This is a genomic window from Gottfriedia sp. ABJ_BB2_2 (genome assembly GCF_055484705.1).
Window position 1 is genome coordinate 288,358 of the sequence record NZ_JBVFKR010000004.1, and the last position, 57,671, is coordinate 346,028.

48 protein-coding genes (2 of these 48 only partly in view) are annotated in these 57,671 nt (G+C 32.7%); 39 read left to right on the forward strand and 9 right to left on the reverse strand.

Translation table 11 applies throughout. The features are described 5' to 3' along the window. Positions 1–77, forward strand: the final stretch of a protein-coding gene (gene truA / locus ACX6U0_RS12205) for a tRNA pseudouridine(38-40) synthase TruA (protein ID WP_464960203.1). Its footprint begins 661 nt before the window's first position; only the last 77 of its 738 coding nucleotides appear in the window; its start codon lies beyond the left edge, outside the window; the stop codon is at positions 75–77. Between the two features lie 66 nt (positions 78–143). Here the strand turns inward: truA and ACX6U0_RS12210 are convergent, their stop codons facing one another. Continuing rightward, on the reverse strand, positions 144–569 hold the full coding sequence (locus ACX6U0_RS12210) for a VOC family protein (RefSeq protein ID WP_464960204.1): 426 nt from the start codon (positions 567–569) through the stop codon (positions 144–146). A 264-nt stretch (positions 570–833) separates the two neighbouring features. On the opposite strand from ACX6U0_RS12210, the gene ACX6U0_RS12215 reads away from it, so the two are divergent. The 10 genes from ACX6U0_RS12215 to ACX6U0_RS12260 all read left to right on the forward strand — a co-directional run bounded on the left by ACX6U0_RS12215 (position 834) and on the right by ACX6U0_RS12260 (position 11,131). Then, complete coding sequence (locus tag ACX6U0_RS12215; protein ID WP_464960205.1) at positions 834–2,213, forward strand: sensor domain-containing diguanylate cyclase; 1,380 nt, start codon at positions 834–836, stop codon at positions 2,211–2,213. Between the two features lie 113 nt (positions 2,214–2,326). Then, positions 2,327–3,181 carry a MurR/RpiR family transcriptional regulator gene (locus tag ACX6U0_RS12220; protein ID WP_464960206.1) on the forward strand — a complete coding sequence of 285 codons (855 nt, stop codon included), beginning with the start codon at positions 2,327–2,329 and terminating at the stop codon, positions 3,179–3,181. A 101-nt stretch (positions 3,182–3,282) separates the two neighbouring features. Then, on the forward strand, positions 3,283–3,984 hold the full coding sequence (locus tag ACX6U0_RS12225; protein WP_464960207.1) for an aspartate/glutamate racemase family protein: 702 nt from the start codon (positions 3,283–3,285) through the stop codon (positions 3,982–3,984). A 120-nt stretch (positions 3,985–4,104) separates the two neighbouring features. Then, the gene (locus tag ACX6U0_RS12230) at positions 4,105–5,088 is read left to right on the forward strand and encodes a beta-ketoacyl-ACP synthase 3 (RefSeq protein WP_464960208.1); all 984 of its coding nucleotides are present in this window, start codon (positions 4,105–4,107) and stop codon (positions 5,086–5,088) included. A 251-nt stretch (positions 5,089–5,339) separates the two neighbouring features. Beyond that, positions 5,340–6,230 (forward strand): N-acetylmuramic acid 6-phosphate etherase, encoded by an 891-nt coding sequence (gene murQ, locus ACX6U0_RS12235; RefSeq protein ID WP_464960209.1) that lies wholly within the window; start codon positions 5,340–5,342, stop codon positions 6,228–6,230. Positions 6,231–6,263: 33 nt separating this feature from the next. Beyond that, the gene (locus ACX6U0_RS12240; RefSeq protein WP_464960210.1) at positions 6,264–7,631 is read left to right on the forward strand and encodes a PTS transporter subunit EIIC; all 1,368 of its coding nucleotides are present in this window, start codon (positions 6,264–6,266) and stop codon (positions 7,629–7,631) included. A 54-nt stretch (positions 7,632–7,685) separates the two neighbouring features. Further along, on the forward strand, positions 7,686–8,774 hold the full coding sequence (locus ACX6U0_RS12245) for a DUF871 domain-containing protein (protein WP_464960211.1): 1,089 nt from the start codon (positions 7,686–7,688) through the stop codon (positions 8,772–8,774). Positions 8,775–8,922: 148 nt separating this feature from the next. Further along, a complete protein-coding gene (locus ACX6U0_RS12250) occupies positions 8,923–9,522 on the forward strand; it encodes an SAM-dependent methyltransferase (protein ID WP_464960212.1) in 600 nt (199 codons plus the stop codon). A 90-nt stretch (positions 9,523–9,612) separates the two neighbouring features. Continuing rightward, the gene (locus tag ACX6U0_RS12255) at positions 9,613–10,710 is read left to right on the forward strand and encodes a threonine aldolase family protein (RefSeq protein ID WP_464960213.1); all 1,098 of its coding nucleotides are present in this window, start codon (positions 9,613–9,615) and stop codon (positions 10,708–10,710) included. A 22-nt stretch (positions 10,711–10,732) separates the two neighbouring features. Continuing rightward, positions 10,733–11,131, forward strand: a complete 399-nt coding sequence (locus ACX6U0_RS12260) for a VOC family protein (RefSeq protein ID WP_464960214.1) — start codon at positions 10,733–10,735, stop codon at positions 11,129–11,131. 486 nt (positions 11,132–11,617) lie between these two features. On the opposite strand, the gene ACX6U0_RS12265 is transcribed toward ACX6U0_RS12260, so the two are convergent. Continuing rightward, positions 11,618–12,466, reverse strand: a complete 849-nt coding sequence (locus tag ACX6U0_RS12265) for a hypothetical protein (protein WP_464960215.1) — start codon at positions 12,464–12,466, stop codon at positions 11,618–11,620. An 82-nt stretch (positions 12,467–12,548) separates the two neighbouring features. Here ACX6U0_RS12265 and ACX6U0_RS12270 point away from each other — a divergent pair, with 82 nt between their 5' ends. Beyond that, complete coding sequence (locus ACX6U0_RS12270; RefSeq protein WP_464960216.1) at positions 12,549–13,151, forward strand: hypothetical protein; 603 nt, start codon at positions 12,549–12,551, stop codon at positions 13,149–13,151. 34 nt (positions 13,152–13,185) lie between these two features. Here the strand turns inward: ACX6U0_RS12270 and ACX6U0_RS12275 are convergent, their stop codons facing one another. Further along, positions 13,186–14,208: a LacI family DNA-binding transcriptional regulator gene (locus ACX6U0_RS12275; RefSeq protein WP_464960217.1), complete on the reverse strand. Its 1,023-nt coding sequence runs from the start codon at positions 14,206–14,208 to the stop codon at positions 13,186–13,188. Positions 14,209–14,734: 526 nt separating this feature from the next. On the opposite strand from ACX6U0_RS12275, the gene ACX6U0_RS12280 reads away from it, so the two are divergent. From ACX6U0_RS12280 to ACX6U0_RS12325, 10 genes are all read left to right on the forward strand, one after another. After that, the gene (locus tag ACX6U0_RS12280) at positions 14,735–16,417 is read left to right on the forward strand and encodes a sugar phosphorylase (RefSeq protein WP_464960218.1); all 1,683 of its coding nucleotides are present in this window, start codon (positions 14,735–14,737) and stop codon (positions 16,415–16,417) included. A 12-nt stretch (positions 16,418–16,429) separates the two neighbouring features. Further along, positions 16,430–17,719 carry an ABC transporter substrate-binding protein gene (locus ACX6U0_RS12285; protein WP_464960219.1) on the forward strand — a complete coding sequence of 430 codons (1,290 nt, stop codon included), beginning with the start codon at positions 16,430–16,432 and terminating at the stop codon, positions 17,717–17,719. A 171-nt stretch (positions 17,720–17,890) separates the two neighbouring features. Beyond that, positions 17,891–18,772: a carbohydrate ABC transporter permease gene (locus ACX6U0_RS12290; protein ID WP_464960220.1), complete on the forward strand. Its 882-nt coding sequence runs from the start codon at positions 17,891–17,893 to the stop codon at positions 18,770–18,772. Next, positions 18,759–19,610 carry a carbohydrate ABC transporter permease gene (locus ACX6U0_RS12295; protein WP_464960221.1) on the forward strand — a complete coding sequence of 284 codons (852 nt, stop codon included), beginning with the start codon at positions 18,759–18,761 and terminating at the stop codon, positions 19,608–19,610. The genes ACX6U0_RS12290 and ACX6U0_RS12295 overlap by 14 nt, the downstream gene beginning before the upstream one ends. A gap of 34 nt (positions 19,611–19,644) precedes the next feature. Continuing rightward, entirely contained in the window at positions 19,645–20,703 is a 1,059-nt protein-coding gene (locus ACX6U0_RS12300; protein ID WP_464960222.1) for a zinc-dependent alcohol dehydrogenase, read from the forward strand. Positions 20,704–20,813: 110 nt separating this feature from the next. Further along, entirely contained in the window at positions 20,814–21,626 is an 813-nt protein-coding gene (locus ACX6U0_RS12305; RefSeq protein ID WP_464960223.1) for a sugar phosphate isomerase/epimerase family protein, read from the forward strand. Then, entirely contained in the window at positions 21,626–22,660 is a 1,035-nt protein-coding gene (locus ACX6U0_RS12310; protein WP_464960281.1) for a Gfo/Idh/MocA family protein, read from the forward strand. Before ACX6U0_RS12305 ends, ACX6U0_RS12310 begins: the two co-directional genes overlap by 1 nt. Beyond that, positions 22,657–24,879 (forward strand): glycoside hydrolase family 65 protein, encoded by a 2,223-nt coding sequence (locus ACX6U0_RS12315; protein WP_464960224.1) that lies wholly within the window; start codon positions 22,657–22,659, stop codon positions 24,877–24,879. Before ACX6U0_RS12310 ends, ACX6U0_RS12315 begins: the two co-directional genes overlap by 4 nt. A gap of 13 nt (positions 24,880–24,892) precedes the next feature. Next, the gene (locus ACX6U0_RS12320; protein WP_464960225.1) at positions 24,893–26,023 is read left to right on the forward strand and encodes a glycerate kinase; all 1,131 of its coding nucleotides are present in this window, start codon (positions 24,893–24,895) and stop codon (positions 26,021–26,023) included. A 205-nt stretch (positions 26,024–26,228) separates the two neighbouring features. Further along, on the forward strand, positions 26,229–28,460 hold the full coding sequence (locus tag ACX6U0_RS12325; RefSeq protein WP_464960226.1) for a heparinase II/III family protein: 2,232 nt from the start codon (positions 26,229–26,231) through the stop codon (positions 28,458–28,460). Between the two features lie 96 nt (positions 28,461–28,556). Here the strand turns inward: ACX6U0_RS12325 and ACX6U0_RS12330 are convergent, their stop codons facing one another. Then, positions 28,557–28,772 (reverse strand): hypothetical protein, encoded by a 216-nt coding sequence (locus ACX6U0_RS12330; protein WP_464960227.1) that lies wholly within the window; start codon positions 28,770–28,772, stop codon positions 28,557–28,559. Positions 28,773–29,000: 228 nt separating this feature from the next. On the opposite strand from ACX6U0_RS12330, the gene ACX6U0_RS12335 reads away from it, so the two are divergent. The 5 genes from ACX6U0_RS12335 (at position 29,001) to ACX6U0_RS12355 (ending at position 35,245) form a co-directional block, all read left to right on the forward strand. Next, entirely contained in the window at positions 29,001–30,041 is a 1,041-nt protein-coding gene (locus tag ACX6U0_RS12335) for a DUF3048 domain-containing protein (RefSeq protein ID WP_464960228.1), read from the forward strand. A gap of 209 nt (positions 30,042–30,250) precedes the next feature. After that, complete coding sequence (locus ACX6U0_RS12340) at positions 30,251–32,293, forward strand: SpoIID/LytB domain-containing protein (protein WP_464960229.1); 2,043 nt, start codon at positions 30,251–30,253, stop codon at positions 32,291–32,293. A 125-nt stretch (positions 32,294–32,418) separates the two neighbouring features. After that, positions 32,419–33,096 (forward strand): GNAT family N-acetyltransferase, encoded by a 678-nt coding sequence (locus ACX6U0_RS12345; protein WP_464960230.1) that lies wholly within the window; start codon positions 32,419–32,421, stop codon positions 33,094–33,096. A 150-nt stretch (positions 33,097–33,246) separates the two neighbouring features. Next, positions 33,247–34,224 (forward strand): processed acidic surface protein, encoded by a 978-nt coding sequence (locus tag ACX6U0_RS12350; RefSeq protein ID WP_464960231.1) that lies wholly within the window; start codon positions 33,247–33,249, stop codon positions 34,222–34,224. A gap of 157 nt (positions 34,225–34,381) precedes the next feature. Beyond that, positions 34,382–35,245, forward strand: coding sequence for a pentapeptide repeat-containing protein (locus tag ACX6U0_RS12355; RefSeq protein WP_464960232.1), 864 nt, complete (start codon positions 34,382–34,384; stop codon positions 35,243–35,245). 86 nt (positions 35,246–35,331) lie between these two features. Here ACX6U0_RS12355 and pdxR read toward each other — a convergent pair whose 3' ends face one another. Further along, positions 35,332–36,768, reverse strand: a complete 1,437-nt coding sequence (gene pdxR / locus ACX6U0_RS12360; protein WP_464960233.1) for a MocR-like pyridoxine biosynthesis transcription factor PdxR — start codon at positions 36,766–36,768, stop codon at positions 35,332–35,334. A 138-nt stretch (positions 36,769–36,906) separates the two neighbouring features. Here pdxR and ACX6U0_RS12365 point away from each other — a divergent pair, with 138 nt between their 5' ends. From ACX6U0_RS12365 to ACX6U0_RS12380, 4 genes are all read left to right on the forward strand, one after another. Beyond that, positions 36,907–37,848: a DMT family transporter gene (locus ACX6U0_RS12365; protein WP_464960234.1), complete on the forward strand. Its 942-nt coding sequence runs from the start codon at positions 36,907–36,909 to the stop codon at positions 37,846–37,848. Positions 37,849–38,112: 264 nt separating this feature from the next. Beyond that, positions 38,113–39,321: a DHHW family protein gene (locus tag ACX6U0_RS12370; RefSeq protein ID WP_464960235.1), complete on the forward strand. Its 1,209-nt coding sequence runs from the start codon at positions 38,113–38,115 to the stop codon at positions 39,319–39,321. A gap of 31 nt (positions 39,322–39,352) precedes the next feature. Further along, the gene (locus ACX6U0_RS12375) at positions 39,353–40,780 is read left to right on the forward strand and encodes an MBOAT family O-acyltransferase (protein ID WP_464960236.1); all 1,428 of its coding nucleotides are present in this window, start codon (positions 39,353–39,355) and stop codon (positions 40,778–40,780) included. Between the two features lie 293 nt (positions 40,781–41,073). Continuing rightward, positions 41,074–41,343: a hypothetical protein gene (locus ACX6U0_RS12380; RefSeq protein WP_464960237.1), complete on the forward strand. Its 270-nt coding sequence runs from the start codon at positions 41,074–41,076 to the stop codon at positions 41,341–41,343. 59 nt (positions 41,344–41,402) lie between these two features. Here ACX6U0_RS12380 and ACX6U0_RS12385 read toward each other — a convergent pair whose 3' ends face one another. Continuing rightward, the gene (locus ACX6U0_RS12385; RefSeq protein WP_464960238.1) at positions 41,403–42,908 is read right to left on the reverse strand and encodes a spore germination protein; all 1,506 of its coding nucleotides are present in this window, start codon (positions 42,906–42,908) and stop codon (positions 41,403–41,405) included. Positions 42,909–43,087: 179 nt separating this feature from the next. Between ACX6U0_RS12385 and ACX6U0_RS12390 the strand changes: the two genes are divergently transcribed. From ACX6U0_RS12390 to ACX6U0_RS12425, 8 genes are all read left to right on the forward strand, one after another. Further along, entirely contained in the window at positions 43,088–44,560 is a 1,473-nt protein-coding gene (locus tag ACX6U0_RS12390; protein WP_464960282.1) for a flavin monoamine oxidase family protein, read from the forward strand. 272 nt (positions 44,561–44,832) lie between these two features. After that, a complete protein-coding gene (locus ACX6U0_RS12395) occupies positions 44,833–46,464 on the forward strand; it encodes an N-acetylmuramoyl-L-alanine amidase (protein ID WP_464960239.1) in 1,632 nt (543 codons plus the stop codon). A gap of 216 nt (positions 46,465–46,680) precedes the next feature. Then, on the forward strand, positions 46,681–48,147 hold the full coding sequence (locus tag ACX6U0_RS12400) for a DEAD/DEAH box helicase (protein WP_464960240.1): 1,467 nt from the start codon (positions 46,681–46,683) through the stop codon (positions 48,145–48,147). A 131-nt stretch (positions 48,148–48,278) separates the two neighbouring features. Then, on the forward strand, positions 48,279–49,193 hold the full coding sequence (gene glsA, locus ACX6U0_RS12405; protein WP_464960283.1) for a glutaminase A: 915 nt from the start codon (positions 48,279–48,281) through the stop codon (positions 49,191–49,193). 193 nt (positions 49,194–49,386) lie between these two features. Then, a complete protein-coding gene (locus ACX6U0_RS12410) occupies positions 49,387–50,136 on the forward strand; it encodes a sulfite exporter TauE/SafE family protein (RefSeq protein ID WP_464960241.1) in 750 nt (249 codons plus the stop codon). A gap of 174 nt (positions 50,137–50,310) precedes the next feature. Next, positions 50,311–51,273, forward strand: a complete 963-nt coding sequence (locus ACX6U0_RS12415; RefSeq protein ID WP_464960242.1) for a nucleoside hydrolase — start codon at positions 50,311–50,313, stop codon at positions 51,271–51,273. Positions 51,274–51,348: 75 nt separating this feature from the next. Continuing rightward, positions 51,349–51,834: a DinB family protein gene (locus tag ACX6U0_RS12420; protein WP_464960243.1), complete on the forward strand. Its 486-nt coding sequence runs from the start codon at positions 51,349–51,351 to the stop codon at positions 51,832–51,834. 340 nt (positions 51,835–52,174) lie between these two features. Further along, positions 52,175–52,633, forward strand: coding sequence for a methylated-DNA--[protein]-cysteine S-methyltransferase (locus ACX6U0_RS12425; protein WP_464960284.1), 459 nt, complete (start codon positions 52,175–52,177; stop codon positions 52,631–52,633). A 65-nt stretch (positions 52,634–52,698) separates the two neighbouring features. Here the strand turns inward: ACX6U0_RS12425 and ACX6U0_RS12430 are convergent, their stop codons facing one another. The 3 genes from ACX6U0_RS12430 to ACX6U0_RS12440 all read right to left on the reverse strand — a co-directional run. Next, complete coding sequence (locus tag ACX6U0_RS12430) at positions 52,699–53,859, reverse strand: AI-2E family transporter (RefSeq protein ID WP_464960244.1); 1,161 nt, start codon at positions 53,857–53,859, stop codon at positions 52,699–52,701. 112 nt (positions 53,860–53,971) lie between these two features. Continuing rightward, positions 53,972–55,894, reverse strand: coding sequence for an LTA synthase family protein (locus ACX6U0_RS12435; protein WP_464960245.1), 1,923 nt, complete (start codon positions 55,892–55,894; stop codon positions 53,972–53,974). 240 nt (positions 55,895–56,134) lie between these two features. Next, positions 56,135–57,671, reverse strand: the 3' portion of a protein-coding gene (locus ACX6U0_RS12440) for a vWA domain-containing protein (protein ID WP_464960246.1). It continues 344 nt past the right edge of the window; only the last 1,537 of its 1,881 coding nucleotides appear in the window; its start codon lies off the right edge, out of view — the gene reads right to left on this strand; its stop codon occupies positions 56,135–56,137.

Genomic DNA, 57,671 nt, shown 5'->3' on the forward strand with positions numbered 1-57,671 from the left:
TTCTTTCAAAAGATCGTGGTCAAGTAAGCAGTTTAGCAGAGCCTGGTGGCTTATACTTAGAAAGCATTGAGTTTTAATCGTAAAATATAAAAGGATATGGAACTTTTCCAAAGAAAGGTCCCATATCCTTTTTATGTATGTTATTACATTTGTTCGCCGTTATCGTGGTTAAACATCCAATGAATGCCAAATTTGTCTGTTAGGCTACCGTAGCATTTGCTCCAAAATGTTTCTTGAAGCTCCATACCAACTTGTCCACCTTCTTTTAATTTATTATAGATATTTTGAATTTCCTCAACATTATTACTTTGGAAAGAAAGGTTTATATTGTTTCCTTCTACAAAAGGTCTGCCAGGGAACGTATCAGAGAACATTACTCTGCTACCATTAAGATCCAGTCTTGCATGCATTACTAAATTTTTAGACTCTTCTGGAAGAGGATAGTCTGGATTTTGTGGTGCTTCTCCAAAAGTCATAATTTGTGGAATTTCTGTTTCAAAAACTTCAGCATAAAATTCTACAGCATCACGTGTATTTCCATTAAAATTAAGATAAACTTCGATTGGCATTTCAATCTCTCCTTAGTAATTAGAATGTTAATCATTTCCAACAAACACATATTTATTTTAACAAAAAAAAGACATAAAAGACAAACCCCATTGTAGAAATTTTTTGACAATTATCTTACATATAATCAGGGGAGCAGTTTCCATTGAATATGATTTTTGAAACAGTGAATACTATCTAGTAAATATACCAATTTGAAGGGTCACTTATCTTGTATAAGTGACTTTCTTTTCAATATATTGAACTATGTTCATTTGGAGAATTACATGAAGAATATTATGGTCATCCCCTCAGATGCAAAACAATTAAGACGAACAATAATTGTTGGAATCATACTGGTCATACTGACTTTGATCTCAATTCCATTTGCCGATATTCAACTAAAAAATAATGATGCATTATTACCAATTTTTATATCAATTAATATTATGTCTGAATTAATTACAGCGTACATATTTTTTGCACAGTATAGAATTTCAAGAAGTTTTCCAATATTGATTTTAGGCTTAACATATCTATATTCTGGCCTCATTACAATTCCATATTTATTAACTTATCCTGGTGTATTTAGCGCTTCTGGTTTGATGCAAGCAGGTTCGCAAACATCGATTTGGATTTGGTACGATTGGCATGTTGGATTTTTAATAGGAATCTTGATTTATATAGGGTGCAAAGAAGTACTTGATCATAATGAAAGTGCTTCTGATTATAGAAGGAATATAAGAATAGGAATTTTGCTTATATTATGCATTGTGACGATTATTACCCTCGCAACAACTGTCGGAAAATCCTATTTACCAACTTTGATTATCGAGGAATCATATGCGAGTAGTATGAGTTATTTTTTCGGAGCGTTTCTATTGGCTCTGAATGTAATTGCGCTACTGTTATGTTTAAAAATAACAATCAAAAAAGATAAAAACATCCTTAATTTATGGATCTGCATTTCAGTTCTAGCTTGTTTATTGGAAATTTCTTTATCAATCATTGCTGGGGGACGTTATACATTAGGATGGTATATCGCACGTGTATTTAGCATTGTTTCTGCACTTTCAATATTTTTTATTTTTATCGTAGAGATTACATTTCTTTATCAAAAAATAACAGCGAATGAAATGAAATTGAAAGAACTAATTAATATCGACGGATTAACCGGAATCCCAAATAGACGTTATTTGGACGAATATCTAGATAAGAAAATAAAATTAAATGAGAGAATTACATTTATTATGTTTGATATAGACGATTATAAATTGTTTAACTCATATTATGGACATCAGATGGGTGATGAGTGTCTAAAACAAGTAGCACAAAAAGCGCTAGCGTGTGCTAAGAAATATGAGGCTATTGTCGCACGATATGGTGGAGAAGAATTTGCTATCATTTTACCTAATTCAAGTTTAGAACAGGGCTTCCACATTTCCGAAACAATTAGAAAAGAGATAGCAGATATGAAAATACCTCATTATGGGATTGGCGAAAATGAAATTGTAACTTGTAGCTTTGGGATCTCTTCAACGATTGTAAAAGATGTATTATCAATTCAATCACTCGTTCATCAAGCTGATCTTGCATTATTTGAAGCAAAACGTAATGGTAAAAATCATACGTCAATCTTTAAAAAAGGAACTCAATTTATTGAATGAATAGTTATATCTTATTCTTAACCTGAAATCTTATTTCATAAATTATTATGATTTTAGGAAATTTTGGTTCATAATAGTAGATAACTTGGAATGAAGAGAAAGGTGTTCTACAAATGAGGCATTTAACAATTTTATCAAAAATTGAAAATCACATGGATCGGTTTACGCAAGCAGAAAAAAAGATTGCTATCTATATTATGGAACATGCTGAAATGGTTCCGAATTTGACAACAAAAGATATTTCAAATAATACAGGTTCTAGTGAAGCGAGTGTTGTAAGGTTTTGTAAAACAATAGGAATTGGAAGCTTTAAAGCTTTTAAACTAGCCTTAGTACGTGATTTAACGGTAGCTGAAATGAATATTAATGATTTTTCGGTTATGGAAAAAAAAGATTCTCCTTATGATTTATTTAATAAGGTTACATATGTAAATAAAGCCGCGATTGAGACAACTGTCTCTACTCTAGATAAGAGAGAACTTGAAAAAGCATCAGACGTGATCGTAAAAGCAAAGAAAGTTTTATTTTACGGTGTAGGAGGTTCCGCAGTTTCTGCAATGGATGGTGCATACAAATTTACCAAATTAGGCTACTTTTCGGTGATGAATCTAGACTTTCATATGATGCTATCATTAGTTGGACATCTTGAAGAAGGAGATGTATTTATTGCCATTTCTAACTCCGGTAAAACGAAAGATGTACTAGAATTATCTCGATTTGCTAAGAAAAAAGGAGCTACAATTCTAGCAATAACAAAGTTAGGGAAATCTCCATTATTTAAAGAAGCAGATATTAAGTTATGTACACCAGATATGGAGCAAGACAATCGAATTGGAAGCATTGCTTCTAGAATGGCACAACTAAACATTATTGATTCTTTATATATCATTAGTTTTAATCAAATTGGAAATAAGGTCTCTAGCAAACTTCATGAATCTAGTGAAGAAGCAAATATATTGAGACGATAGAATGAAAAAAAGACCTCTAACAGTAAAAAGTTAGAGGTTATTTTTAACCTGAAATCGAATACTGAAAATAATAAATAAAGAAATGTGAGAAGGAGTAACGCATGAAAACAATTGGTTTAATCGGAGGAATGAGCTGGGAGTCATCATTACTTTATTATCAAATCATCAATCAAACTGTTAAAGAAAAATTAGGTGGACATCATTCTGCAAAGAGTATGTTGTACTCAGTTGACTTTGAAGAAATTAAGATCCTTCAACATGAAGGAAAGTGGGATGAGGCTACAAAAATTATGATAGAGATTGCTCAGAAACTCGAAGTTAGCGGGGCGGATTGTATTGTAATTTGTACGAATACGATGCATAAGATGGCTGAAGAAATAGAAGCTGCGATTACTATTCCTTTACTACATATTGCAGATGCCACTGCAAAACTGATTGTAAATGATGGAAGAAAAAAGGTTGCTTTGCTAGGTACTGCTTTTACAATGGAGCAGTATTTTTATAAAGGTAGACTGATTGAACAATTTGGGCTTGATGTAGTCGTTCCGACACTAGAGGATTGTAAGATCATTCATGACATTATATATGAGGAACTTTGTCTAGGGCTGATTAATGAAAAATCTAAGCAAGCTTATTTACATATTATTGATAAGTTGGTTGATCAAGGTGCAGAAGCGGTTATTCTAGGATGCACAGAAATTACAATGCTGATTTCCCAAGAGAATTGTCGTGTTCCGGTGTATGATACAACGAAAATCCATGCAATAAATGCAGTCGAATTTTCATTACATAAAGATCAGTAAAATAGTTAAAAAAATATGATAGAAATGCTAACAAAAAAATTTTATAACAATTTTAGTACCTACTACTAGTAATTGGTGTTATAATAAGTGAAACAAAAAAATCATTGAGGTGACCAATCTATGTTAACGTCAAAAGCTAGAATTACTGCCATAGGTTCGTATGTCCCAGAAAAGAAATTAACGAACTATGAATTGGAAAAAATAGTAGATACAAATGATGAATGGATCATACAACGAACTGGAATAAAAGAACGTAGAATTGCAGAACAAGATGAATTTACCAGTGATTTAAGCTATATGGCTGTGAAAAATTTAATGGAACGTTATGATCAAACTGTGGAAGATGTTGATATGATCATCGTCTGTACATTAACACCAGATTTTAATACACCAAGCGTAGCTTCATTAATTCAAGCGAAACTTGGCATAAAGAATGCGGGAGCAATCGACGTAAATGCAGCATGTGCAGGGTTTACTTATGGATTGTATATTGCAAATGGATTAGTAACTTCAGGATTAAATAAGAAAATTCTTGTGGTAGGTGCAGAAACTTTATCTAAAATTACTGATTATGAAGATCGAACTACATGTATTTTATTTGGAGATGGTGCTGGAGCTGTTTTAGTAGAATATGATGAAGAAAATCCGAGTTTTCTTTCTTCACATATAGGATCTGAAGGAGATAAGGGTAAACACTTGTATTGCACAAATTTATCGAATCAAATGTTTGAAGTAGAGTTAATCAATAGTCATAAAATTGTACAAAATGGTCGCGAAGTGTATAAATGGGCTGTTACGACAGTACCAAAAGGGATGAATAAGGTGGTTGAGAATGCGGGTGCTTCTCTAAACGAAGTAGATTGGTTTGTCCCACACAGTGCGAATTTAAGAATGATCGAATCAATTTGTGAAAGAAGTGATTTTCCAATTGACCGTACATTATTTAGCTTAGTGGACTTTGGAAATACATCATCAGCTACGATTCCATTATCACTTGATCAAGGGATTATTGAAGGAAAACTTCAAAAAGGAGATAAAGTATTATTATATGGTTTTGGTGGTGGATTGGCTCAAGCAGGTTTACTTATTAACTGGTCAATATAAGGAATATATTTTATATAAAATACTAAAAAAGAACTGTTTAACAGTTCTTTTTTCTTTTTGAATGAAGACTCTCCGTATGCCTTGTTAAAAAGAGTGTATCCTAGATTAAAAGGTCTATTTTATATGGATTTTTCTAATTGGAGTGAAATAAAGTTTCATAATATTTATGATTAGTATTGACATTTAATTTCAAAGTAATAGAATAAAAGTGTGAAATGAAGTTTCATTTTCTTTGAAAGAAAGGTGATTTGATGTTAGAGAATTTATCAACTGAGGCAAGGAATAATAAGACATCTAATTTAGATGAAATGACAACAAAACAGATTCTTACAGCAATGAATGAGGAAGATCATAGTGTACCAACGGCTGTAGGAAATGAAATAGAAAATATTGAAAGTCTTGTTTTAAAAGTAATCGAATCCTTTAAAAAAGGAGGAAGATTAATTTATATCGGAGCTGGCACAAGTGGCCGTTTAGGTATATTAGATGCAGTAGAATGTCCACCAACATTTGGTACTGAAACAGAAATGGTTCAAGGATTAATAGCAGGTGGATTGAAAGCGTTCACGGTTGCAGTAGAAGGTGCTGAGGATCGTGAAGACTTTGCTGTAAATGATCTGAAAGAGATTTCTTTGAATGATAAAGATATCGTTATTGGAATTGCTGCTAGTGGTAGAACACCTTATGTAATTGGTGGTTTAAAATATGCTAAAGAAGTTGGAGCAAGTACAGGTAGTGTAGCATGTAACAAAAATTCAGAAATTAGTAAGTATGCAGAAGTTAGCATTGAAGTAGTGCCTGGTCCGGAAATATTAACAGGATCAACTCGATTAAAAGCGGGAACTTCACAAAAATTAGTGTTGAACATGATTTCGACAGCTTCTATGATCGGGATTGGTAAAGTATATAAAAATCTAATGGTTGATATGCAATCTACGAATATTAAACTAATCGAACGTTCAAAGCGAATTATTATGGAAGCTACAGATGTCGATTATGAAACTGCATCTAATTATTATGAACAAGCAAATAAAAATGTAAAAGCTGCAATCGTTATGATTTTAGTTCAATGTAATTATGACGATGCTTTAGATAAATTAAAAGAAGCAGATGGCTTTGTACGAAAAACTTTAACGGTTTAGAAAATAGAAAAAATAGAAACTGGAGGGGAACTTATGAACAAAGAACAACGTTTAGCTAAAGAAATAGCTGAGCAAATCGGCGGTAAAGATAATATTAAAAGTGTTGCTCATTGTATGACTCGATTACGATTAACACTTAAGGACGACCAAAAAGTAAATATCCCATTACTTAAGAAGGTTAATGGGGTAATGGGCGTAATTGAGGATGATACATTACAAATTGTGGTCGGACCTGGAACTGTAAATAAGGTTGCAGATGAAATGAGTAAAGAAACGGGTTTGAAAATTGGTGAAGTAGCTGAGGACAATAAGTTCGATGGACTTGCTGATCAGAAAAAGTCAGAAATAAAAAGTAAAAACAATACTCCAATTAAAAATATTTTACGTAAAATTGGAAGCATTTTCATTCCATTAATTCCAGGTTTAATTGCTTCTGGAATCATCAATGGAATTGCAAACTTTGCTAAAAACGCAGGAGTTGATCCAACTCAAACTTGGATGCAAATCCTGTTGTTGATTGGTAGTGGTATCTTTGCATATTTAGGAATTTTAGTCGGTCTTAATACAGCAAAGGAATTTGGTGGTACACCAGTACTTGGTGCAATCGCTGGTATATTAATTATTAACCCTGGTCTAGCTGAAATTAAAATATTTGGTGAAGCATTAATTCCTGGACGAGGCGGTTTGTTTGCAGTCATGTTTGCAGCATGGCTAATGACAGTTATTGAAAAGCGTGTTCGTAAAATTGTACCTAACGCAATTGATATTATTGTAACACCTTTAATTACAATCCTAATTGTTGGACTATTAACTTTATATGCAATTCAACCAGTAGCTGGTATTTTATCAGATGGAATTACAAGCGGTATTAACAGCATTTTAGATATTGGGGGACCAATAGCAGGAGCTGTGTTGGCAGGAACATTCTTACCATTAGTAATGGTTGGTCTACATCATGGTTTAACTCCGATTCATATGGAATTTATTAATACAATGGGTGTAACACCGATTCTTCCAATTTTAGCAATGGCTGGTGCGGGTCAAGTAGGTGCAGCAATAGCGATTTTTGTGAAAACAAAAAATAAAAATTTAAAAAATGTTATAAAAGGTGCGTTACCAGTTGGATTTTTGGGAATAGGCGAGCCTCTATTATACGGGGTAACATTACCATTAGGTAGACCATTCTTAACTGCTTGTCTAGGCGCAGCAGTTGGTGGGGCATTCCAAGCGGTTATGAAAACAGCTTCAGTTGGTATTGGTGTATCTGGTTTATCATTAATTCCATTAATTGCAGATAATAAATATATCTTATACTTTATTGGAATTGTTATTGCATACACATTTGGCTTCATTTTCACATACTTGTTCGGATTCAAAGAAGAAATGGCAGATAACTTGTAACAAAAAGAGGAGGTTTTTCGAAACCTCCTTTTTTTATAGAAAGGAAGAGAACAGATGCTTGGAATTTCAATCTATTTATCAAAAGAACATATAGATAAAAATCTTCAGTTGATTCAGTCAGCAAAAGCAAGTGGCTTTCAATCAATTTTCACTTCGCTTCATATACCAGAGGACGATCCTTCATCTTATAAAGAGCTTTTACAACTTCTTGGTCAACATGCTATGAATAACCAAATGGAACTAATGGCAGATATTTCTCCTAAATCCTTAGCATACTTAGGTTTAAATGACTCCTCAGTAGCAGAACTTGTCGATTGGGGCGTAACTGGCTTAAGAATTGATTACGGTTTATCAGAAAAACAAATTGCTGATCTTTCAAAAATAATGAAAATAGCATTAAATGCTAGTACGATTACCGAGGACTTTTTAGAGACATTACTACAATATGATTTGTGCACTGAAAATGTGGAGGCTTGGCACAATTTCTATCCTAGACCAGAAACAGGATTGTCAAGGCGTTATTTAGCAGAAAAAAACCGTTGGTTAAAAAAATGTGGTATGACAACCATGGCTTTTATTCCCGGTGATGATGAAAAAAGAGGTCCTCTTTATAAGGGGTTACCAACATTGGAAAAACATCGTGATGCGATTCCACTACATGCTTATTTAGAATTAACAAAATCCTGCTATGTTGATAAAGTACTAGTTGGAGATATCAGTTTTACGAAAGAAACGATGGAAAAACTAGCGTTGACGAAGGAGTATATTCCGCTACGTTATACATCTAATTTATCAGATCAAGCACTTCTAAAAAGTATAGAGGAAGTTCATACGAACCGAGAAGATCCAGCTAGAGATGTAATTCGTTCGATGGAATCCAGATTATACGGTAGATTTGATCATATAAAATTATTACCTAAAAACACAACTGACCGAGTACGGGGATCCATTACAATCGATAATGAACTTTATGGAAGATATGCTGGTGAAATGCAAATTACACTGACAAATTTACCGAGTGATCCAAAGGTAAATGTAATAGGTAGAATCATTGATGAGGATCTTCCTTTATTATCGTTTATTGGAGCAGGTAGTAAATATAAACTTTTTCCTTTAGAAGACAAGGAGCAACAATCTGTATAAACATATAATTCTTTTCTAGATAAAAAGCGTGTATCTAAGCACGCTTTTTTATCTTTCACATTCATTTTATGAAATCACTTTGATACTTTTCTAAAAACCTATATGATTTAAAAAGAGAGATTCTAAATAAATGGATGGTAGGAAATAAATGAAAGAAAAATATTATGATGAATTACTTAATATAAAAACTGAAGGCGAGCAACTAGGGTTTAATGAATCTTTACATTATCATCGGTATGAACCTACACCTTATGCTGCGCTGGAAATCTTATTCAAACAGTATGAATTAAAAAGTACCGATCGTATTGTTGATTTTGGTTGTGGTAAAGGAAGATTAAATTTTTATATACATTATTTATTTAATGCGTCAGTAATTGGGGTCGAAATGAATGAGACATTTTATTTGGAGGCGATTCAAAATAAGAAACAATATGTAAAGAAAGATGATGATAAAATTCAGTTTTATCATTGCTTAGCAGAGAACTATGAAATACATCCTTTAGACAATCATTTTTACTTTTTCAACCCTTTTTCTATACAAATATTTATGAACATTATTAAAAATATATTGGTTTCAGTAGAGAAAGTAAAAAGAGAAATTGAAGTAGTTTTGTATTACGTCTCTGATGAATATATTTACTTTTTAGAATACCAGACATCGTTTGAGTTAAAGGAAGAAATTATAATTCCGGGATTATATGAACACAATCAAAATGAAAGGTTTTTGATTTATCGTTTAGCGTATTAGTTGTTTAAATGCAAGGAATTCGTAATGAAATTGGAGAATTGTATAAGTAGGAAATATTTAGTTTCTCCATGATAGAAAGGGAGAGTTAAGATGACTGAAAAAAATGCATTTTTAGAAGCTTTTAAACGTACAAAATACCAGTTAGTTGGACATGGACCGAGAGATTTTCAGGTATTAAAAGAGGCGCTATATAGCTATGACGAAGATTACGAAAGTGATATATATGGGAATGGAAGAGTAATTGAAGATTTTCAGGAAAAGATGGCTACGTATTTAGGGAAAGAAGCAGCGGTATTTTTTCCGAGCGGGACAATGGCTCAGCAAATTGCGTTAAGAATTTGGTGTGATCGAAATGGCATACATAAAGTAGCGTATCATCCACTGAGTCATTTGGAGATACATGAAGAGGATGGGTTAAAAGAATTACATCACATTCAGCCGATTTTATTAGCGGATAAAAATAGACTAATTGAGCTTGATGATGTTTTATCACTAGAAGAAGAAATTTCATGTTTATTAATTGAATTGCCGCAACGTGAAATTGGCGGTCAATTACCAGATTTTGAAGTATTAGAATCGATCTCTACATATTGTCGCGAGAAAGGAATAAAATTGCAATTAGATGGCGCTAGACTGTTTGAAATTCTGCCATACTATCAAAAGTCGGCATCTGAGGTTTGTGAATTGTTTGATAGTGTTTATGTGTCTTTTTATAAAGGAATTGGTGGATTAGCAGGTGCTATTCTTGCTGGAGATCAGGACTTTATAGAAGAATCTAAGATTTGGAAAAGACGCCATGGTGGAGATTTAATCAGTTTATATCCGTACATCATTACTGCTGACTATTATTTCGACAAGCGAATTCATAAAATGGCTACTTACTATGAAAATGCGATTGAACTTGCTAGGTTTTTTAATGAATGCAAAGCTACGAAAACTTTACCTTTAATACCCGTGTCCAATATGTTCCATGTGCATTTTGAAGCACCAATCGAAAAAGTGAAATCAATATTAATTGATATTTATGAGGAAACTAGTACTGGTATAACGGGTAATCTAAGACCAATTAACGAAAATAGCTGTTATTGTGAAATTAGCCTTGGAGATCAATTCAGTAAGGTACCAAAAGAAATATTAAATAATGTATTCAAAATGTTACATGATAAATTGAGTGGAATAGTTAAATAAAAAAGAGGGGTTTGAGATTACTATGCAAAAGATTACGACTTTTTTGATGTTTGAAGGAAAAGCGGAAGAAGCAATGAATTATTATATGTCATTATTTAATGATTCAGAAATAGTCAATATTAGTCATTATGGAGCTGATATGGGCGAGTTTGAAGGAAAAGTTATTCATGCTACATTTACACTAAATGGACAGGAGTTTATGTGCATTGATAGTACTGTAAAGCATAAATTTACCTTCACACCTTCTGTATCACTTTATGTAACTTGTGAATCTGAAGAGGAATTGGACAATGCATTTGAAAAATTAAGCCAAGATGGCGAAGTATTAATGCCTTTAGCTGCGTATCCTTTTAGCGAGAAATTTGCATGGGTAAATGATCAATTTGGAGTTTCTTGGCAACTGAGCTTAGGGAAAAAATAAGTACAACACTATAAATAACACAGAAATCAGTATACGAAAAAACACAGATTAAACTACTAAATAACAATATAATTCTTAGAATAGGGCTGTCACGCAAGTCTATTTGATAAAGAGGACGCATCTTTATAAATAAAAAGAGGATGTGTTGATTTCCACTACAGGAAGCTCGCTTTCCATGGGGCGTACGCTGAGCCTCCTGGAAAATGGTATACATGCTAATACCACGACGTCCTGTCGTAACGCATGCATGACCCACATCCTGTGGGCCTCCTGCGGGGTCTCAGCTGTCCCGCATCTCCCATAGGAGTCGAGCATCCTTACGTTCCAATCATTATGTGTTATTGAGTATGCTCTAGTAGAAACCATTTTAATAATACTAAAAACAAGAGGACCAATTCATATGCGAATTGGTCCTCATATTTTTTCTAATTATCGTTTTTACTCTTAATCAGAACAGTTACTTATTTTTTAGCGTGGTTGTCATTTTTATTTATCATCTAATTCATATTGTAATTGCTGAGATAAATTTGGATTGCTACCTTGTATAAATACGCTGACGATTAATCTATCTTTAGGGACTTCAAATTCAGATATTGTAAAAAAATGATACCCTACAATATCTTCAAATAAGCTAGGTTTTTTCCATTTTGGAAAGTAAAATGTGCTAAGTGAGTCTGACTCGAAAAAGTCGAATTCTTCTTCCGTGCTTTTTGGCATTGGAGCATTTTGACTAACATTATTTGCTTTGCTCATTTTAACATTTGATGTATCAAATGTTGAAGCAGTCCAGTATAATTGTTTACCGACTGTATTTAATAAAGTGTAGTTAGTATAATATTGAAGCTCAATTTTCATCGGAGATATACTAGTAGGACTATAATCAAAATGGTGCTCAGTGATATACATAAATTTATGATTGCCTTCGTAAATAAGCTTTAATTTAATGCGTTCTAACTTAGTTGATGAAAAATTAAAGTTTTTGTGTTTTGTTAAATAGCTTTGATACTCTTTTTTTGATATATGATCTTCAATTCCATCTTTAATTATTAAATAAAGGTTAATTTGATCAACAACTTTACCTTTTATTTTTCCATATTGTTGAACTTCCTCATCTGTCATACCTGAAATTGTACTTTTCGAGAAACCTAGATTTAGTAGATTCTTTTCATAGATTTGCTGTTGCTTTGTAAGGCTTACTTGATCTATTGAAAAGTTTTTTGAGTTTGTAATAATAGTAGATTGAGAAGATAAATCTATGTATGTATATAAAATATAAAGTGCAATGATTGCCGTTATTATTGTATATATTTTTATAATTTTATGTGTATTTCTCAAAAAATCCCTACTCTCATCCAGATATAGTATTATACTACCAGTATAGCTCTAAAAAATCGACGTTTAATTAGTAGGAGGTTCCATGGGTTTTAATCAATTGATTATTGGTTTTATTTTTATCTTTTTTAATTTTAATTTTTTAAATGTGAACATATTACCTGATTTTATAGGATATATATTCTTTTATTTTGGTGCTACCAGTCTTTCTAGTTCACTGTCTAATGAGTACTTTACTTTTGTTAAGAATTCTAGCCGATTATTAATTATTCTTTCGATCATCGAGTCATTTATCGATTATTCAGCTATTCTAAACAATGTATTAAATGATGTCCAGGCTGTACATGAACAAATATTTGCATTGCTATTTACCTTAACAATTACATCTTTATATTTATATTGTATTTATTATTTATTTAAAGGGATTGAACATGAGGCAATTAAAATTGAAGATACAACTCTCCAATTAAAATCAAAACAAACATTAAAATTAGTGATGATTTATAACGTGATTGCAATCGTTCCATTCTTAGGAATTTTATTTTACGGAAATAGTGAAATGAATATTTCTTTTGCTGCTGGACCACTCATCTTTATCGCTATTTTAATTGGTATGGTCTATGTATTTGTAAAATTAGTGACAGTATTAAAGTATGCTAATTTAGTTTTATCTAAAAATATTCAGTAAAAAAAGGTTGCATAGATATGCAACCTTTTATATTTTATGAATGAATAGTAGTGACTGATTTCTTTTCTAATATTTTCGTAGGGACGATAATGGGTTCTTGTTGGTCATCTTGCTTTTTAATGATTGAAAATAGTAAGTTAGTAGCTACTTCACCTAATTTAATAATAGGGACTTCAATACCTGTTAAAGGTGGTGATAATAATGGAGAGAAAATGCCATTATTATATCCTACGATGGAGATATCTTGTGGAATTGAAACTCCTAGTTTTGCAGCGGTATTATATAAACCGATGATTTTTAAATCATCTATCGCAAAAATAGCTGTTGGTAGCTCATCAGATGATAATAATGCTTCTGAAGCTTCATAAGCTTGTTCCATCGTATAGCCACTGTCAATGATTCGATCTGGTCTGAGTGGAATACCATTATCTATTAAACATTTTTTATATCCCTCTAAACGATCTATTGATACATGATAATCCAAAGATGAATGAAGACATGCGATATCACGGTGTCCATTATCAATTAAATGCTGTACTAAATTATAGCTATCCTTAAAATTATCTGTATCTACTGAATAGATATTTTGAAAGTCTTCTTCAAGTTTTCCGATAACGACTATTGGTATGTCATATTTATCTAATTCCTTAAAGAAATCTTCGTTTGCAGGTGAACTTAACATTAATATTCCTTTAATCATTCTTCCACGAATTTTAGCTATACATTTCTCTAATTCATCTTTACTATTTTTTGATGTCTGTAAAATAACATCAAAATTTTCTTCCTCTGCTCTCATTGAAATAGAGTGAATAATTTCAGAGAAAAATGTGTTCCCAGCAGTTGTTTTAGTTGAGCGGGACATAACCATAATTGCATCAAATCCAGATGATGTAAGGGCTCTCGCTAACTTACTAGGCTGGTAATTTAATTCTTCAATTGCCTTCATCACACGAGTTCGGCTTTCCTCTGAAATATTACTTTTATTATTAAGTACTCGAGATACAGTGGACTTAGACACTTTTGCTACACGAGCGATATCATAAATAGTTGGGCCCAAATTGTATTCTCCTCTAAATATTTATTTTCCATATGTCATTGTTTTTAAATAAACTATAAAAACGTTTTCATTTTTATCATAAATTTTATGATAAAACAATGCCTTTTAAGATGAAACACACTGGAATGATTGTGTAGAAGTTATACTAATAAAATAGATAGGTGATCCATTTTCACAGATCAATAATGAATAAGTTCATTATATGTATAAGTAACCATAATAAGGTAAAAATACTTTTGTTAATACTTTAACAAGTAATTAAACATTTTTATATAGAAAAATTTTAATTTGTTGTTAGCACTCATTATATGGAGAATTGTAAAAAGTAGCAATAAAAAATAATGTTTTTAAAAATAAAATTCGTAAATCAGTATATTAGAAAAGTATTATTTTTTCTGGAATAAAAGTTTTTTTTGATGAAAGTTATAAATTGACAGTAAGCGCTTTCTATAATATATTGGAGTTGGGAGCGGTACCATAAACAAATCAAACGATTTGTGGGAGCGATACCACGAGGAGGAATCATATGAATAAATTAAAAGAAAGACTAACTTTTATTTATGAAAATGAAGATATAGATAGTATTTATAATGCAATCTTAAAAAGGCTAAATGAAGCGAAAGTTAAAGGGTTAAGACAAAGAAAACAAAGTTGGGACGAATCAGACGTTGTTTTAATTACTTATGGAGATCAATTTAGTGAAACTAATGCTCCAACACTTGAAACGTTTAAAAAAATGTTCGATGAGCATTTAGCAAATAAATTTGAAATCGTTCATATTTTACCATTTTATCCTTACTCTTCAGATGATGGTTTTTCAGTAATTGATTACAAAAAAGTCAATCCTGTTTTAGGGGATTGGTCAAATGTAGAAAACTTATCAAATTCAGCTAGAATCATGTTTGATTACGTTTGTAATCATATTTCAGCTAAGAGTGAGTGGTTTCAAGAATACTTAAAAGGAAATCCTAAATATGATGATTACTTCATTGAAATGGATCCTTCAATTGATTTAAGTTCTGTAACAAGACCAAGGGCTCTTCCGTTACTTTCAAAATTTACATTAGCAAATGGCGAAGAAAAATATATATGGACTACTTTTAGTGATGATCAAATTGATTTGAATTTTAGTAATCCACAAGTTTTAGTAGATATGATTGATGTTTTACTATTCTATTTAGAGCAAGGAGCAGAGTACGTAAGACTAGATGCAGTAGGATATATGTGGAAAGAAGTAGGTACGTCATGTATACACCTTGAAAAAACGCATGAAATCGTTAAATTATTCCGTGATATTTTAGATGAAGCTGCAAAAGGTACAGTCATGATTACTGAAACGAATGTACCTCACGTAGATAATATTTCTTATTTTGGAAATGGAAACGATGAAGCTCATATGGTTTATCAATTCCCACTTCCACCATTAGTTCTTTATTCACTTCATAATGAAAATGGAAACGTTTTAACAAACTGGGCGAAACAACTTGATGGCTCTGGAAAAGATTCAACATTCTTTAATTTCCTAGCTTCACATGATGGAATTGGCTTAAATCCAATAAGAGGAATTATTCCGGAAGAGGAAATTTTATCTCTTGTTAATGATTTAAAACAAGAAGGTGCATTAGTAAATTATAAGAAGAATTCAGATGGCAGCGAAAGCCCATATGAAATAAATGTAACTTACTTAGATGCATTAAACAAACAATCCTACAGTGATGACTTGCGTGTGAAAAGATTCTTGCTAGCACATTCGATTCTATTAACATTCCCAGGTGTTCCAGCCGTTTACATTCAAAGTATGTTAGGTTCAAGGAACGATTACAACGGCGTTAAACAAACAGGAATGAATCGATCGATTAATCGTCAAAAATACGATTTAGATGAAATCCTAACTGAACTAAGTAATGAAGATTCGCTAAGATCTAAAGTGTTTTCAGGGCTAACTGATATCATTCAAGTTCGTAAAGAAGAATCATTGTTCCATCCAAATGTAAGTATGGAGGTACTTGATTTAGGAGAAAAGATTTTTGCAATCAAGCGTGTAAAACAAGACGAAAGCATTGTCATTCTTCACAATTTATCTAGCAAAGAAGTTAGCTGCAATATGAATGGGAAATTTATGAATATTATCACTGGAGAAGTTAAAGAATTTAAAGAAAACATCACCTTGAATTCTTATCAATTCCTGTGGTTAAAACCAATAAACTAGGAGGGAAAACAAATGAAAAAAGCTTTAAGTATGTTCTTAGTTTTAATGTTAGCTGTTGGTTTAGCGGCTTGTGGTGGGGGTAAAAAAGAAGACGGTAAAGTGACGATTGAATTTATGCACTCTTCAGTTGAACAAGAACGTCTAGCTGTCATAACTGATTTAATTACTAAATTTGAAAAAGCAAATCCAGATATTAAAGTAAAACAAGTACCAGTAGAAGAGGATGCTTATAACACGAAGGTAGTAACATTAGCGAGCTCTGGAAAACTTCCAGCAGTGATCGAAGTTGGCCAAGACTATGCAAAAGTAATGGACAAAGATGAATTAATTGATAAAGAATCTGTTAAAAAAATTATCTCTAAAGTAGGCGAAGATAAGTATTACGAAGGTGCTTTAAAGTTATTAAAAACAGAAGATGGTAAAGACTTTACTGGAGTTCCAATTAGTGGATGGGTACAAGGTATTTGGTATAACAAACAAATGCTTGCAGACAAAGGTTTTGAAGAGCCTAAAAATTGGGATGATATTTTAAAAGTCGCAAAAGCTTTCACAGACAAAGGAAATAAAAAATTCGGTATTGCGATTCCAACAGTAGAAGGTGGATTCTCAGAACAGGCCTTTTCTCAATTCGCATTATCTAATAATGCAAATATGTTAAATGCTGACGGCAAATTAGCAATAGATACACCTGAAATGAAAGAAGCACTTAAATTCTATAAAGAATTATCAGGATATACAATGCCAGGTTCAAATGATGTAACTGAAGTTAAAGATGCATTTATGAACGGATCAACACCGATGGCAGTGTATTCAACATATATCCTTCCTTCAGTATATGAAGAAGGCACTACTGATAATATTGGATTTGCGATTCCAACTGAAAAATCTAAAGCAGTATATGGAACAGTTTCTGCTTATACAGTATCTTCTGGATTAGAAGATGATCAAAAAGCAGCTGCTGAGAAGTTCTTAGAATTTATGGTAGAGCCTGAAAATAATACAAAATTAGTATTAATGTCTCCAGGTGGTTCTCAACCAGTTAATAAAGATGTGACAGAAAGCAAAGAATACAAGGAAAATAAAGTAGTTAATTCATTCGGTGAATTATCAACTGAAATTGCAAGCGCATTTGAAGATGTTCAAGTTTTCGGACTAGTAGATGACAAGAACTTCCTAAAAATGGGTGATGTAACAAGTTCGGGAGCAGTTGCTAAATTAATTAATGCCATTACAGTTGGCGGTCAAAGTGTAGATGCTGCAGTTAAAGAAGCAGAGTCTAAATTAAAAGAAGTACTTAAATAAAAAACATTACTCATTCAATTCAAGGTATATAGGAGAAATGATTTCTTGAATGCCGAAGTTGTTTAAGAAGAACGAACGCTTGAAAAGCAAGCTAAGTTGCTTTTTAAACAACTTTTTCTTTTATCACCAATCATCTATCAAAAATAGATTAGATTGTCTTTAGGAGGTCCTATGAAAACGATTGCCAAAAAAAAATCGGACATTAAGTTAGCGCTAGTACTTCTTTTACCAGCTATTTTATTAGTTTTACTGCTTGTAGCTTATCCGATGTTATCAAACATTAAAATTAGCTTTTTCGATCAACCAATTAATCCAAGACTACCAGCAGATTTTGTTGGATTTAAAAACTACTCAGATATTCTTAAAGATGCAGCGTTTTATAAATCACTAGGGCTAACAATTTTATATACAGTACTTACAGTTATTGGGAGTACTGTAGTTGGACTAGCAATCGCTTTATTCTTTAATCGACCGTTTAAATTTCGCAAAACAGCACGATCTTTAATTATTCTATCATATGTTACACCTTCGATTTCTTTGGTGTTTGCATGGAAGTATATGTTTAATAATAGCTACGGAATTGTTAACTATTTAGGTACTGATGTGTTGCATATTTTTAAAAATGCGCCTTTATGGTTTGATAACCCAGTTAGTAGCTTTTTAGTAGTCGTTATTTTTGCGATATGGAAGTACTTCCCATATGCATTTATCTCGTTCTTAGCGATTTTACAAACAATTGATAAGTCTTTATTTGAAGCAGCAGATATTGACGGAGCTACGCTATGGCAAAAATTTAAGGTTGTTACATTACCCGCGATAATGCCTGTATTATTGACAGTTGTAACTTTACGTTTCATTTGGATGTTCTACATGTTTACTGATGTTTACTTATTAACAAACAAAGTAAATATTCTTGGGATTTACTTATACGAAACGGCGTTTGCTTTCAACGATCTAGGAAAAGCAAGTTCAATTTCTGTAATCCTATTTATCATTCTATTTATTGTAATTATCGTAGCAAGAAAGAGGGTGAACTTAAATGGCAGTAACTAGTAAGAAAAATAAATTATTGAAAAAAACAGGTTTCTATATTGGTTTAGTTTTACTTTTAGGAGTTTTGCTATTTCCATTCTTTATCATGCTGATGACGTCATTAAAGAGTTCAAAGGAAGCAATTTCAACGAGTCCTACATTACTTCCAAAAGTATGGACATTTCAGCATTATATAGATATTTTTAATCCGACGATTTTCCCTTATATCAACTATTTTAAAAATAGTTTAATTGTTGCTTTAATTGCAGCTTCAATTTCAGTGGCATTTGGTATTTTGGGAGCATACGCATTATCAAAATTAAAATTTAAAGGAAGAGTTACAATTAATGCTAGTTTCTATACTGTATATATGTTCTCTGGCATTTTGTTAGTCGTTCCTTTGTTTAAAATCATCTCAGGGTTAGGGCTATATGATACTAGATTGGCATTAATTATTACGATGATCGTTCAAACACTACCAACAGCTATCTTCATGTTGAAGAGTTATTTCGATACAATTCCTGAGGATCTAGAAGAAGCGGCGATGATTGATGGGTTAAGTCGTTTGAAAATCATCTTTTATATCATCATCCCATTATCAATTTCGGGTATTGTTTCAGTATTTGTTTATGCGTTTATGATTGCATGGAATGATTATTTATTCGCATCAATTTTCTTATCGAGTTCAGAAAACTTTACTTTACCAATCGGTCTAAATACTTTATTTAGTACACCTGATTATATATGGGGACGCATGATGGCTGCATCTCTAGTAACAGCATTACCGGTTGTCGGAATGTATGCTTTATCAGAGCGCTTTATTAAAGGTAACTTAACTGAAGGCGGCGTAAAAGGCTAAAATTAACAGTTTTACTTGAGAGGATGAAATATAGATGAAGAAATTAGTAGCAGTTGAACCAAGGGTTGCAGCATTAGTGGAATATGAGGATCGCCAAGTAGAAGCAAATGAAGTAAAAATTAAAGTTGAATTCGCATCACCAAAACATGGTACTGAGGTTGTTGATTTTAGAGGAGCTAGCCCATTTATTGATGAAGAGTTCAATGAAGAGTGGAAAATGTTTATGCCTCGAGAAGAAGGCGCAGCACGCGGGATTGTTTTTGGAGAGTTCCAATTAGGGAATATGGTTGTCGGTAGTATTTGTGAAATTGGAGCGGACGTTACAGAGTACAAGCTAGGAGAGCAAGTTTGTACGTATGGCCCAATTATGGAAACTGTCATTGTAAATGCAGTAGATAATTATAAGCTACGTAAAATGCCAGAAGGTTCTTCATGGAAGAATGCAGTTTATTATGATCCAGCTCAATTTGCAATGAGTGGAGTTCGTGATGCAAATGTTCGTGCTGGTGATTTTGTAGTAGTAGTTGGTTTAGGTGCAATCGGCCAAATTGCAATCCAACTTGCTAAAAGAGCAGGTGCTAGTATTGTAATTGGTGTCGATCCAATTAGTCATCGATGCGATATTGCATTAAAGAATGGAGCAGACTATTGCTTCGATCCAACTAAATGTGACTTAGGTTATGAAATTAAGAAACTAACTGATAAATTAGGTGCGGATTCGATTATTGAAACAAGTGGAAATGCTGGTGCACTACAAGCGGCACTAAGAGGTATTGCATACGGAGGAACAATTTCTTATGTAGCTTTTGCTAAACCATTCCCAGAAGGATTTAATCTTGGTCGTGAAGCGCACTTTAACAATGCAAAAATTGTATTTTCTCGTGGTAGTAGTGAACCAAATCCCGATTACCCACGTTGGTCTAGAAAACGTATTGAAAATACATGTTGGGAATTATTAATGAATGGTTACTTAAATTGCGAAGATTTAATTGAACCAGTTGTTTCATTTAATGAAGTAGCAGAGTCTTATATGGAATATGTTGACCAAAAACCAGAATTGAGTATTAAGATGGGTGTTCATTTTCCAAAATAAGTACTCAAAAATTCGGAATATAAATCAATAGTGAAAGCAAAATATATGAATAAATAGAGTTAAATTTAAGGGAGTGTAAATGCACTCCCCTTCGTTTAGGAGTGGAAGTCATGAAAGTAGGAACTCAAAATCAAGCATTTTTTCCAGAAAATATTAAAGAAAAATTTAGCTATTTAAAAAAAGCTGGATTCGAAGGCTTTGAAATAGATGGTAAGTTTTTAGTTGATCATTTGGATGAAGTAAAGGAAGCAATCGCAGAAACTGGTTTGCCTGTAACAACAGCTTGTGGCGGATATAGTGGTTGGATTGGTGATTTCATTGAAGAGCGTCGTTTAAAAGGCTTGGATGAAATCAAAGAAATACTGTTCGCCTTAAAAGAAGTTGGTGGAAAAGGGATTGTTGTGCCTGCAGCATGGGGCATGTTCACATTCCGATTACCTCCAATGTCATCTCCAAGAAGCTTAGAGGGTGATCGAAAAGCTGTGACTGAGTCTTTACTATTTTTGGATAATGTTGCTGATGAAACTGGGACTACTATTTTCTTAGAGCCATTAAATCGTTACCAGGATCATATGATTAATACTTTAGGCGACGCACGAAAATATATAGAAGACAATCAGTTAAAAAACGTAAAGATTATCGCAGACTTTTATCATATGAATATTGAAGAAGATGGAATTTCAGAAGCGTTACACCAGAATAGAGATTTAGTTGAACATATTCATATTGCTGACAATCATCGTTTTCAACCAGGAAGTGGTTCTTTAGATTTCAAAAAGCACTTTGATCAATTAAAAAGTGACGGATATGAAGGGTTTGTAACATTTGAATGTCGAGTTCGCGGAAATGACTTAGAAGAAGAATACTTCAAAGCGCTTCAGCATATCAAAGATGCATTAAGCGAAAAAGAGGCAATAATGTGATGAAAAAAAAGGTTGCTATTATTGGCGGAGGACAAATTGCAGAAAATGTGCACGTCGCTCACTATAAAACTAGAGAAGAATTAGAAATCGTAGCTGTTTGTGGTGTGAATGAAGAATCATTAAAAAGCTTTGCACAAAGAAATGGTATTCCAAACTATTATACTGATGCAGCTAAAATGTATTCAATTGAGAAACCAGATATCGTCAGTGTTTGCACACCAAATTTATTTCACTTTGAAAATGTCATGCAAGCATTAGAAAATGATTGCGATGTATTTTGTGAGAAACCTCCTGCGATTAAAGCCGATGATGCAAAAAAAATGTATGAAACAGCTATTGCTAAAGGAAAGGTACTTGCGTACGATTTTCACCATCGGTTCGCTGATGATGTAGCCATTTTAAAAGAAAAAGTGGACGAAGGCATGCTTGGAGATATTTATTTTGTAAAAGTAAAAGCATTAAGAAGAAATGGTATACCTGGATGGGGAAGCTTTACCAATAAAGAGATTCAAGGTGGAGGTCCATTAATCGATTTAGGAATCCATATGCTTGATGCGGCCCTTTATGTATTGGGATATCCAAACGTTAAAAAAGTAACAGCAAAAATGTTTCAAAAAATTGGTAATAAGAAAAGCGAAGGGTCTTTTGGAAAATGGGATCCAACTAAATTTGGTGTAGAAGACTCCTTATTTTCACATATCGAGTTAGAGAATGGCAGTTTGTTACAGCTAGAAACATCTTTTGCCTTAAATATAAAAGAAAAATCAGAAATGAATGTAGAGTTCTGTGGAGACCAAGCTGGTGCGACAATGTTTCCAGCAGAAATTTATACAGATGAAAAAGGAGAACTTGTTTCACTTTTAAAAAGAGAGGAAGCAGATCCTGACCGCCATTCAAAAAGTATGAGTGCTTTTGTTAATCGTTGTTTAGGTAAGAATGTCATGTTAGCAGATGGAAAACAAGGTTATGCTATACAACAACTAGTAGAAGCAATTTATCAATCAGCTGAAAAAGGTGAGAGTGTATCTTTATGAATTTAGTACAAGCATTAAACGAAAAACAATTTGATCTACATTTTATAAATAAATATGCTAGCTTAATGGCTCAAGGGAATGGTTATCTGGGCTTACGTGCAAGTCATGAGGAGCATTACGCAGAGCAAACACGTGGTATGTATATCGCTGGTATTTATAATAAGTTTACTCCTAATGAAGCAACTGAGCTAGTAAATCTACCAGATGTGATTGGTATGAAAATTGAAATAAACGGTGAAATTTTTTCATTGTTAACAGGAACTGTTCTATCATATGATCGTAGTTTAAACATGTTAACAGGAGAATTAACAAGAGACGTGTTATGGCAGTCTAGTAGTGGTGAACGTTTTAAACTTAAATTTCAACGATTTGTTTCTAAGGATGATTTACATTTATTAGCTTCGAAAGTAGAAGTTGTGAGTTTAGATCGAAATGCTTCTATTAAAATTATCACTGGAATAGATGCTCAAGGGTCTAATTTCGGAAAACAGCATCTTCATGAAGAAAATGTACGTGTGTTAGATAAAAAGGTTATGCAAGGAATTTATAAGACTTCTGAAAGCAATCATACAATTGCATTAGCGACTACTTGCATACTTGAAAAAGAAAGTGACATCTCATTTGGGGCAAAAAATCGCCAATTAATGGGTACGATCACCCAGGATCTGATAGTTGATCAACCATTTACATTAGAAAAAATAAGTTCAGTTTACACATCTAATGATATGTTACGTGAAGAACCAGCAAGTGCAGCAGTTAATACTGTTCAAAAATACTTAACAGAAGGCTATGACAATCTTAGAGACAGCAATACGATTAAATGGCAGGATTTTTGGAAACAAAAGCGAGTGGTAGTTACAACAAAAGAAAAGATGGATCAACTTGCGATAGATTTCTCGCTATATCATATTGAAGTTATGACACCTGCCCATGATGAACGATTCAGCGTCGGCGCAAAAGGGTTAACTGGTGAAGGATATAAAGGTCATGTTTTCTGGGATACAGAAATATTTATTGCTCCATTCCATCTATTTACAGATCCAGAAAAAGCTAAAAAATTACTAAGATATCGATATCTGCATATAAATGAAGCGAAAGTAAAAGCAGCTAAAAATGGATATGAAGGTACACTTTTTCCATGGGAAAGTGCCTTTACAGGTAATGAAGAAACACCTGAATATGCTGCGATTAATATCATTACAGGTCAACGTCAAAAAGTTGCATCAGCTTTAGCAGAACATCATATCGTTGCTGACATTGCATATGCAGTCGTACAGTATTACCAAAATACTTTAGACGAAGGTTTTATGGCTAAAGAAGGGCTCGAATTATTAAAAGAAACAGCACGTTTTTGGATTAGTCGAACAACTGAAGATAATGGACAGCTGTCAATAAAAGATGTGATTGGACCGGATGAATATACGGAGCATATTGACAATAATGCTTATACAAATTATATGGCTTATTACAATGTGCAACATGCACTTTTGTATATGGAAAAATTTAATGATGTAGATATAGAACTAATACAGAAAGCGACCGATTTTCTGAATAGATTATATTTACCTAAGCCAAATGATGAGAATATCATCCCTCAAGATGATACGTTTTTATCAAAACCTGAAATTGACTTAACAACATATAAGCAAAATCAAGGTAGCCAGGGAATATTACTTGATTACTCTCGTCAAGAAGTAAATGAAATGCAAATCTTAAAACAAGCAGATGTCGTAATGCTATTATATCTATTCCCAGATTTATTCCCGGAAGAAGTTGTGAAAAAGAATTTACAATATTATGAAGAGCATACCATTCATGATTCTTCATTAAGTAAAGCAATTCATGCGATTGTGGCTGCTCGTTGTGATGATCAAGAAAATTCTTATCGCTTTTTCCAAGAAGCATGTTTAATTGATTTAGGGCCAAATCCAAAGTCATCTGATGAAGGACTTCATGCTGCATCGCTTGGCGCAAATTGGTTAGCAACAATCTTCGGATTTGCAAATATCTCTATGGATATAAATCGCTTAAAGATTAACCCAAAATTACCAACAGAATGGGAAAAGCTTTCTTTTCCATTTCAATGGCAAGGGTCAATTCTTTCGTTTACAATAACGCACAGATCAATAACAGTGACAAAACAATCAGGACCTCCACTTACAATCGAAATAAATGGAGAAGAATTTAACTTAACAGAACAATTAAAAACATCTCTTTAAGGGGGAGGAATAAATGAAAATTGTCATATTACCTGATTCCTTTAAAGAAAGTTTAGATGCAACTGGGGTAGCAGAAGCTATTCATAAAGGATTTTCTTCTATTTTTCCAAATGCAGATTATCATTTATTACCACTTGCTGACGGTGGTGAAGGTACAGTTCAAGCGTTAATTGCATCAACAGAAGGAATAATAGAAACAATTACAGTAACAGGTCCACTATTTGAGCAAGTAAAAGCTAAAATTGCCTTTTCTAATAATGGTAGGATTGCTTATATAGAAATGGCAGAGGCATGTGGACTTCATTTAGTTCCAAAGGAAAAACGAGATCCATTCAAGACGACTTCATTTGGTGTTGGTCAATGTATCGCATATGCAGTTGAGCGAGGAGCTACTGAACTAATTATTGGTGTTGGAGGTAGTTCAACGAATGACGGTGGTATTGGAATGGCAGCAGCATTGGGGTATCAATTCTTTGATCAAGATGGTCGAGAAATTGAAGGGAATGGGCAATCTTTATTAAACATTACTTCTATGTCAGCAGCTAATCGAAATCCGAAGCTTTCGGGAGTTAACATTATAATTGCTGCAGATGTAGTGAATCCGTTAATTGGAGAAAATGGTGCAACGTATGTATTTGGACCACAAAAAGGTCTTCCGGCTAATAAGTTGGAAGAATTAGATCAAGCAATGGGAAATTTTTATAAGCTTGCTGAAAGTTATTTAGGAAAGCAAGTTTCAACAATACCTGGAAGTGGTGCTGGCGGCGGAATGGGAGCTGGGCTGATGCTATTTGCGAATGCTTCCATTAAAAAAGGGATAGAATTAGTACTCGAGCATTTAAATGTAGTAGAGGTATGTAAAGATGCAGACATTGTCATTGTTGGAGAAGGTAGAATGGATGGTCAAACCGTTTTTGGGAAAGCCCCTGTTGGAGCAGCTGCATGTGCGCCACCGAATGCAAAAGTCATTGCAATTTGTGGTAGCATAGGAAAAGGCAGTGAAGAGCTTTATAATCATGGAATCGACGCCATTTTTCCAACGATCCCTTCCATATTGCCAATAGAAGAAATCATGAGTAATGCCTTTAACAATATTGAAAGAACTGCTAGAAATGTAGCATCTCTTTTAAAAGGAACATTATAAATAAATCAAAGAATCCAAACATTTACTTAAAAATGTTTGGATTTTTTTGTCCCTAATTATGAGAGTGAGGAAATCGTTGTAAAATGACGAATAAAATTTGTTGCAAAATAAATTTTTTCAATATTTAGAATTTAATAATAAAAAAGATTATTTACTTTTCATTGTATACTTAATAGATTAATTGATTAATTTTTTTGGAGGTTCTATGAAAAAGATTACGATAGCATTGTTAACAGTTGCTATATTTATTGGCAGCTCAATTCATTCATATGCGGCTGCTATTGTGGATAAAGAGATTTTTCTTACAAAAAGAAGTGGTATTACGAAGGATACCGTACTTAACGCAGACCGCATACTAAATGGAGAATTGTTTGTATCCCCAAAATATCCCTTTTATAAGCCGTATAAAGCGATTAATTGGAAAGAAGACCCATACAAAAACACAACATGGCGCTTATATTATCAAAGTCTAGACACATTAAGCTACTTAACAAATGCATATGAAGTGACTTTGGATCCTAAGTATTTATCTTATGGATTAGGTTTGATTCAGAGCTTTTGGAAAGCAAATGGAAATCCAGCAAGGGCAACAGATTCATATACATATAATGCACATGCGCTTGCAAATCGGACAAATAATTTATTGTATTTCTATCATTATTTTATTAGTTCGCCGATTGTTACTTACTCGAGTAAACAGTATTTAAAAACGGTTCTTAAAAAACACGGTACCTATTTAAATAGTGCTAAATACTATAATTCAAAAACAAATCATGGCTACTTTCAAGACCGTTCATTATTCGAACTAGCTTCTTATTTTCCAGAAGAAACAACGAGTATCCAATGGAAGAGTAATGCAGTATACCGTACAAAAACCCACATCAAGAGAGATTTTACTCCAGAAGGCCTTCATAAGGAACATAGCCCACAATACTTTTTAGTCGTTCTAAATCTTGTTCAGGATATGAATAAAATCGCTGAGGACGCTGAGCTTACACAATTTCTTTTAAAAGAACAAAATGCATTTTCTAAACTAGTATTATCTAATTATACGATTCCTAGATTAGGAGATTCAGATCAAACAAAATTACCTAAAACTACTTCTTATTCAGTGCTAGATCCTGAATTTGAATATGTACTGACAAAAGGGAAACAAGGAAAACAACCTTCATTAGTTAGTAATATTTCAAATTCTATAGCTGTTATTCGTGATGGATGGGGGGCAAATACGTCTTCATTATTGTTTACAACGAGTAATTTTAGTACAACACATAAACATGCTGACGATTTATCTTTCATTCTTACTCAAAAAGGGAAGGAAATATTTACGGATAGTGGAAAATACAATTATGATACGAAAGATCCTTACCAAAAATATTTGAGATCGACTTTTGCACATAATGTAGTTTCAGTTGATGGAAAGTCATATCCTATTTCTTCAAGTAACGTAGGTAAAGCAAAAATGACGAATTTTATTGATAACCCTGAACATGTTATTGTAATGGGTGAGCATACTATTTATAATGGCGTACGAGTTTATCGAACAATTGTCTATTTGAAAAATAAGAAAGTAACATTAATTCAAGATGAGATTATATCAGACGCTAAGCATAAGACAAATCAAGTTTTTAATATAGGGCAAAATGTTCCAACTCAAACACTTGATTCAAATACTGTTCTATTGAATAATTCAATGACAATGAAACAACATGTTCAATCAAATTTAGTTGAATATTATGGACAAAAAACTCCAATTAGAGGGTTTGGATCAACACTGTTTAATAATCTGTATCCAATTAAACAATTAGATTTTGAATCTAATGGAAATAATGTTCAATACTTTACTAGTCTTAGCTCTACACCAAATACGGTATCGCAGTTTTCATTAAATGAAGATCTATACACTATATCAATGTCAGATGGATCTACTTATAATGTGGCAAAGCCAATGACTACACCTTTTGTAAACAAATTTACAAATTTAGATATCAAGCTTAATGGATTTACCCAAGGTGGGGCTAATATTAACGTATTATCTGGCCAAACGGTAATCGCTACGGGGCAAGCTACTTCAACTGGGAATTTTGCTATTGATGTACCTTTACAATTGGCGGGAACAAATTTGACTGTCGTTGCAACTAGTAAAAATGGTCAGTACACAGCTTCTGGAACTGTAACGGTAAAAGATGAAATTGCACCTGATATTCCATCAATTAACACAGTTAGTGCGAATTCAAAAATCATAACTGGTAAAGCAGAAGGGAACGCTACAGTTATAGTAAAAGTTGGTAATAGAACGTATACGACTAAAGCCGATAAATATGGAAAGTATCAAATCAAAGTGACAACTCCTATTAAAAAAGGGACAAATATTTCCGTATCTGCAAAAGATCATTCAGGTAATATGAGTGATTTATTTAAATTGAAAGCCAGCTAAAATAGTGGAATAAAAGAAAATAAAAAATGGATATGCTAAAAGAAGATAAATTCAAAAAAAGAGTGGGTTATGAACCCCTCTAACTTTGATTGAATATTATCTTCTTTTCTTTTTCGGGTCAATTGTAAAGGTTGGTTTCTTAATAACTTCCAATTCCACCAGTACATTAACATGTTTATCATTTATAGGCTGGACACTTAATATAGTTCCTTTTCTACCCTTAATAACGACCTGATCACCCTCTGATGGGGCATTATTACGAAGTTGGTTTAATAGTTCAACGTTTTTATCATAAAAATGAACTACGATCATCGGAAGTCAACTCCTCAAATCAAATTTATCTTTATACAATATTTATCATTCAGTAAATTAAGAACAACAATTTATCTGACTTCTGTTTTAAGAATTGGTTAGATTAGACGGTCTAAAAATTTGTCTGTATCAATCGGTTTATTTTTTAAAAATTCTTATAAATCACTATCTATTTTCAGTTTTTTTTAATACAATTTAAGAAAATACGCTTATTATGTGGGGATAACAATGCTAAAAAAAACCTTATGTATTATCGCAATTAGTACGCTTTTATTTGGTTGTCAGAACGAAGGGAAATCTGTAAAGACGGTAAAAAATGAAGGAAATAAAGAAGAGCCAAAAAATGAGGAAGTTATTGATAAAGAAGAAATTGATACGATTTTTGCTCCATTAAATGGATTGCCAATCAGTCAAGTTAGTGAACAAAGGCCGGTAGCTGTAATGGTTAATAATTTTCACTTAGCGAGACCTCAGAGCGGTCTTGGTAAAGCAGATCTTATTTATGAAGTATTGGCTGAAGGTGATATCACGAGATTTTTAGCTGTATTTCAAAGTAATATACCAGTTAAAATTGGTCCTGTTCGAAGCGCTAGAGATTATTATATAGATTTAGCGAATGGATATCACGCTTTGTTTATTTGTCACGGTAATAGTCCAAAAGCAAAAGAAATGATGGACGCTGGATTGATTGACTCATTAAATGGTTTAATTTATGATGGGACCTTATTTAAAAGAGATCAAAGCAGGAAAGCACCACATAATTCTTATATTCTAAAAGAAGGCATTAAAAAGGGTGTTGAAAAAAGAAACTATTCATTTACTGAAAAAGTAACACCTCTTGCTTTTATAAAAGAGCCGGTCGTATTTGATAGCTCATGGAATAGCGTGAATGAAGTATTTATTAAATACTCTTATAATCCGGATAATAATGTAACATATAAATTTACAGAAGCTAATCAACATTTCCAGCGATATCAAGATGGCGTAGTTGCAAAGGACGCACTTGATGGGAAGCAGTTACAAATTAAAAATATTTTAATTGTAGAATCTACACATAAATTTATTGATAAATATGGACGTCGTTCAGTTGACTTAAAAAGTGGAGGAAAGGGCTACTATTTAGTTGATGGGAAGTATAAAGATATCCATTGGAAAAATGTTGATGGTCGAATCATTCCATTTACTTTAGAAGGAACTGAAATAGAATTTTCTCCTGGTCAAACATGGATTAATTTTGTTCCTTCATTAAATACGGTGACAATTAAATAAAAAAGGTAATAGTTGAAAGAGCAAATAACGATTCGTTATTTGCTCTTTTTTAATGGGATTTAAATATTCATTACAATTATATTTCAATCGTATTAATTAAACTTAATCATAGTTATTTATATGCTACAATAACTTTGGATTTACATATAGTAGATTAATAGAAAGAAACTAGGAAAAGATAGTTTCATAGGAAGAGGCGAAGAAAAGGTTTGAAGAAATTATTTACTTTTAGCTTAATTTTATCAATTATTTTTTCTCAATTTCCATTTCATTCTGAAGTTAACGCTGCAGAGATGGAACCACTAATTTCAGTAAAGTTAGTAAATTATTTAGGAAACAAAAATGAAGTGACAGTGAAATCGTCAGATAGCTATGCTGTAAAAAATTCAAGTATCAGATTACAACCAAATACTGAATACAAAATTAAAATAGCGTCTAATGGAGTATCGCTTTATTTAGGGAATGAATTGCTTGGAAATTTCACAAGCATTGATGTAACACCTTATCAATATGAGTCTCCGTTATTGATTAATGGAAGAAGTTATTTAGGAGATTTTTCATTTATTAATGAAAACAATTTTATTCGACCTATTAATACTTTACCAATGGAGGATTATCTTAAAGGTGTCGTGCCATTTGAGATGCCTGCTTCATGGAATCTAGAAGCATTAAAGGCTCAAACTATTTCTGCAAGAACATATGCAATGAGACAAGTTAATGCAAACAAAGTGATTAACGATACGGTTAGCTACCAAGTTTATGGTGGATATACGTGGAATGAAAATAGCTCGAAAGCTGTTGATCAGACTTTTAGTCGTGTACTAAAATATAATAATTCGTTAATCGATGCAGTATTTTCTTCGAGCAATGGAGGAAAAACAGAATCAAATGCAAATGCATGGGGTAGTTCAGCTTTACCATATTTTCCAATTAAAAATGATCCATACGATAGTGCTACACCTTGGACAGTAGCGTTATACAAAACACAGATTGATCTAACAGGTAAGGATTTAAAAGATTCAAATTCATGGTGGAATACGATTAGTGAGCGAGATGAACAGATTACTAATAATATAAAAACATGGATGAAATCAAACGGGTATTCAGGAAAGACAATAAAAATTGTCAAAATACCTAAATTAACTTTAACGAATCCATCATCTGGTGGTAGAGTCACAAAAGGTAATTTAAGTGTGGATTTCATTGTAAAAGATGAATTAGACACAAATGGAGACATTAAAATTCAACATTTAAATTTAACTGATGTTGCTGCTTCTAAAGTTAGGGCGGCAATTGGATTAAGCTACATCAAAAGTTATTTAATGACTGATATGAATGAATCATCTAGTTCAATTTCTATTAAAGGTAAAGGCTACGGTCACGGGGTTGGATTAAGTCAGTACGGTGCTAAAAAAATGGGTGAATTAGGTAAAAGTTATTCGGAAATCGTAAACTTCTATTATCCAGGCACAACTCTTTCATCACAATATAGTACAAAACAACCTCGTACAGGGTTCAAAGTGACAGCACCAAAAGTTAGCAGTGTAAGTAATCTTGACCAACTTTTAACTGGAACGTCTGAACCAGGTGCAGTCATCAAAGTGAGTGCTAACGGAAATCAAATTGGCACAACTGAAGTAGCATCAGATGGTAAGTTTTTAGTGAATATTCCAGTACAAAAAGCTGGAACAAGCCTATCAATCACAGCAAGCTTCAATGGATTTATTAGTAATGCAACAGTGATTAAAGTTATTGATAAAATAGCACCAGCCGCTCCAGTTGTTAATACGATTAATAATAATTCAGCTTATATCACAGGTGTAAGCGAAGCATATGCGACAGTTACTGCGAAAATCGGTACACATACGTATACTGGTAGAGCTTATTCAAATGGAAATTATAAAATTGCCATTCCTGTTACAAACGCAGGAACGTCAATTTCAATTTCAGCAAAAGACGGTTCTGGAAATAGCAGTGCTGCAGTTTTAAAAAGTGTTACAAGAGTTGGACCAAACTTACCAAAAGTGAATGCTGTTTATACGACATCAACAATTATTCAAGGAACAGCTGAAAAATATATGACGATTCAAGTGAAAATCGGAAGTAAAGTTTATAAAACTAAGTCTTATAGTACTGGTGTTTATAAACTAATCATTCCAAAACAAAAAGCTGGAACTAAAATTGCTGTAAATGCAATTGATTCTAAAGGCAATGTAAGTGCAACAAGAACAGTTTCAGTAGTAGCGAGATAATAATTCTAAAAGGATAGATTCAATCAGATCGTTCTGGTTGATCTATCCTTTTTTTTGCGAAGAGATAAAGGAAATTCTCCCTAACATCATGAATGATATTGTATAAGATATTAGGAGGAATGGTTTTGTTATCAACTATGGAGCTTTTAGAATGTCATGTTCGAGTATTATATAAGCACAATGAGTCCAACCGAATAACACAAATAAATGAACTCCCTTTTGAAAATGCGCCAAGGGTTTATATTGGCACAACAAAGAACGGTAAGATAGTGAGGTATTCGGATGGATTAGATGAAAAATTGATACTTGATTTAGAGAGGGTTGTCCATTCAAGTTCGAATATTGAACTAGCAGAAGTCATTAACACCTTACATACAACGAAGCAACTGAGCAATATATGGATTGGGCCAGCGTATGTATTTCCGACATTAAAAACTCTAACATCAACAAAAGTTATAGAGATTACGGATTTAAATAAAGAGCTGTTAAAGCCGAACTTTCCTTATACATATGAAGAGTTTGAATATAAACAGCCTTGCTATGCCATTGTCCAAGATGATATAGCTGTTTCGATATGTTGTAGTGCCAGACAAACTCAAATAGCTGCAGAAGCAAGTTTATATACACTTGAAGAGTTTCGTGGAAAAGGATATGGAGTAGATGTTTCAAATGCTTGGGCTATGGACATACAAAGTCAAGGACGTATAGCTTTATATAGCACATCATGGGATAATTTTTCATCTCAATCTGTGGCAAAAAAACTAAACTTAATACAGTATGGAACGGATATTAGTTTTAGATAAGTTAAAATGAAAATCCAAAATGCTTCTTAGTATTTTGGATTTTTTTATTTTATTAAGATTTTCTGTTAAACTAAACTATTTTTCGATTATAATTAGAATTGTGAATTTTCGACAATTCAACAGAAAACGTCAACGGGGGAACAAACAAACATGAAAAGAATCGCCGCAACATTTATTTTATCGGCTGCATTATTAGTGCCTGGGATAACTGCTAATGCTGCTCCAAAGCAGTCAGAATTAGATGCTTATTTAGCAAGCATTCAATTAACACAAGCACAGCTTGAAGAGTATTTAGAGAGCTATGGAGATTCATTAGATGAGTATGATACAGTGGCTGATTTACAAGACGTACTTGGTGAACGCCTTACTGAAGAAACATTAGCCGAGTTACTTGAAGAATATGAAGTTACTGAACAAGATGTTATTGATCTTGCAGTTGAGTATGATGATATGGACCCAACAGCGAGCCTTTTAGATACTTACTATTTTACAAGTGATATTGAGTATTTAATTGATATAGAATATTCATCATATTCATTTAGTGATTTTATTTATGATTATGATGAAGATATGGATTTTGTAATGCTTGGAGGCTCTGGTTTGACATCAGCTGAAATGAATACATTTGTATCTTATGTAAGGGGAGTTTTTGAAAAGGAACCAGACTCTGCTGCAAAAATGGATGTGTTGTATGAAAACATAGTGAAAATGGAAATAGATGACACGTCTGAACTTACGGCTAGTGAATCTGCAAATCTATTAAATGCTATGAAAGAAATTGAAAAAACAATTCATATCGATATAAAAGTATTTAACGAACAAGGCGATGTTATGAAGCCATTAGATTTCTTAGCATTACCTGTTTTAGAAGAAAACTATGTGTTAAAAGTGTTAGATGATAAAGGTAATTTATTACTTGATATGATTCTTTCTGATACACTACAATCCGGTGATGAACCATTATTAGATGCAGATCCTATTATGAATATTAAGCATGATATAGGAATCATTAAGCACACTGAAAATGGTGGGAAGCTACCAAAAACAGCTTCTCATACAACAGAGTGGGCATTATTTGGATTATTACTAGCTGTATCAGGGGTAGCAATTCGTAAAAAATTAAATTAATAAAAGATAGCAACAATAAAAAGAAGCATCCTAGCTTAACAATTAGGATGCTTTTTCGTTTTATTAAGTATTCGAGTAATTGACCAGTAAAATATTCGATGTTACGATAAAATGCGAAAACCATTCATTAATTTACAAAGCGGAGGGAGGCAAAGGTATGGTGAAAAATCAAAGTATTACAGAAGCAAATCAATCATTAGTAGATTTAAAAGCTGATTGTGAGAAGTGCTTTGGTCTATGTTGTGTGGCACTACCCTTCGCGGCTTCAGCAGACTTTGCATTAGATAAAGAAGCTGGAAGTCCTTGTATCAATTTACAATCAGATTTTCGTTGTGGTGTGCACAAAGATTTAAGACAGATTGGCTTTCAAGGATGTACAGTATTTGATTGCTTTGGTGCCGGTCAAAAGGTATCACAATATACCTACAAGGGAAAAGACTGGAGATCAGAACCTGAATCTGCAAAGGAAATGTATGACGTGTTTCCAATTATGCGTCAACTACAAGAAATACTTTGGTATATAACGGATGCATTAGCATTAAATCTAAATAGAAACATACATTCTGAGCTACAAGTTGCTTTGACTGAAACAGAACGGCTTACTTATTTACCGTCAGATTCGCTGCTTGAATTAGATATGGTAGCACATCGAGCATATGTAAATGACTTACTTTTACAAACTAGTGAACTAGTAAGATCTGAGGCAATTCATCTTCAAGGAAAAGGTAAGAAGCGTCATAAGAACATTGGTCGAGGAGCAGATTTAATTGGCGCGAACTTAAAAGATGCTAATCTCATAGGAGCTAACTTAAGAGGTGCATACCTAATCGCAGCCAATTTAAGTGGAGCGGATATGCGAAAAGCAGATTTAATTGGTGCTGATTTTCGTGATGCTGATATAAGTGGAGCGGACTTAACAGACAGTATTTTTCTAACGCAAGCTCAGTTAAATGCAGCAAAAGGGGACATCAATACAAAAATTACAGCAAGATTAAATCGTCCCTCACATTGGAAAAATTAATACATGAATTTAAAAGAGACAAGCATTTAAAATACTTGTCTCTTTTTTTATGCCGAATAGATAGTAAAATATCAGTCTATACACGATTATATTTTATATTGATTAATGATTTTACATAACTGCATTAAACCAACAGATAATTCATCCTCGCTAACAAGGGAGTAACTAATCCGAAATGATGATTCATTTGTTTTATTGTTGTAGCAAGCAACACCTGGTAAAAAAGAGATGTCTTTCTCATTGGCTTTTTTTAGTAAATCAAATATATCTATTGGTTCATTAATTGATAACCATAAATTAAATCCACCATTAGGAACTTGAAACTGTAGGCGATTTGTTTCATTTGAAAGAATCTCGACACTTGTATCACGTCTAAGCTGTAATGCAATCCGAAGTTTTTCAACATGGTTCCTCATTCGATCTGTTCGAAGAAATGGTAGGATAGCTTTTTGAGTAAGTAATGGGCTACCTACATCCATAGATGCTTTAATAGCAAATAACCAATCAAAGATGGGACCATTTGCTAAAATGGCAGCAATACGAACTCCGGGTGCCAAAGTTTTACTAAAACCTTTAATGTAAATAACATGATGATCCCTATCATAATACTTTATAGGAGGTTGTCTTACTGACTGCTCAAAATAAATGTCCCCAAATGAATCATCTTCCAAAATAAAGAATTTGTATCGCTCAGCAAGTTCAATTAATTCTTTGCGACGATCACTACTCATGGAAATGCCAGTTGGATTTTGAAATGACGGATTAACATATAATAACTTTGGATTAAATTTATGAAACACTTCTTCAATTAGATCAGATCTAATCCCTTCATTATCCATTTCAATAGGGATAATGTGTATACCTTTATTAATAAAAATATCTAATGCTCCCCCGTAACAAGGACTTTCTACAATAACTGAATCTCCAGGTTTCAGTACAGCCTGAGCTACTAAATCAATACCTTGTTGGACGCCACTTGTAATAATGATATTTTCATAGGTCGAACGAATTTTTTGAAACTCCAATAAATGATTTGAAATTTCGATCCTTAGTTCCTCATCACCTTGAACGGATCCATATGTCGTCAAGATTGAAGCATCTTCTTTTAATAATTTTTGTGTTTCTTCTGCTAAAAATTTATTTGGCAGAAGGCGTGGATAAACTACCGCTTTCGAAAAATTATATGTCACGGATTCTTTATTCATTAAATACTGGGAACGTACTACATTAATTCCAAGTGTTTGCTGCCAATTAGAGTGCTCTTTTTTTTGTTGTGGTCTATTCGTCTTTTTTAATACAAAAACGCCTTTTCCTGGCTGAACCCAAACATATCCATTTTTCTCGAGCCATTTATATGCTTTTCTGATTGTTAATACACTAATCGATAGTTCGTTAGCAAACATTCGTAATGATGGTAATTTTTCATTTTCTAGAAGAAGGCCGCTATGAATTCGTTGAGCTATTTGATTACTAATTTGGAGATATATAGGAATTGTTGATTGTTTATGAATATGAATTTTCATACACTCACCATATGCTTTTTGATATAACGTTAGTTAAAAAAAGGTTAATAGTCAATCAAAAATATTCAACTGTTATATAGCCCCCTATACTGTTATACACCTGACTCCATATAATACGATTAACGAAGGAGTGATAAAGTGATTATTATTAATTATATTCTAATCTGTGTAATCTTTGGCACGACATTTTTAGCAATAAAATTTGGGATCGTATCTGGAGTGCCGCCATTATTCTCTGCAGGGTTAAGATTCTCTTTAGCTGGTATTCTAGTCATTTTATATTTTTTAAGTAAAGGAGAAAAAGTTACTTCTTTTATTTTTTCAAAGAGAATCATGGTTATCGGATTTTGCTTAACCTTCATGACATTTTCAACTTTGTACTGGGCAGAACAGTACATAACTTCAGGGTTAGCAGCTGTCCTTTCAGCAACCGGCCCGATGATGATTTTATTATTGCAACTGAAACGAAATAAAAAAAGAATCGAAAAGAAACAGTTTATTGCTTTATTAATGGCATTTTCAGGTGTTATATGTGTTTGTTTGCCAGGAATGAGTCAGCATGTGACATATTTATGGGTAGCGGCCTGTATTGCGGTTTTAATTGGTGAAGTATTCTATGGATTCGGATCAGTCAATTCAAAGGAATTTCTGACTGATTTTGAAAAGATCTCTCCATTTTTGATAAATGCTGTGCAAATGTTATATGGTGGCATATTTCTACTTATTATTTCGCTACTGTTTGAAAAACCGTCTGTTCAGACTTTGTATTCATGGGATGCAGTATTACCAATCTTATATTTAGTCTTTATCGGTTCTATTGGAGGACACGGATTATACACATGGTTACTATCAAAAACTAATCCTGTTTTTCCTTCAACATGGCTTTACGTATCACCACTAATTGCAAGTGTATTAGGCTATTTTGTCATGGATGAACCAATCAAAGTAATCATGGCAGTTGGTGGCGTTCTCATATTAGTTGGGGTGTTTATCGCAAATTGGTCCACTTTTGCGTCGTATAGAAGACAGGAGAGTTTCTTTAAGAAACAAATGAAGGAACAAGAAGAAGAAATCATATAAATATGATTTCTTTTTTTATTTTGAGATATTAAGGGAAAACTAAAAATTAATCGAAAAATGACGTTTTATGCCTTAAATATACTTTACTAACATACCTGCGCTCTTATAAAATAAATAAGTTATGACATAAAAAATGATTATTTTTCCAATTGTTATAGGACTTTTATCGTAAAATAGTAACTCTAGTTAAGAAATAGGAGGGGTGTTGCTTTACGAACTAGAATTGCTAATCTCAAAAATAAATAAAAAGGTAAAGCATCTATCATGAAACATTCTAAATTGAATTTTAGTAATATCATCATTTCGTTATTCTTTTTTGGAATTCTATTCGGTAGTCTCTTTCTAACAATGGTACTACCCGATAGAAAGGTTTCTGTCATTGAAAATAGAAGCTTGGCAACAAAACCAGTATTAACTGGCGAATCATTTAAGAGCGGAAAATATTTTGATGAATATGAAACTTACCACAGTGATCAATATCCATTAAGAAATAAAATGCTAGAAATAAACGGTATATTTAAATATAAGATGATTGATCAAAAAATTGCTGAGATTGGTCCTAAGAAATACTACCGTTCAAATAATGGTTTTATCATTCAACAAAATTCAAATCAAAACCCTACTACCTTAGTTAATGAACTAAAGGGATTCACTAGTGAACTATCTAATCAGAATATTCCTGTATTTTATAGTATTATCCCACATAAGTCTGTGTTTTTTGAAACTGAGTTACCTACATATCTTCCTAGTTATGGTAAGGAAAGTGTTAAGAAATTACGAGATGGTTTAGAATCAGTACCATCTCTACATTTGGTTGATGTTGAAAAAGAACTTCGCAAACAGCCTAAAGAGGAGATTTACTTTAAAACGGATCATCATTGGAATACGAATGGTGCATTCATTGGTTATCAAAAAATTGTATCAGAATTGAATAAGACCTTACCGGAAATTGGTGATCCAATTTCAAAGGATACTTTTAAATTTGAAAAAAAAGGACTGGCTTTTAACGGTTCATATGCACGATCTACGACATTATCATTTGTAACTGAATCTGATCAAATGATTGTTCCAACAAATGACATCATATCGCCAACTGTAAAAGCATGTATAGATAATGATAATAAATGTGACGATCCTGTATTTTTCCCTGAGAAGTTAACTGAAGTTAATCCGTATACTGATCGTTTTGTTTATTTCGGATTAAATCAGGCATTAATACGATACAAAAACTCAGATCCTATTTCTCAAAAAAAATTAGTGATTTTGAAGGATTCTTATGCAAAACCGATTATCCCATTTTTAACAAAACATTTTAAAGAAGTAGATGTACTAGATACGCGATATTTCGGAGAAGATGCAAAATTTAAAAATAGTTCAGCTGTTAAGTTTATAGAAGAAGAAAAGCCTGATGCTGTTATTTTTATCACGAATACGACTGCAGTAGAAAAAAATATTACGGAATATATACAGTAATCAATTCTGTTTTGGAAAGGATTAAAAGGGAATGGTTTTTAGTTCGACGGTATTTATGTTTTGGTTTTTACCAATCGTTTTATTGGTTTATTTTATAATTCCACGTTCTATAAAGAACTTATGGTTACTAGTAGCTAGTTTGTTTTTCTATGCATGGGGTGAGCCTACTTATGTATGGTTAATGATTTTCTCAATTATTATGAACTACTTTTTTGGTCTAGCAGTAGATAAAAATAGAGAGAAAAAAGCAAAGATTAAATGGATTATGATTGCGATGGTCTGTAGCAATCTATTTATTCTAGGTATTTTTAAGTATACGAATTTCATCGCCGATAATATTGAGAAGCTAACTGGTTTAACAATTGATGTTCCGGTTATCCCATTACCAATCGGTATTTCATTCTTTACATTCCATGCACTTAGTTATGTAATTGATGTTTATCGTGGCGAGAGAAAAGTGCAAAAGAATCCGTTAAACTTAGCTCTTTATATTACGATGTTCCCGCAATTAGTTGCTGGACCGATTGTACGATATCAAACAGTTGCAAATGAATTAAATAAACGGTCAGAAAGTTTAGAGTTAATATTCTATGGGATTAAGCGTTTTATCATTGGACTAGCGAAAAAAATGCTTTTAGCGAATAATTTTGGTTTAATTGCTGACCAAATTTTTGCCAGGTCTCCAGATGAAATGACAACAGGTATGGCTTGGATTGGAATTCTGTCATATTCATTACAAATTTTCTTTGATTTTGCAGGTTATTCAGACATGGCAATCGGTTTAGGAAAAATGTTTGGATTCCACTTCTTAGAGAACTTTAATTATCCATATATTTCGCGTTCGGTAGCAGAGTTTTGGAGAAGATGGCATATTTCTTTAGGTACTTGGTTTAGAGATTATTTATATATTCCTTTAGGTGGAAATAGAGGATCAAATTACGAAACGTATCGCAATCTATTTATTGTCTGGTTAGCAACAGGAATTTGGCATGGAGCAAGCTGGACCTTTATTGCATGGGGATTATATTATGGATTTTGGATCGCAGTTGAACGTGCTGGATTTGGTAAATTAATTAGTGCTTTACCTAAAATCATACAGCATGCTTATGCTCTAATTATCGTGATAGTAGGTTGGGTATTTTTCCGATCTGAAACTTTCACCTATGCATTTGATTATATAAAAACGATGTTTGCCTTCAATGGAACAGGACTATGGAATGCATCAAATAATTTCTATGTTTCTGAATATGGTATTTTATTTATCATTGCAGTCATTGCGGCAACGCCGATCGGTAAAATTGTTGCTCATAAATTAGGAGATTGGTTAATTTCCAAAAATAGAATCACGTATTTTGGTTTCCAATTAGGAGAAGCGGGATGGTATTGCTTATTATTATTAATTTCTTTATCATACGTTGTAGCAAGTACATTTAATCCGTTTATCTATTTCAAGTTTTAATAAATTTGTAAGAGTCTATGTGTGGGTGTTTTATTAACATTCCAACGCATAGACTCTTTTATTATGACTTTTTCGTATAAATTGTTTTTATAAGTACGTGTTTTTTAAAGACCGAATTAATAAATTTAACGTTTCTATAGTTCCGTATGTTATGTCACTCTAAATAATCGGTATGTATTGAAAACTACTACTATTAAAAATCTAGAAAAGTAAGTGTATTTTCTCATTAGTTAAAGATTCTATCATATAATGATAGTAGAGCGTATCTAAGTCCAAAAAAAGGAGAAAATTATATGTGGCTAATCCTATTTGTATTAACTTATTTTATACTGTATTCTGGAGCTAAGAAGGAAATAAAAGCAAGCTCTGAATCATTGGCACTCCATATTTTTGGATATTATTTTTTAAGTGTTATTAACTTCTCAATTAATCAATTCCCATTACCAATTGGCTTTATAATTGCTATGTTCTTAGTCAATCGTACTTCTGTAAGCAATAAAGATGTAAAAAAAGTTGCGTGCTATGTCGGTTTGATTTTATGGTTTATTGGTATTTTTTTATAAGGTAAAAAATAGTAACCCTGTGATTTCTGAATTGGAATCACAGGGTTTTATTTATTACATTAATCCTCATTTTTATGATAATTAATATGATTAGCAACTGAGGGGGTAACTATAAGTGTATCCTTATGACTTTTAAACTTAAAAGGTCCAAATGGGTAAAAATAAGGTTCCTCAAATGAACGGATGCTACATAGGTGGAGTAAAATCAAAAGTGAAACAAGTGTAATACCATATAAACCAATATATGCACCAGCTAGTAATAGCAAATATTTTAATAATCGTATGCTGATGGCCATGCTGTAGTTAGGAATAACAAAATTTGTGATAGCCGTTACTGCAATGAGAATTGTCATTGAAGGTGATATAAAGCCCGCTTCAACTGCAGCTTGTCCAATGATAAGTGCCCCAACGATTGAAACTGTGTTTCCTAATGATCTTGGAATTCGAATGGTTGATTCCCGTAAAACTTCAAATGCTAAAGTGACAACAAGTGCTTCTACGATTAATGGGAGAGGAACAGTTTCACGCCTTGCAGCTACTGATACTAATAACCCAGTAGGTAAAAGCCCTGAATGATGAGAAAAAATTGCGACAAACAAGCTTGGACTAAATAATGTAAGAAAACAGCACAAGAGACGAAGAAAGCGTAAGAATGCAGCATAATAGACATTAAGATAATAATCTGATGGCGATTGAAAAAATTGTGGAAATGTCGCAGGTGCAATAATCACAAATGGGGAACCTGATGTAATAAGCGCGATTCGTCCCTCTAGTAAATTACCAACTACAGCATCCGGGCGTTCAGTATTGATAACGGTAGGAAAAATAGTCATTTGATTATTTTTTATACTCTTTTCAATATAACTTGTATCTAAAATAGCATTTGTATTAATTGCAGCTAATCGGTGCTTTACTTCCTTTATTAAGTTTTCATCCGTAAGGCCTTTAATGAACATTAGTGCAACATCCGTTCTAGTAATTTCCCCTATTTTCATAGAGTGAATCCGTAAAGCGGGGTGTTGAATCCGTTGTCTAATAAGCGCAGTATTTACACGTAAGTTTTCCGTAAAACTATCTTTAGGACCTCTAATGACAGTTTGAGTCGATGGTTCAGATGGGATTTCTCTAGATGGAGGCATTTTAGTTGAAAAGACTAAGTAACTTGTTTCATTGTCTATCAATAAAATTGTTTCGCCAAATAGTAAATCAGATAATAAACTTGTATAGCTTGATTGACATTTCAGACCTGAAACAGAAAGGATTTTTTCGATGGCAGGTAAAGAATGATTCGTTCTTTCTTGGCTATGCTGATTATCTAAAAGCTTTTCAATAATATCGTCACTAATTTTTTGATGATCAGAAATACCATCAATATGAATAACTGCAAAAATGAAATTTTGTCTAATGGTTTCTTTCCTAATGATAAGATCTGAACTATCACCGAGATCATTTATTATTCTATTTAAATTATCATCAATCTGTTTACTTAGGGATCTGGAAACATCACTTTGAAACTGTATATCTGGGTTAGCTATTGCATTTTTAGTTTCTTGAAATCTTAACAATGGTTCCACCCCGATAATATTTGTAATAGTCGTATAAAATTATTCTGTCATATATATCAAAAATTATTAGGTAATGATGGATTAATTTTTATTTGAATGATGTTTTGAAATGAGTAGGTTTATTCTAAATATCTATAAGTTGAATAAATATAGATGATAGAAGATGATAATTGAAAGGGATGATGCATATTAATCCTTTATTTCTTTCAAATGATCAAATGCTCTCAATCATCCGAGATGGTTTAATAAAAACAGCAGCTCCAAAGAATATTATGATTATTGGTGCAGGTATAGCAGGTTTAGTAGCGGGATCATTGTTAAAAGAAGCAGGCCACAAAATTACAATTATTGAGGCAAATGACCGAATCGGGGGAAGAGTACTTACAAAAAGATCTCCGTTTTTTAATAATCAGTACGTAGAATTAGGTGCAATGAGAATTCCTTCTATTCACCATTTAACGCTTGAATATATTCGTAAGTTTAAATTACCTTTAAATGAATTTCTCAATAGTACGCCAAATGATTTGATCTATGTAAATAATGTTTTGACAACTTTAAAAGATTATATGCAAAATCCCGATATATTAAAATTTCCTGTAGCTCCTAATGAAAAAGGTAAAACAGCTGAAGAGTTACTACTACTTGCCTTAGGTCCTGTATTAGAATTTATCAATCAAGATCCTGTTCGTAATTTAGAAATTGTCATTCAAAAGTATGATCAATATTCAATGGATTACTTTTTACGATATAATCCAGTCGGATTATCTTTATCGACAGGTGCGATTGATCTGATTAAAGCAATAATAGGTATCGAAGGTTTTCCAGAACTATCGTTTACATCAGTTCTCATGGAAATTAATGTGTTGTTTTCAAAGAATCTAAAATTATATGAAATTACTGGTGGAACCGATTTACTACCAAATGCATTTTTACCGCAATTAAAGAATGATATAATATTACATCAAAAACTAACAAAAATTGTTCAAAATGATCAAAATGTAACTTTGTATACAGAGCACACCAAGGCATTAACAAAACACCATGTTACTTGTGATTTAGTTATTTGTACAATACCTTTTACTGTTTTAAATTTCGTTGAAATCTATCCAATTGAATCCATCTCCTATAATAAATGGAAAGCGATACGGGAGTTACATTATACAGATTCAGTGAAAACAGGCTTACAGTTCAGGACAAGATTTTGGGAGAAATTTGGTTTTTTTGGTGGGAAAATTACGACGGATTTTCCAATTAAGTTTTCCTATTTACCTAGCCACGAGCTAGGAATGAACACGACGGGTGTTGTTCTTGCAAGTTATACTTGGGGGGATGATGCATTTATATGGAACAGCTTGACTGAAAATCAACGAATACATGCTGCTTTAAAGAATCTTGCTATGATATATGGCGATATTGTATATAAAGAATATCTAACGGGTTCCTCAATTAGTTGGTCAAATAACGAATATTCAGGTGGTGCTTTTGTAATATTTAAACCTGAGCAACAAAGGGATTTTGGAAAAGACATTGGTACACCTGAAGGACGAATTCATTTTGCCGGCGAACACACATCAAGTGCAACAGCATGGATTCAAGGTGCAATTGAGTCAGGGATTCGCGTTGCTTTTGAAATTAATCAATTTGAAAGATAAAAACTCTACCCTTTATACATTGGTAGAGTTTTTTTAATTAATCTTTATTTTAACAGTCTAATGATCATTGAAATAAGATTAGTAGATTTTCATGTTTTCTTATGACATAAGTACTATTTATCAGATGATTTTCAAATTTTAATAGTCAAGTGTTACTTTTATTTTTTTACAATTTTCGTTAAAATGTTGTACTTTTAGTCAAATTGTTACTTAATTGTTAATATATTAGATGATATACTTATACAGAGAACTCAATAGTAAGGGGTTTAGTAATGAATAAAAAATCAACAAGAAAACTATCAAGTTTTGTTTTAGCTGCTTCAATTGCTGCTAGTAGTCTATTTATCTCATCTCCTCAGGTAAATAAAAGTTATGCAGCTACTAATCAAGTTGGTCAAATTAATACCTCGACCGCAATTCCAGTTTTATTTACAGGTAATGTAACAGCGACAAAAATTAATGTTCGTACAAGTCCTGTTAACACAAGTAAAATCTTTGTAACCCTAAGTAAGGGAGCAAAAGTATCAATAGTTGAAACAAGTGGTCCCTGGTATAAAATTAAGACAAGTAAGGGATATGGCTGGGTCATGTCGAATTATGTAGCTCAAGTCACTACGCTACCAGTTTTATTTACTGGAAATGTAACAGCTACGAAGATTAACGTTAGAACGAGTCCAGAAAGTACAAGTAAGGTATTTGTAACACTTAGTAAAGGTGCAAAAGTATCAATCGTTGAGAAAAAAGATCTTTGGTACAAAATTAAAACAAGTAAGGGTTATGGCTGGGTCATGTCAAAGTATGTGAGCCAAACAAATGCGGAAGTATTACCTGTCATCGATACTGGTACAATTACAGCGACAAAAATAAATGTCAGAAAAGAACCCAAAAATACTAGTACTGTATTTGTTACTTTAAGTAAGGGTGGAAAAGTATCGATTGTTGAGAAAATCAATTTATGGTATAAAATCAAAACAAGCAAGGGTTACGGTTGGGTCATGTCAAACTATGTTAAAACGGCAAATTCAACAACACCACCTACAGATGGTGATGGCCCAACAACGCCAACTATTCCAATTAAAGACAAGTTTGGTAAAGTAACTGCTTCATCGTTAAATGTAAGAAAAGGTCCAGGTACAGAATATGCAACAATTAAAGCATTATCGAGTGGTACCATTGTTGAGTTAAAAGGTGAAAATAATGGCTGGTATCAAATTGTTATCGGATCAATTACTGGCTGGGTGAGTAAATCTTACATCAAAATAGTTGATCAGCAAGATGCAGAACTTGGAGACTTTACGCTTGTCATTGATCCAGGACATGGAGGATCTGATCCTGGAACATCTTTTAAAACAAGTAGTGGTGTAACATTAAAAGAAAGTGTAATCGTTTTAAGTGTATCGAAATATTTAAAAACATATTTAAATAACTTACCGATTAACTCTTACTTCACACGTGAGACAGATGTATATCCAACATTAACACAGCGTGTTTCTTTTGCAGAGTCTAAAAAAGCAGATGCATTTATTAGTATTCATATTAATTCAACCCCTTCACATACAGGTGATGGGACTGAGACATATTACTACGGAGAAGCTGCAGCAAAAGCAACAACAGCAAGTAGAGAGAAACTACAAGATAGTATGGCATTTGCAGACTTTGTACAAAAAAGATTAGTTGAAAAGCTCAAACTAGATGATCGTGGTACGAAAAGTGGTAATTTCCATGTTATACGTGAATCATCAATGGCTTCAATTTTGACAGAATTAGGATTTGTTGATAATCCTAAAGATAATGTAAAGTTAGCTAGTGCATCATGGCAAAAAGAGGCAGCAAAAGGTATCTATCTAGGAATTCTTGATTATTTAGCATACCAAGGTTATAACGTAGATTCATATTATCTATAAGAAAATGAACTCGTTCTATTTTAGTAGAACGAGTTTTTTTGTCTCTATATTTTCATAGCAGGAATTGTTTGATTCTTAATTGTATAAAATAAATCCAAAAATGAATTATAAAGCGGATCATGAATCGTTATGATACAATGAGAAAGCCTAAAATGAGTAAATGAAAGTAAAAATAATATAATGAATATAGATTAAAGAAAGCTAGGTAACTAATGAATGAATAAATTTTCTAAGCTAGGCTTAAGTGAAGAATTAACAGAGTATTTGACAGAGCTAGGTATAAATGAACCAACGCCAATTCAAGAACAAGCGATCCCCATCGTATTTGAAGGAAAGGATTTAATCGGACAGGCACAGACAGGAACAGGTAAAACTTTTGCTTTTTTATTTCCGATTTTAGAGAAAATAAATTTAGAATTACCACATACACAAGCGCTAGTTGTAGCCCCAACAAGGGAGTTAGCGATTCAAATTACAGCAGAAGCAAGAAGGATTGTCAGTGAAGATTTTGGTGTTTTAGCTGTTTATGGTGGACAAGATGTTGAACAGCAAGCAAGGAAGCTTAAAGGTGGAGCACATCTAATTATCGCAACCCCAGGAAGATTGTTAGATCATTTAAGAAGGGGCACTATCAACTTAGGTAAAATTGATTTCTTAGTACTTGATGAAGCTGATCAAATGCTACATATTGGATTTCTACACGAAGTAGAAGATATTATTAATCAAACCCCGTCATCAAGACAGACATTATTGTTTTCTGCTACTATGCCAGAACAAATTCAATCGTTGGCTAAACGGTATATGAAAAAGCCTGAAATCATTCGAATTAAGGCAAAACGAATTACATTAGATGAAATTGAGCAAGTTGTATTTAAAACAACTGACCGCGGGAAATTTAATGCACTACTAAACCAACTAAAAGAAACCGAACCTTTTCTTGCCATCATTTTCTGTAGAACGAAGAGAAGAGCAAACAAATTAAATGAGCAGTTAAAAGGAAAAGGATTATTATCAGAAGAACTTCATGGAGACTTAACGCAAGGAAAACGAGAGAAAGTAATGAAACTATTCCGTGAAGCGAAAATTCAATATCTTGTTGCTACAGATGTAGCCGCAAGGGGAATTGATGTTGAAGGTGTAACTCACGTATTTAACTATGATATTCCAATGGATACTGAAAGCTATGTTCATCGTATCGGAAGAACTGGTCGAGCAGGTGAAACAGGTATTGCAATTACATTTATTACGCAAAAAGACTTCCACGAGATGAGATCAATAGAGAAAGAGCTTAATCTTAAAATCAAACATATTAATTTAGTTGAAAAAGACGATTCAAGACAACGAACAGATCGAACGAATCGTGAGGATGCTAGAGCTCCTCGAGCTCCGAAACGTTCGGGTAGGGAATCAAGAACAACAACAAATGAAACGCAGAATAAACGGTATGAAGAGTCAAAACAACCGGGGAATCGTACAAGAAATGAATCGAGAAGAGGGAGAAATGAACAGTCTTCTGATTATACGCGCTCTAAAACTACAGATTCAAAAAGAAAAAAGGATGTTACGTCAAAAAAACAGTCTTTTTCAAAACCTGGTAGTAGTAAACAAGACAGAGCAAGTCAACAAAGGGATCAAAGGAATGGTCGAAGTAATAAAGTAAAGTCTAAAAGAGCACCTAGGTAACTAGGTGTTTTTCATCTTGAAAATTAACATATCATAAGTAAGAATTGTAAATAATGTTTACATGATTATAAAGGAATTAAGGTGATCTAATGAGCCAATATGGATTTAATGAAAATATAGAAGTGCAAAAAATGGAAGAATTAAAGGTTTTAATAGAAGATGCTAAAGAATTTATTCCTTATGGTAAAGTTGCAGATTATATTCCTGCACTTGCTAAAGCGAATAAAAAAGATTTAGCAGTAGCTGTGTTTTTACCTGATGGGCGACACTTTGAGGCCGGTAATACTAGTACTCGTTTTACTTTACAAAGTATATCCAAAGTCATTTCATTAGCTTTAGTTTTAATGGATCGTGGGGAAGACTATGTATTTGAACGTGTGGGAATGGAGCCAACGGGTGACCCATTTAATTCAATCGCCAAATTAGAAGTACGTTCAGCTGGTAAACCTTTAAATCCAATGATCAATGCAGGTGCACTTGCAGTAACTAGTATGATAAAAGGTCATTGTGTGAAAGACAGATTTAATCGTCTACTTGATTTTATGAGAGTTTTAACGGATAACAAAGAGTTATCCTACTCCAAGGAGGTTGCAATATCAGAGTTTGAAACGGCTCACTTAAATCGCTCTCTGAGCTACTTTATGAAGGAACACGGGATTATTACAGAAGATGTTGAGTTATTATTAGATTTATATACTAGACAATGTGCGATAGAAGTAAATTGTGTTGAATTGGCAAGAATCGGACTAATCTTTGCGCTTGATGGATATGATCCTGTTTCAAAGACACAAATTATGCCTGAAAAAATTGCAAAAATCTGTAATACATTTATGGTTACTTGTGGAATGTATAATGCATCAGGTGCTTTTGCTATAAAAGTAGGTATTCCAGCTAAAAGTGGTGTTTCAGGTGGCGTGATGGGTGCAGTTCCGCGACGCTTTGGAATCGGCGTATATGGCCCATCACTTGATGAAATTGGAAATAGTATTGCAGGTATTAAATTATTAGAATTACTAGCACAAAAATATAATTTAAGTATTTTTTAAATTTCAAATTCAAAGCTAACAACAAATTAGAAAGTCTTTTATTTGTTATTTCAATGTGATTAGGAATCAAAAAAACGCTGGTCTGACTCCAATATAAGTTGTAAATCAAATGTAGCCAGTCCAGAGGTATTTCCTTTCCCACTTACCATAGAAATTGTGTATAGTAATGGTAGAGAGAAAAGGGGATAGTTGAATGGAATATTTAAGTTTGTTATTTTTTCTAGGAATCTGTGCAGCTGTAGTAGGAACTTTAGCAGGTGGTGGAGGATTAATTACCTTGCCAATGATGATTTTTTTAGGAATTCCGATTCAAACGGGAATTGCTACAAATAAGTTTGCCTCAGGATTAGGATCATTCAGTAGTATACTTTATACACTTCGGAAAAAAGATTTCAAGTATTCTTTAATCATTCAATTTATTATTGTTTCGATCATAGGTGGAGGAATTGGTGCTTATATTACAAGTATGTTAGATGAACATGTAATGAATATAGTTGCGCTCGTTTTATTATCTGGATCACTCTGGCTAACGTTCGCAAGTAAAAAGTGGAAATATGAAACTGCGAATAAAGAAAACTTTGAACATCAAACATTCGTAGATAAAAGTATTCAAACTGGTATTGGTATTTATGATGGTGGTTTTGGACCAGGTTCATCAACCTTTGCAATTTTATATTTTATTAAAAAAGGATTTACTTATGTAAATGCAGTTCAATTGGCAAGAGTATTAAATTTTGGAAGCTGCTTATCAGCTTTCGTCATTTTTTATATGACTGGACATTTTCAGTGGAAAATTGCCTTAACAATGGCAGCTGCATCCATTATAGGAAATCAGGTTGGCCTAAGATTTGCCGAATATGTACCAATTAAACTTGCAAGAATATTATTAATATCAGTTTCAGTATTATTAATTGTTCAAGTAAGTCTTAAATTATTTATATAAAAGGAAGCTGAATTGCTTCCTTTTTTTATTGAAATTAGGGATGTAAGATGTCGAAACTGCAGTACATGGTTTGATAACGATTTTATGTACTGAGGTTTGGAATCAATACATAAATTAGTAGAGATTATATGAGGATATTTAAAGCAATTTCAAACGATGTTAGGAGGAAACCATATGGTTAAACAAGTTCTCCTATTCACTGATCTCGGTATAGATGACGCATTTACAATGTTATATATACTTTTTCGAAACGATATTCAACTAATTGGTATTGTGGCCGATTACGGTAATGTTACTAGAGATAAAGCTGTATGGAACATCAATTATTTGAAGTATATTACTGGTAGACAAGAGATTCCTGTATTTCTTGGTGCATCGATCCCATTAACAGGAATTGGTGTGGAAACTTTTCCAGAGGTACATGGAGAAGCAGGGTTAGGTCCAATTATTCCTCCAAAAATAAATTATCCTGTTTATCCAATTAGTGAATTGTATCATATGAAAAATATTGATATACAAAATGTAACGATTATTAATCTAGGCAGACTTTCTTCATTGGCTACAGCATTCGTATTAAATTTAGAAATCATGCAAAATGTGAAAGAGTACATTTGCATGGGAGGTGCTTTTTTATACCCTGGAAATGTAACTGCAGTAGCTGAAGCAAACTTTCATTCAGACCCTTATGCTGCTAATTTAATTGTACAATACGCAAAAAATTTAACGATCATTCCACTAAACGTAACGCAACACGCGATTGTTACGCCTGAAATGGTACAACAAATTAATGATTTTCATCAAGTAACTCAAGATCCAGCGGGTTTGATCATTAAACCAATGCTAGATTATTATTATAATTTCTATTCAAAATCGAATCCTGGTATAGAAGGAAGTCCTATACATGACTTTTTGACTGTTTGGTATTTATTGCATCCTAATGCAGTAGGTCTGTCAAAAGTACCTATTAAAGTAATTCCCGATCAAGGTGAAGGGTTTGGTCAAAGCATTGCAGATTTACGAGCTAAGCCTGACCCAAAATATAAAACACATAGTGTTGCTTTTCAGTTCGACTATGAATTATTTAAAAATGATATAATGAATACATTCTTAACGAATCGATTTAATCATTATAAATAATGTTGTTAAAAGAGACTTGTCAGATATTTTCGGGTAAATAAGTTTGATTAATGATTTTTCTAATAGAGGTGTAAAATGAACCAAAAAGAGTATCAGTGGGTTAAACAAAATCGCAGGGTACTGCTAGATTTTTGCAGTATGTTAGATGAAAAGGATATGAATCTCAGAATTGATGGTTTTGGTTTTCAAAGTATAAAAGAAACATTGATTCACGTGGCGGATTGTTATCATGCATGGATTGGTTCTTTTATTTTACTGAAAACAAAGAAACCAATTACTCCAAAGGAACATAATGTTACTTTAAATGACATTAAGCTACGTTTTGAACAAGCAGATGAATTCGTAAATGAGTTTTTTGAAACATACTCTGAACAAATGGATGTTCTAATTCAAAAGTCAATTCCTTGGAGAGCTACTGCTGAAGTCATTTCTATGACACCTAGAAAATTAATGATGCATACAATCACACATGAGTATCATCATAAAGGGCAAATTGTATCCATGGCACGTATAATGGGATACCAGCCCCCTAACACAGATATCCTAGGAGCGGATGATTAATCATAAATGAGCTAGATAACAATTTTTCTTTATTATAGAAGCATGTTTCCATTAGGGGGAATGCTTTTTTATTTTTTGCCTTTTTCAGTGAGAGTATTGCTTTTTACATATGATATATAGACAAAAGTTGATTCCAATGGAAGAGGTGAGACTCCTATGGGAGATGCGGGAAGGTTGAGACCTCGGAGTGCAAGTAAGGTAGGTATGCTAAAACCAAGCCTTCCTGTCGTATCGCATTCATGATCTACAACGTGTAGATCCGAGGCTTAAGAATAAAACTGGTATAATATTTTTAAAGAGTACAAGCTAAGCATAGTTCAATAAGGAGGCAGGCATGGAGTTGGAGACAGCTTATATAGATACACCACTAGGTATGATGAGATTAGTTGGAAATTGTGATGGAATCGCATATATTGATTTTTTGAAGGAAAATGAAGTACTTCCAAATAAGGTAGTGCCTTCGTGTTTAACAGATGCAGCGAATGAAATGATTGAATATTTTGCTGGGAAGCGAAAGGAATTTTCGATACGCTCTATAGCAAAAGGTACAGCATTTCAGGAAAAGGTATGGAGTGAATTATTAAAGATTAAATATGGAGAAACTGCTTCATATGCTGATATTGCTAATCGAATTGGAAATCCAAAGGCAGTTAGAGCAGTTGCCAACGCAAATGCTAGGAATCCATTAAGTATAGTCGTACCTTGTCATCGAATTATTGGCTCAAATGGCAAATTAACTGGTTATGCTGGTGGATTATGGAGAAAAGAGTGGCTGCTGAAAAGAGAGAAGAATAATTAAAGGTATTGATAATAAAAGCCGGTAACGCTGTATTAAATACATTGTTACCGGCTTTATTATTTGAATTAGTCTTTTTTATTTAGTTCAGGATCGTCATTGTTTATATTAATCTCAATATTTGTTTCAATCTCATCATCTATTATTTTATCAGCAAATTTAGCTTTTTTTCTTAAGCGAATAATTCTTGCAATATTTACAACTACCACTTTACAGATGGCATATGTTGGTACCGCAAGAATCATACCCAATACTCCGGCAAAATTACCTGCAAATAATAATAAAAGAATAATTGTAAGTGGGTGGATATTTAGTTTTTTACCCATGATATAAGGCGAGATTAAGTTTGAGTCGATTTGTTGAACGATTAGAATAATCAATACAACTAGTAAAGCTAACTTTGGTGATATAAGAGCGGCTACAATGACTGCAGGAGCTCCACCAATGAATGGCCCAAAATAAGGAATGATATTTGTAATAGCAGCAACTAAACCTAAAATAAGCGCATTCGGTAACCCAATAATACTATATCCGATAAATGTACCAATTCCTACAAATATACAAACTAGCGTTTGACCTTGGATATAAGAAGCTAACGTTTCACTTGTTTCTTTTGCTATATGAATTGCTTCATTACGTAAACTTGGTGGTAAAAACTGAGACATTGCCTTAGGGAATTTGTGTCCATCTTTAAACATGTAAAATAAAATGAATGGAACTGTTAAAATGATTAAAGTTACATTACTTAATACACTAAAAATGGCTCCAATGCCGCCTGTAATCCCACCAATAAAGACAACAGCATAATCAGCAACCTTTTGTTCTATATCTTTAATCTCTACATAATTCTGACTACCTAACCAATCTTCTAATAGTCCTAGTTGATTTGTTGTTTGATCCACAATTCTTGGCATATTATTTACCAAATCTTTAAACTGTTCCATTAAAGTCGGGAATACATTAACAATAGATAGGACGGCGATTAAAATCAATCCAACATATAAAATGATAATGCCAATCGATCTCGGTATTTTTTTTCGCTCTAAGAAATCAATAATTGGAGCGAATAGGAAGTAAAGAAAGACTGAAACAAGTATTGGAGCGAACAATGTACTAATTAAGATAGCAATTGGTTGAAATAAGAATGTTATTTTCGTTCCAACAAATAATACTAGAAATAATAATAGTAGTTCGATCGTCCAAAATAATAATTTTGAATTTCTAAACAATGCAAAGTCCTCCTTTTCGAAAATTTATATAAAGTGTAAATATATATAATATTTTAAATGTCTTATATAACTACCATATTATAACAAAAAGAGATGCTTGTAAAAGCACCTCTTACTCATTTGGTTCTGTTATTGTCTTCATCGTACCTGTTTTATATTTGTTATTGCTATAGAATCTGAATAAGTCTCCATACACAATATTATCTGAAAGTGTTAATTCTTTTTTCGCTTTATCAATTAATTGTTTAGACTCTTGTTCATCAACTTCAACTTTCTCACCAGTAAATCGATCGTAGAAGGTAGTAGACCCAGCTACATAATAATATTTACTTGTTACGAAGCTACCATCTCGGAAAACTGTAAATTCAGGATGATTTGGACTAAATAAATCTTTTCCAAATTCTATATCAGTTTTCGTATCGACACCTAGTAGATGTAGAATAGTAGGTTTAACATCGATTTGACCTGCGATTTTTGAAATTGTTTTACCTGACTCTTGTTTTGGTAAATGAATAATTAAAGGCGTACGTTGTAAGTCCATATGATCATATGGAGTGATCTCTTCTTTACCTAGGAATTGAGCCATTGCTCTATTATGATTCTCTGATATACCGTAATGGTCACCATACATGACAATAATTGTATTGTCGTAAAGACCGGAAGATTTCAAACCATCAATAAAATGTTTAATTGATTCGTCCATATATCGAACCGTCGTTACATAGCGATCTAATGTTTCATCGCCAGAGTTGTATTGATCAATAAATTGATCTTCAGGATCTAGTGTAAACGGATAATGATTAGACAAAGTTAAAAAGCGAGAGTAAAACGGTTGTTTTATCTGATTTAATAAAGGTAATGATTGTTGGAAGAAATCCTCATCCTTCAATCCCCAGTTAACAGAGTTTTCATCATTAATATCGTAATCTACTTCATTGAAGTAGCGATCATAACCTAGAGTAGGGTACATTACATTTCGATTCCAGAAACTTTTATTGTTTGCATGGAATACTGCCGAATAATATCCTTTATCTTTTAATAATTCAGGTGTGCCCATAAACTCATTATTAGCATGAGTGAAGTATACTGCGCCACGATCTAAAGGATATAAAGAGTTATCAATGATAAACTCAGCGTCTGATGTTTTACCTTGACCTGTTTGGTGATAGAAGTGGTCAAAATAATAACTTTCTTTAATGTATTGATTTAAAAACGGTGTAATTTCTTTACCATTTACTTTTGCACCGATTGTAAAGGTTTGCATTGATTCAAGTGAAATGACAATTACATTTTTACCTTTGTATTTTCCGAAAAGTTTGGCATTTGTTTTTACACCATTAGTATTTACATAGTTTTCAATCTCAGTTAATTTACTGCTATCAGCAAAAGCCTTTTGTGTAGAGGTTTTTGTCTGAAGTGATAGGTCATAACCTTGATAAACATATAACCCAAGGTTTTTCACTAGCATTTCTCGGTCAAATGAACGTGTTAGTAATTCAGGTCGTTCCATTTCTGCTAAACCTAAGTTTACAACTGCAACAGCGACAGTGACTAAAAAGTAAGCTGATTTCATAAAAGCCGGAACTCGACCAGTATTTGAAAGTTTTGGATATTTTTTTAATAAGATATAAAGGATAACGATATCAGCAAACATAAAGAAAATTTTAAAACTTGCTAATTCCTTTACGCTTGAACCTAGGTCTCCCATATTACTTGTTTGAAAAAGCACTGGTAAGGTAACAAAATCATTAAAGAATCCATAGAACAATACATTTCCACATAATATAGCAGTTAGTACAAAATTGATTAAAAGAGCAATCGTATTACGTTTATTACCTTTAAAGAAAAGTGCAAACCCGACTAAAAATAGCGAGGATGCTAATGGACTAATAAATAATATTATATTTTGGAAAATAGTATCAATCTTTAAATCAAATCCAATAAGAGTAACTAAATACGTTTTTAGCCAAACTACTAATGCAACTAGTAATACGAACCGTACACGTGAAAATGTTGCCTTTAATGAAGTAGGCATCTTATAATCCCCCTTAAATACAAAACAAACTAGCAGTCACTCACTAGCTTTTATTGAAAATATGCTTCTCTCTAAGTCGTCAAAATTTATCGTACTCTCTTTAAAATCAAAAATCAATAGGTAAGTATGTTTTGCATTGTAAATCCGTTCGACAAAGTATTTAAAATTTCCAAAAAAATGAAAGAAATAGGCAATTAAAAATCAAATGCCTATTTCTTCTTCATTTTATGGACAACTTATTTAATCTATGCTTCTTAATAGTAATTTTTTTAGTAAAGGTTTTAATTGAAGTCTCAAATCCTCAGTACCAGAAGCGATTAAAAAGTGATGTTGATATATATTTTTCATTAATTGTACTGTTTCATCTTGATGTTCATCTTCTTCAATAAATGTACCAATTACTTCTATGCCTAATTTTCTAGCTTGTTTTACAGCTTCATGAGTATCGATAATGCCGTCTTGGAAGTAATCTAATGCAGAAGGTTCACCATCTGTAAAAACTAGTAAAAACTTGTGTTTTTCGGGTCTTTTAGCTAATTCTTCCGAGACGATACGAATCATTAATCCATCCCGATTATCTTCTTCCTCATGTAACTGCATGATATTCGGTCCCGTAGAAGGGTAAAGGGACTGTGAATATGGTATAACCTGGTGCAATATATTTGGCTTGTTTTCCTTTGATGCATTTGATGCATCTTCCCAAAATCCACTTATACTGTGTGAAATCTTTAATTGCTTTAAAGTTTCATGGAATAGAATGACACTCTTTTTTACTTCATCCATCTTATTAAACATTGATCCAGAACAATCAACTAATAGATAAAAGACAGCATCTAATTCCTTTGATTCTGTTTGTTTTTTATAAAACATTTTTGGTTTATCTTCGGTAAATAATTTGATCCATTTTTTATTTAGACGACCGTAGTACTTATCAGAGGGAGCATTTTGCTTATTTTCTAATGATTTTTCAATCGTTTTTCTTAACTCTTTGACATCTTTTGACACAATTGCAGATAAAGTGGAATATTGTTTCTTTTCATCAATTGTTTGTTGTTTAGGTGAAATATATTGGATTGAAACATTACTATTATATTTACCAAATGGGTTTTGGTGAATATTGTTTGATGTATTTGCTGATTCAGTTGCATCAGTTTGCTTAGACTGTTTGTTATCACCTTGTTTAGATGAACCAAATGCATTACCGATAGCTTGGTCCTGGCTTTCTTGCTCTCTAGCAAAGTTTGCTTTTATGGCTGTTTTTGTTCCACTCTCAACTTCAAATCGTAAAAAGTTATCATCATTTTCGTTATTTTTACTTTCTCTATGCCAAGTTGATAATTTTTCGTCTTCGCTATTTCGTTCTTCAAGTCCTTCTTGTTCGTCATCATTTTGTAATTCCTTTGCCTTACTGTTACATGATGGCGCGCTTGATAACTTATTTAATGGAAGATAACCAAAATACGTATGAATCATATCTTCCTTATATATAGGAAGTAACCTTTGCTGGACTTGAAATAAAATAGAAGAAATATCGCTCGTTTTTTTAGCTTCAAACGTTTGAAATAAGATTGGTAGAATTTCTTCTAATTGTTCATTTGTTTGATATGTTAGCTGAGATGAAGTTAATGATAAATAGATTAAACAATACAATTGGTCAAGCTGAAAATTACGCATTTCATTTGCTTTAAATTGTGATTGGAAATAGTGTCTATATATATTTTTTCGTGTAGAAAATAATTGTCTTGTCCCTGGTCTTTGTCGAATAATTATTTCTTCT

Coding starts and splice junctions, on each gene's coding strand:
- ACX6U0_RS12245 (WP_464960211.1), top strand. CDS start 7,686: ATGCTTGGAATTTCAATCTATTTATCAAAAGAACATATAGATAAAAAT.
- ACX6U0_RS12400 (WP_464960240.1), top strand. CDS start 46,681: ATGAATAAATTTTCTAAGCTAGGCTTAAGTGAAGAATTAACAGAGTAT.
- ACX6U0_RS12350 (WP_464960231.1), top strand. CDS start 33,247: ATGAAAAGAATCGCCGCAACATTTATTTTATCGGCTGCATTATTAGTG.
- ACX6U0_RS12335 (WP_464960228.1), top strand. CDS start 29,001: ATGCTAAAAAAAACCTTATGTATTATCGCAATTAGTACGCTTTTATTT.
- ACX6U0_RS12435 (WP_464960245.1), bottom strand. CDS start 55,894: ATGCCTACTTCATTAAAGGCAACATTTTCACGTGTACGGTTCGTATTA.
- ACX6U0_RS12295 (WP_464960221.1), top strand. CDS start 18,759: ATGGCAGTAACTAGTAAGAAAAATAAATTATTGAAAAAAACAGGTTTC.
- ACX6U0_RS12330 (WP_464960227.1), bottom strand. CDS start 28,772: ATGATCGTAGTTCATTTTTATGATAAAAACGTTGAACTATTAAACCAA.
- ACX6U0_RS12270 (WP_464960216.1), top strand. CDS start 12,549: ATGGGTTTTAATCAATTGATTATTGGTTTTATTTTTATCTTTTTTAAT.
- ACX6U0_RS12325 (WP_464960226.1), top strand. CDS start 26,229: ATGAAAAAGATTACGATAGCATTGTTAACAGTTGCTATATTTATTGGC.
- ACX6U0_RS12300 (WP_464960222.1), top strand. CDS start 19,645: ATGAAGAAATTAGTAGCAGTTGAACCAAGGGTTGCAGCATTAGTGGAA.
- ACX6U0_RS12390 (WP_464960282.1), top strand. CDS start 43,088: ATGATGCATATTAATCCTTTATTTCTTTCAAATGATCAAATGCTCTCA.
- ACX6U0_RS12370 (WP_464960235.1), top strand. CDS start 38,113: ATGAAACATTCTAAATTGAATTTTAGTAATATCATCATTTCGTTATTC.
- ACX6U0_RS12210 (WP_464960204.1), bottom strand. CDS start 569: ATGCCAATCGAAGTTTATCTTAATTTTAATGGAAATACACGTGATGCT.
- glsA (WP_464960283.1), top strand. CDS start 48,279: ATGGAAGAATTAAAGGTTTTAATAGAAGATGCTAAAGAATTTATTCCT.
- ACX6U0_RS12225 (WP_464960207.1), top strand. CDS start 3,283: ATGAAAACAATTGGTTTAATCGGAGGAATGAGCTGGGAGTCATCATTA.
- murQ (WP_464960209.1), top strand. CDS start 5,340: ATGTTAGAGAATTTATCAACTGAGGCAAGGAATAATAAGACATCTAAT.
- ACX6U0_RS12375 (WP_464960236.1), top strand. CDS start 39,353: ATGGTTTTTAGTTCGACGGTATTTATGTTTTGGTTTTTACCAATCGTT.
- pdxR (WP_464960233.1), bottom strand. CDS start 36,768: ATGAAAATTCATATTCATAAACAATCAACAATTCCTATATATCTCCAA.
- ACX6U0_RS12355 (WP_464960232.1), top strand. CDS start 34,382: ATGGTGAAAAATCAAAGTATTACAGAAGCAAATCAATCATTAGTAGAT.
- ACX6U0_RS12250 (WP_464960212.1), top strand. CDS start 8,923: ATGAAAGAAAAATATTATGATGAATTACTTAATATAAAAACTGAAGGC.
- ACX6U0_RS12215 (WP_464960205.1), top strand. CDS start 834: ATGAAGAATATTATGGTCATCCCCTCAGATGCAAAACAATTAAGACGA.
- ACX6U0_RS12260 (WP_464960214.1), top strand. CDS start 10,733: ATGCAAAAGATTACGACTTTTTTGATGTTTGAAGGAAAAGCGGAAGAA.
- ACX6U0_RS12240 (WP_464960210.1), top strand. CDS start 6,264: ATGAACAAAGAACAACGTTTAGCTAAAGAAATAGCTGAGCAAATCGGC.
- ACX6U0_RS12305 (WP_464960223.1), top strand. CDS start 20,814: ATGAAAGTAGGAACTCAAAATCAAGCATTTTTTCCAGAAAATATTAAA.
- ACX6U0_RS12255 (WP_464960213.1), top strand. CDS start 9,613: ATGACTGAAAAAAATGCATTTTTAGAAGCTTTTAAACGTACAAAATAC.
- ACX6U0_RS12380 (WP_464960237.1), top strand. CDS start 41,074: ATGTGGCTAATCCTATTTGTATTAACTTATTTTATACTGTATTCTGGA.
- ACX6U0_RS12280 (WP_464960218.1), top strand. CDS start 14,735: ATGAATAAATTAAAAGAAAGACTAACTTTTATTTATGAAAATGAAGAT.
- ACX6U0_RS12395 (WP_464960239.1), top strand. CDS start 44,833: ATGAATAAAAAATCAACAAGAAAACTATCAAGTTTTGTTTTAGCTGCT.
- ACX6U0_RS12230 (WP_464960208.1), top strand. CDS start 4,105: ATGTTAACGTCAAAAGCTAGAATTACTGCCATAGGTTCGTATGTCCCA.
- ACX6U0_RS12420 (WP_464960243.1), top strand. CDS start 51,349: ATGAACCAAAAAGAGTATCAGTGGGTTAAACAAAATCGCAGGGTACTG.
- ACX6U0_RS12310 (WP_464960281.1), top strand. CDS start 21,626: ATGAAAAAAAAGGTTGCTATTATTGGCGGAGGACAAATTGCAGAAAAT.
- ACX6U0_RS12290 (WP_464960220.1), top strand. CDS start 17,891: ATGAAAACGATTGCCAAAAAAAAATCGGACATTAAGTTAGCGCTAGTA.
- ACX6U0_RS12415 (WP_464960242.1), top strand. CDS start 50,311: ATGGTTAAACAAGTTCTCCTATTCACTGATCTCGGTATAGATGACGCA.
- ACX6U0_RS12410 (WP_464960241.1), top strand. CDS start 49,387: ATGGAATATTTAAGTTTGTTATTTTTTCTAGGAATCTGTGCAGCTGTA.
- ACX6U0_RS12220 (WP_464960206.1), top strand. CDS start 2,327: ATGAGGCATTTAACAATTTTATCAAAAATTGAAAATCACATGGATCGG.
- ACX6U0_RS12315 (WP_464960224.1), top strand. CDS start 22,657: ATGAATTTAGTACAAGCATTAAACGAAAAACAATTTGATCTACATTTT.
- ACX6U0_RS12320 (WP_464960225.1), top strand. CDS start 24,893: ATGAAAATTGTCATATTACCTGATTCCTTTAAAGAAAGTTTAGATGCA.
- ACX6U0_RS12285 (WP_464960219.1), top strand. CDS start 16,430: ATGAAAAAAGCTTTAAGTATGTTCTTAGTTTTAATGTTAGCTGTTGGT.